This is a genomic window from Massilia oculi (assembly GCF_017582745.1).
Classification (GTDB): Bacteria; Pseudomonadota; Gammaproteobacteria; order Burkholderiales; family Burkholderiaceae_D; genus Telluria; species Telluria oculi_A.
On the sequence record NZ_JAFVIM010000031.1, the window covers coordinates 1 to 54,259 of the forward strand.

The following is a 54,259-nucleotide window of genomic DNA, read 5'->3' on the forward strand; positions in this document are numbered from 1 at the left end:
GGTTGTGGACCTACAATCACGACCGGCCTAACATGGCGCTCGGCGGTATTACGCCAAAACAGAAATTGGCGCTCGCCGCTTAACCTCTACTTTTAGCGTGCTCTAAAAATGGGGGGATTACCGTGCCAGTTCGATCGACAGCTGATCCATCTCAGTCCATTCGAACGCACAGGCCAGGCCCTTGAAAAGCTGGACCAGCCAGTCGCGCGAACTATGGCCAAAGTCGTATCGACCAATGTCCCGGCCGTAGTCCTTCTTGCTGGCGTAAATGCGTCGGAAGCATGACACTGAACTGGCAGTGCGCTTCATCTCGCTCTCCCCGTCCAGCCTGAGTTCCTTGATGATGAAGTTAGCATTCTGGCGATGTGCTCGCTGAATGCCTGCATCCCCACCGTAGGTTGCCTCGAGGTAGTTCCACAGCTTGTCCAGGTCGACAGGCGGTGCCGAATCGACTTCGCTTCGTTCGCCCCGCCGGCTAGGCCGGTGATATTCTTCGCTCCAGCGGGTCATGCCAGTCGCTTCCAGGACTTCATGCTTGCTGATGTCGAGAACAACGCCGGCCGGAGCGAAGCGGTGTTGAGCGATCTGGATCAGGTTCGTGATGGCTTGCTCGGCCACGCGGTAGATACCTTGCGTACTTGGCCGATCGACGATGGTAGACCAGTCCTCCCCAAAAAGTAACTTTTGGAGGTGGGCCTGATCGTCTGACATCCTGCTCAGTTCACGTTCGAATTCCAGGTATGCGGTAAAGATTTGATTGCGGGACTTCGGCACTGCCGCTGCTTCTGGCGCCAGCTGCGGCACTGGTGCTGGCTCTGGCATAGGTGCCGGCGCTGCTGTAGGTGCTGCCGCCATCGTTGCTGAGCGGGGGCGTGCTGCGCTGACCAGGGCGAGCAGCTCGTCGTCCAGTTCAGTGTTGTTGCTGGGGAGCCCCGATCGAGGCGTAATCATGCCTTGGGGTGTTTGTACGGTTTGCATATGCATCTCCAAGTTCATGCCGCTGTGCGGCTGGGAAAAATGGAGGTGCCCGAGAGGGCTTGTCAGCTGGACGCTGAGAAGCGGGAGGAAGGTGAGTGGAAAGGAAAACGGCCCAACTCCGAAGAGAAGGGCCGTTCGCACGCAGAGACAAAAGTCTCAGAATCTTGTCAGAACATCAGTTCTTCACCGGGCTACGGTTGAAGTCATTCTTGATGAATTTGAACACAGCCACAAACGGTTCGAAGTACAGTTTGGTGTCTGCGACAGCTACTTTCGCGATGTGCTGGATGAGGGCGCTCATGTCCTACTCCTTAATGGCCTTTAGTCTTGCGATAAATGTACCTGCAAGCGCAGTAAAAGTCAAACAAGAGCAGGATGGTTTCCAGCACGTACAGCACCCACATCGTGATGCCTTTAATGCCGAATGCAGCCAGCCACTCGTTCGTTTTGTAGATGATGACAGCAGGTAGCATCACGGCCAGGAACCAGCAGATGCCCACAACGAAGTGGGTTGCTAGTTCGAAGATGATGAAGTACCAAGGGTCTTTTTTCTTGCTCATTTTGTACCGCCTTTTTAAAAAAATCCTTTCTCCGGTTGATTCCAGGTAGAGGTTGTTGAAGGGGCCTGTGAAGGCGTTCAAATCAATGCCGCAATGCGACGATGAAAGGATTGAGCAAGGGCTCGTCGGTCGTTACAACGATGAGCTGATAGATGGCGTGGGAACGTCGAGCGAGCTTGAGTCGCAACGTGGGAGATTTCGGGAGGTGGTGCGCCGGTTGAGCAGCGTGCGATGGGGTGATGCGGTACAAATATGCCGACAGAGCGACAAACGCATTGTAGCAACGTCATTTCCGGCGGGCAAGCGAATTGATGGCACGGCCGCCCCGGGAGGGGCGGCGTGGGTTTGTTTGCAGGTTAAATCAGGTCGGGCCGCATCCGTCCTTGAAGGCCCCAATCGGAAGCCTCCATTCGCCTTCTGGGAGGATGATCGGGCCGAGGTAATCGCGGCTTTCAGCAATTTGCAGCATTTCGAACGTGCATGGGTATGGGGTACCCAAATCTGCCTGCTCGTTCACCGTCCGGGTGCGATGTATCGTCACCTTGAACTGGCGCTCGTACGATGCGATCGGCTCGAATGCGTCGGGCATGTACGTGCGGATCGTTGCCCACTGATCGGAGTTGCCGAAAATGCAAGTTCGACACGAAGTCCGACCCCAGCCAAGGTGGTAGGCAGGATGGGCAGCTACCCGGTGCTTGCGGATGATTTCCCACACTTGCGCCTCAGTCCAGGAATGAACTGGACGCCAGTGATCGACATGGCGCCAGACTTTCAAGCCGTTGCGCAAGTCTGTCCTGTGCGGTTCGAAGGTCTTGTACTTCGCCCTGTTGGACGATTCCTCTGCACGCTCACCAGTGATTACCAAGGTGCGCGTGTTTTGGAATCGTGGGTCGTTCGTCATGACGCGTGCGAAGACATCGATCTTGGCCACCCCGCTACAGTAGCGAGTTCGTAAATCAGCGCCGACCTGCGGAAACTTCAGGCGCGTGCCCAGCTTCCCGCCGTCGCCGCCAACCGTACGCACCGATCCATCAGGCATTTCGAAGGAAACGGCACCGGTGCGAGACTCGCACCGCAGCATTTCGGCTTCGATGCCGCCAACGCGCCAACTGTTGTAGAGCGGCATGTTGAATGCCTTGGCCAGCGCGACCAGGTACCCTTCGGTGATTGGCCAGTCCATCAACTTACTTTCGCGGCCGTCGACGAGCTGGTGATGCAATTCGATTTTTGCAGGATCCACACCGGCTTCAAGCAGGGCAAGAAGAGATGCGACCGAATCCTTGCCCCCTGACATTTGCAGGGCGTATATAGAATAGCTGTGCAGGTCAAACTCCAGCGTGCTGTCTGTGATGGCATCGAGCACGTCGGTTTCATTTTCAGCGACTATTTCAAACATACTTTTCTCCAATTCCTTGCCGGAGGCCGGCGATAAAATTCGGAGAAGTCAGGTGACTTAGCTCTGCTGTGCAGGGATAAGGCGGGGAGAAGAAACCGCGCCACCCCGCGAAGGGTGGCGCTGGTTCAAGCTGCCAGCTTTTCAGCCGGCTGCGGTTTTACGAAGGGATGCTCGGAGACATACCCCATACGTTTCCACACTTCCGTGTCGGCGCGAATAGGGTTGGACATGCCGGTTTTCAGGTTGACGAAACGACCTGTGTAATCCAGCTTGCCATGCCTGAACAGCATCCACAGCAGATTGAAGATTTCCTGCGCCATCGCGTTGTTGATGACCAGGCTTTGCTTTTGCAGGGCTTCGGCCACCGAGCAGCTTGGCCTGTCGTCCTTTGCGTCGAGCGCAACGTCGACCATCTCTGGGAAGAGATCGGCCACGTGCGGCAGCCGCGGAGAATTGCTGTAGTGAGGCAAGATCTCGCCGAGCACGACCTGTCCCGAATCTTCGCCGTTGCCGCTGTCGATGTAGTAGCAGTGCTGGCTACGAACTGCTTGCAGGATTGCAGCGCGACCCTTGCGCGAGTCTACGCAACCGATAACGATGTCGGACTCGATCTTGTGGCTCGGCTCCAGCCTGCGAGTCACAGCCCTCCACTCCGTTCCCCACGCCACGTTGTGGCGGTTGATCAATAGCGAGGACTTGTGCTGGCCAACGTCGGCCGGGAAAAAGCACTGGCGGCCGATGTTGGACTTGGAGACGACGTCGTCGTCCCACAGCGTGACGTTCAGGCCGCCCGGATGGCCGAGCTCGAGCATTGCGAAATGTAATTGCATCAGGCGCGGGATCAGGGCAGACCCCGTGCCGCCGGCGCCGACGACGGTAACGCTGACAGCCTGGCGAAACAGGCGTGGATTTGCAGTGTGGGTGATCTTCATGGGGTGTCCAGTTGGAATTGTAGGATCGTGAACTGGCCCCTGATGCAGAGGCGCATTTTCACGGATTGTTGCGGAAGGTGGCAGTGGCCGACTACGAAGGCGATCTTTACCGCGTCCGCATCGTCCTTGTTATCGGTCGATGAGAAGAAGGCTTTGCCAGTGCTATGCGAGTGGCAGTCGATGACGATCTGCTCGTTCGGATCGAGGTCAGGAATTTTGTAGTCGAGGCTGGAGCGGGTGCCATGCACCGTGCCCGAGCGAACCAGTCGAAACTGCTGCGACACTTCATTCCAGACGATGTTGGCGCCGATTTCGACATGACTATCCTGCCGAGCCCACTGTATGAACTCCTGGAGAAGTTCGCGCGGAAGCTTCGGCGTGAAGTAGGTCGTGGATTCCTCCAGCGTGCCGAAGGGAACCACAGTGTTGACCTCCCCCACTTTGCGAACGAAGCGCGCCCAGCTGCGGCGCACTTCGAGGAACGTGCCGTTAGCAGCCATCACGATGCGTTCGCCGTTTTGAGCCAGCGGCTCGAGCGGCGAAAACTTCGGCATGGCCACGATCGGGCAGACGCGTTGGAGTACGACATCGCGCTTGTCCATCACTTTGCCCCCAGCTTCTTGCGCACTTCGACCATAACGTCGCTGAGCGTTTTTTCAGCCGGTACCAGGTACTGCATGGGGAACGTCTCATAGACGCCACCATCGAGCAGTTCCTTCCACATCGCATACTCACCACGAGGGTGCGACGCTTTCTTGATGCGGCCGTTGGGGTGCGTGAACTCGGAATCAAAGAAACCGTCCTCCCAGTCCGGAATCGCTGAGACAGCCGCCTTGCGGGGGATGTTTGCGGTGCCGGTGCAGATCGAATGGTTGTCGTTGACGTTGAAGTATGGAGCGTGACAGAGGGCTGTTTCCCCGCTAGGACGCTCGTTTTTTGGCAGTGCGAAGATATACCACGACTCCTTCACGACCACGAACAGGAGCGGCGGATGAGGCAGGTTGCCCCAACGCTGGCCCAGTTCCCGGCAATTGAAGAATGCACGGCGCTTGCCCTCGGGCAGCCACCACACCATGTGTTCAGCTGAAATGCTCACGACATTCTCCGGGAGGATGTCAGTGTTCAGCGAATGGGTTTTGGTGAGCTGTTCGAACATCGCGATCAAGGCCTCGGCCGTGATGGCGCTGCCGCCCATGATTTGCTGGTTCGGCGCCTCGGGAGTGCCAACATCACGCACTTCATTCTTGGTCACATACGTGATCGTGCTCGCGTCGTTCGGATTCGAATACAGGAGCAGTGCCCCGGTCAGTTTCAGGCGGGTGTCGCCTGCATGGATTGAAAAGTCGTACATTGCAGATTCCTTACATGTCGGCGTCGCCGATAGAGAGAAGTGGGATGAGCGCGTCTACCTCGGCCATGAGCCGAAACAGTGCGTCGAGTTTTATGAAAAAACTGTCGAGTTCGTTCGGATCGGATGGAAACTCGTTGATGGAGAGGAATTCCGAATACTCGCCCGACTCATAAACACCATTCACATGGGAGTCGATGAATTCGGTGTAACGGTCGTCGCGGTTAAAGCCGATGGAGCACGCGGTGAACAAGGGCTCGCCGCCGGGGCCGCTAAATTGCGCTCCGCACTCCTCGACGTACTGCTTGGCGTCGAGAAGTTTGATGAGCTGGCGTGCGACGGCTGCCACCTGCTTGTCGCGCCCTTTGGTGAGCTTTCGCAGTTTGCGCTTACCCAGCGCACGCTGGCCTTTCCGAGGGAAGCAGAAGCCCTGCCCCCACACCTTCATCAGCGTGCTGGGAAGATACCGGTGCGCTTCTTCGCCGTAGCGATCGATTAGATCAGCCATGGCGTCTTCGTCGGTGGGCATTTCGGAAAAGTCGCCGTCCCATAGCTGGTACGACGCTGTCTGATCGATGACCATCATCGGAGTCAGGATGTCGGCGGTCTTCCATCCGGCGCCTTCCATCTCGGAAAACGCGGAATAAAAAAGACCGGGGCATTTCTTTTCCAGTGCCAGCGCCACCGGCTCGGCGACGCGAACCTCAGACGTTTCGTAGCCGCTCAGGCCGAACACCCAATTCTTGTACTCCGTCGGCTCATGCTCGTATCCAAAATGGATCTCGCCTGCCGCCACAGCATCAAAAACACGGACGTCGAACTTGAGGTACTGCATGCGGTCGGTACGCTCCTTGAACCAGGCCCGAAGACCGTGTTCGAGGATGCACTTTGGCGTGCTTGCGTTTGGGCCGATCATTTCGGGCGTGATCACGCCGGCGTCAACGAGTGCCCGCGCGAACGAGGCGTAATCGACCTCGCGCACGACAATCTCTGCGAAGTGCGGCACGGCCGCGCTGATGGAGGGAAGTTGAAATGCCAGAGAAGGCAGTTGCGGGATATTGGCGACCTCTGCGAGGACGCTCATTTCAGTTGGATTGAGTTGCATTGCTACTCCTGTACGGTGTCCGCATAGCGGTAGAGAAGGAGCAAGCCAGAGGGCTTTCTTATGCGTGGGCAGAAGAAAGCCCCCGATAAATCGGGGGAGGAACCGCTAGAAAATCGGCGGTAGTTGCGAGGAAGCCAGCTGCAGTGGCCGGGCCGTCCTGGTCGAGGGTGCAAGTAACTTTTTTACTGCCGTGGAGCAGCTGGTCATTTGCTCGTCGACGAGGATCACGGCTCGCCCCCCACCCGGCTGGAGCCAGGTAGGGGTTTCGCCACGCAGAATCGAATCGATCTGGTGACGAAGCACTTCAGCCTTTCGTGCCGACGTTGCGCACGAACTTGTATGCCACCTGGTCACCGGTTACTTCCGGCTCCTGCAGCACCGCAGTGCTCAGGTCAGGGTACATGTTGACGTAGACGTCCTTCACTTCTTCTGGCGTGAAGTCCGGCCCCGGATCGGGCAGGTTGACGCCGTTGAACGAGAAGGTACGGGTGAGCTTTTGGATTTCGATTGCCATGATGATTATCCCAGCAGCGCCAGCAGGTCATTCTGATCCGACGAACCTGCAGCCGGTGCCGTTTCGCTCGCCGTGTTGGCCGAGGTGTCGAGGGTGTCGCCGACAGCATCGTCGTGATCTTCGCCCTCGCCGCTTTCACCGTCGTTGCCGGTCGCTTGCGCGGCTGGCTTCGGGGTGCTGGTGGTCTTGAGCGCCTTCACTGCTTTGTCCGAAGCCTTCTTCGTGGCCTCGCCCAGGATCGCCGCCGTCGCAGCCACTTGGGCGGTGAGGCTCAGGCGGTTGGTCTGGTAGGTCGTGATCAAGTCAGCGAAGCCGGCGTCGAGTTCGGCCGGAGTCGCTGCCATCGCGAGCGGCTGAGCCAGGGCTGGGTTCTTGCTGGAGGTGGTCGGCATGACGCAGACCTTGAGGGTGCCGTTTGCCCCGCGCGAAAGCTTGAGGGTCAGGGAGGTTTCTTCCGTGATGATGGAATCGAGTTGCGTGAACATGGTGGTTTCCTAAGAATTTTAGAAAAAGCGCCACGAGGGCGCTTTCAGGGATTTCAGTACATGAGGACAGGAGGGATCGTCGCGGAGTAGTCGAAGTCCTTGACCCCGAGCAGCTTCTTGATGAGGTCGTCCTTTTTTTCGTTTGCGAGCTTCGCGAAGCCATCACCGATGGCCTTGTCCAGGCCGACCGACTTGGCAATCACCCCGATCTCGCTCTTGGTGAGCAGTTCGAGGAATTCCTTATCGAGCTTCCAGTGCTTCGTCAGGTCGAGTTTGTGGTATTTCGCCAGGCGCTGCAGGTGACTCACCTCCAGGTTGTCGATCGCCGAAACGGCGATCAACGCAGTCAGGCGGTCAGCGACGCTGTCGTCGAACGCGCAAACCTGTGCAGCAATGCCGCCCAAGTCGGTCGCTTTCGTCTGATCGGTGAGCTTGCTCATCGCATTGCTGAGCTTGGAGCCGCTGATGTGGCGGGCGCTTTCGTTCAGGCACAACGCCAGAAGATAGCGGGCCGACAGGTCAGGCGAAGCCGCGATCTCTTTCTGCATCGCTGCACGCCACACCTTCTCGCGGTACGCCTTGACGCGGTCACCTTCGTTCACCGTGACCACGACTGGAGCTGCTTTCGGTGCTGCCCCTGCCTTCGGCGCCGCTTTCGCGGTGCCATCTGCTGGAGCGCCCTTGGCCGCGGCTGCTGCTTGCGCTGCGGCTTCTGCTGCGGCGTCAGCGGCTGCCTGCTGTTCCGACTGGATGCGAGCGGCCACCTTTTGCGAGTTGCAGACGGTGTCGAAGCACTGGTCTTTGAAGACCTTACCCATGCCTTGCGGCAGGCCACTGACAGCGGCACCGAAGTTTGCACACGAACGGCATGCTTCTGCCTGTTCGGTACCCACGCCCGCCTTGCCATCGGCCGAGAGCTTCACGAGCGTCGAGTTGTCACCCACACGAACAATCCGGATGACCGGGTATTCGTCCTTGAGCGACACGGCGATCGATTGCAGCTGATCTTCGGTTTTCTGCTTGTAGCAAGCGGAATTCGTGCAGCTGCCATCGGTGATGGACTGCTCGAACATGCTTGCCTGAACGGTGCTGTTGTGCGCGCATCCGTTGCAGTCGCTTTTATCGAAGATTGCCGACTCGAGCTTGGACGACGCCTGCTCGATGACGGCCTTCAACTCTGCGACCGAGGTCTTCTTTTCCAGAATCGCCGGCAGCAGCTTTTCCTGACGATCCTTTGCCAGGGAAGCGAACAACTCAGCGTGGCCGAGCAAGATCTTGCGCTCGTTCAGAGCCGTGCGGACGACGTCAGCACAGTTCATCAGCGCCAGGCGCGAGTCGAGTTTGCCGCGGGACCAGCTCAGGAGCCGGGCCGCCTCTTCGCGATCGCCTTTGACACGACCCACAACCGAAGCGGCCGAGACGGCTTCTTCGATTGGCGACATGTCGGCGCGAACGGTGTTCTCGACGTTGGCCAATACCTCAGCTTCTGCATCGGAGCACTCGCGAACCACGACAGGCATGTCGTACTCTTCACCGTGCGCCTCGAGGGCAGCGCGGTAACGACGATGGCCGGCGATGATTTCGTAGCCACCATCCTTCGGGCGAACCAGGATGGCTTGCGCCACGCCGTGTTCGCTGACCGAGGCAACCAGTTCGGCCATCTCAGTCGGATCGAAGTAAGTACGCGGGTTGTTACCCTCGCGGATGTGCTTGAGCTTGATGAAGCGAGGCGCTTCGGCTGCAGGCTTTGCCGCTTCCGGTGCAACGCGCTTGGCCGCGGGGGCCGGTGCTACGGATGCTCCAGGTGCTGCGACGGTTTCGAGGTTGGTAATTGCTTCGTTGACGACTGCAGGCGACACAGCGCCGCCGAGTGGCTGGATATGGCCAGATAATTGCATGGGGGGAATCTCCAAATGATGCCGGATACCGGCGAGGGAAATTTGGAGTGGTGACACACACTTTCTTATGCCAGGCAGCACAAGAAAGTCGGTATTGGTGAGCGGCTAAGCGCTGATGGGGTACTGGGAACAAATATGCCGCAGGGCGACAACCGAAGATTAACCCAAAAGTTGACCACTTGCAACCGATCCGTTCCTGTGGTTGGGGCCACAGCAACGGATCGGTTCAAGGGTCGTAAGTCAGTCCGGAATCGGATCTTCGTTCTGCCACTGCCCGCAGTCGTCGCACTTGGCGTCATCAAGGTAGCGGTAGAAGGTCAGGTCATTCGCCCGACAGGTCTTGCAGACGCATCTGCCTGCGACAAAGGTCGTGGATGGCTCTGGGTCGCCCGCTAAGACGAATACTGGGGTGGACGGTTTCGGTGTGCGTTTAACTTGAGTGTACATGTTCTTGAATTCGGTGAGGCGGCTTCGAAGGACGCCACCGTGCCGGAGCACGGTGGCGCCGTTGAATGGACGATCCTTCTGTCGCCTGTTTGCTTACGCTGCTTGGGCAGTGGTGTCGATTTGTTTTACGTGTGCAATTGCTGCGTCGCGTGGCAGTTTCGCCAGTTCTTCGATTTCCGCCTCGATGCGCGCGAGCACATCGATCTTCGTCGTGTACCCCTTTCCATACCGGGCAAAGGAGTAGGCGTTGAAGTCGCGGGAGTCGATGCCGATCTGCGCGACGCGGATCGACAAGCCGATGAGCTTGGCCGCGCACTCGTTACCGAGGCGCTTGAGTTGCTCGAGCATCTTGATGGCGGTTTCCACGTGGGCCGTGTCGTTCTCCCAGGACTGCGCGATTTTGAGGTCGAAATACTGCATCACGAGATCCTGATTGAGGCCCATCGCTTCGGCCAGCGCTTCGAGCCGGTCGTTGGCGTCTGGGACGCCCTGCCCTTCCGACTGGATTGGTGTGGGCTCTGCCGGCGGCAACAAGACCGCCTCAGGCATCCCCTTCGGCTGCGACAACCATGCAACGGGTGTCTGGGCTGATGGGAGGGCCAAGACCTTGCCGCTGCTCAGGAGCGCACCGATGTCGATGTCGGCCTGCAGTTTCGGTACCCACTGGAAGCCGCTTTGCTTCTTCCCGTGTTCATCGAAGTACGTGCGGGGCTCCAGTGACTTGGTGATCCAGAAGATCGGCGCACCCGGCTTGTTTGGATTCCAGCGCGGGATGGTGCCGAGCGCATCGCGGATTCGTTCCAGGTCCGACCAGATACCCTCGGCCGCATACTCCGAGCTGGTTTCCATCCCAAGCATTCCAGTGGTCGGAATGCCCGGCACGTAAAACAGCAGGCGGCCGCGGAACTTGCACTGGCCCTGTCCGAATTCATGGCAGGAGCCCGGGTCGCACACGCCTCGAATCACCTTCTCGCGGCGGGGCACCTTCTTGATGCGACGCGCACGGATCTGCGCTGCCTGCTCGTCGGACACCGTGGGCAGGTAGCGGCAGTAACGCTCGCCGTCCTCACCGTAGTGCGACTCGTAGTGCGGCTCGAAACCATGACGCTTGAACTGATTCGGATAGACCTCATTCAGGTCATCCGAGTGAAACACGACAGGAAAGCGGTACAGCTGCTTTTTGTCGCTGTGCTCGCTGCGGATTTCGCCGTACGTGTCGACGATGAGCGCCGCGATCTCAGGCATGCCGAAATCGGAAGCTGCGACGTTGAAGAACGGGGTGTTGCGGGGGAACATCGGGTTGGGAAGGCCGGTCGCATCCTTGATGCGCTTTTCGATGTCGGTGAACTTTTGGCGCTTTTCGACGCCGTCGTTGTAGATGGAAACTGCCTTGGGGTTGTTCTGCGCGGCCTTGGTCAAAACCTTGATGCCAGCGCGTATCTTTCCACCGAGGCGGACTTGCTGGTCGGTGTTGGCTGCCCGGGTGGACAGGACAGAGAATTTCATTGGTGCGTTCATTGCGGTTCCTTCGCGGCGTTCGCCGTTGCAAGTTAGTGGCGGGCATATGCCTGCCAATCCACTTAATGCCTCGTTCGAGGCGTCAGAAGGTCGCGTGCTTGTGGCACTAATCTGCCGCGCAGACTGGTACCGGAAAAGTTACTTGGGCTTTCGCATACGCACCGCATGAGAAAACCCCGAATGGGGTTTTGGCCGTGAGGCCGTGGCTTAGACTTCTGCCACAAGTTCCAGAATATTTTCTTTCAGGGAGCGGCCGGCGCCGAACCAGGCGCTGTCCAGACGGTATTCCTGGTTCTTCGCACGAATGTGGAAGTCCGAGTATTCCGTGACAGCATTCACCAGGCCCCATGCGGTGCCTGCAACGCCATCGATCCGGGAGCCCTTGCCAACACCGTTGAACAGCTGCATCACCGATTTGAAGCCCTTGGTGGTGCGGATGGGAACGGTAACGCCCTTCTTTGCGAACATCGCTTCGATGATTTCTTCGGCTTGGGAGCCGGTCAGCGAAGTGTTTGCGAAGCCTTTCATGCGATCCATGAAGTCGGTGAAGACGTCGGTCACATTCAGGCCCAGTTCGGTTTTCACGTCGTCCGGGTTGAACTCGGTGTTGTGACGCACCGAGACGCGGTTGCCGTGATTTTCCCGGAAGCTCATCTGCAGCGTGTTGTTGCAGACCACGCGGATACTGGTGAAGAACGTATCCGTCGCGAGGCCTTTGTCGCAGCTGGTAACGAGCAGCAGGTAGGTGTTGACCTGGTCGCCGTCAACGACTTCGCCGCCGAGGCCGGTGCGAGCCAGCGCCCAGAAGCGGCGGCCGCCTTTCATGGTGCCGGCAGTCTCCAGTTCGAAGCCATTCTTTTCGCAGAGCGAGCGGAAGAACTCCAGGACTTGCCGGGGCTGGACGATCTTGTACTTGGGCGAGACGATCGACAGTGGCGCGTTCGTGTCGCTGCGGTACAGGACCTCGTTCGCTTTCCAGTCGTGCAGCTCGCCGTTCGTGTACTGGACGTGCGTGCGCTTGATTTCCCAGTCCATGCCAGCAGCGGTGCGCCATTCATCGATGGACGCGCCCGGCAGCATGATTTGGCCGAGGCCATGCCAGGGGGTTTCGCCTGCAAAGGCCATTTCAGCGGTACCGGAATTGGTAATGGTGAGCAGATGGGACATTGGTTTTTCCGAGGTAAGTTTTAGATGAGGTTGAGGTGGATTGCGACGGTCTTGTTGTTGCGCAGCGTCTCCGGTGGATAGGCCAGTGCAACACGACGTTCGAATTCCTCGACGGCTTGCTGTTCGTTCATGGGAGTCTTACGGCGGCCCGGCTTGACCAGCACTTCACGCTTGGTAGCGTAAGGAGCGATGGTCGAGCTCACCAGGACGAAGCGCACCGTTTCGCCGTCTTGCTCAGCGAGCAGGCGGAGTTCGGTCTCACCGGTCTTGGCACGAGCGATCTTCAACGCGCGGCTTTGGGCCGGGCCCGCGGCTTTCGCTGGGGCCGAATCTGCGATCGGCGCCGGCACCGAAGTCGGGCTGCTCGCTGAAGGTGCCTCGATGGAATCGTCGGGGAAGAAGCCCATTGGAATATCAGCCAGGGTCAGGCCTTGGGGGGATTGCATGTGCATGATGTAAAGCTTTCAGTGGTCGAGGCGACGAGCTACGGACGTAGCGGTGCAGACTGCACGCATGAGGCGATGCAGGACGGGCCGGCGCTTGTGAGCAAGCGCGGTGTCAACGCAGTAGTCGATTAGGTTGCGGTCGCCATCGGTGATGAAAATGCCGAAGACGAAGTTTTCACCGGAGCCGGTGATGGTTTGGAACTGGAAGATGCAGCACGCGGAGTGCTTGAACAACTGCTTGTGGTTTTCGAAGGTTTGCAGCACGAAGCGGCGATGCGTGAACATCGTCGATGCGGCTACCAGGTCGGCCTTTTGCAGCTCGCCGGGCTGGTACTGCATCTGCAACTCGTCCAGGACGCAAGAATGCGAACGGATGACTTTCGAGATCTGGCTTGGGGTGTTGGCGTCGCCAACGGTGATGCTTGGGAGGGAATTTTCGAATGTTTTGTGTCCAACCCTCGGACACTTGAGAAGGGTGGGAAGCATGCCATTTCCTTGCCGCGGTGCGGCTGTATGAAATGGGTAAGGCTGTGTGACAGCCTCGCTAATGTCGGAGCATTAGAGAAGCGGAACTGCAGAGTATGAGGTGACGCAGGGGAACAACAATGCCGCATAGCGACGACGCCACTGTAACGTAATTCTTGTCTCATGCCAACTATTTTTCGGCTTTCCGCGCCCGTACGTGGCGCTGAGCCGCTACAGTTACGCCTGGCGCGCACCCTGCCCTCTATCCACCCTGCCATGCCAGCAGATCAGCTTAGGCCAGTGGAGGCTCGCTCTACCGTTCCGGCTTGCATGTCGGGCCTGGCAGACTAAGCTCAACGTCATGGTTTGCCGCTTCATTCACCAGAGAATCACATGAATCATTTGAACCAATATAAGCCTGCTCAGCTGCAGCAGGTATTGGGCAAATTCAGTAAGGACTTGCGGTTGGTCGTCACGGACGTAGAGATACGAGAGGCGTTCACGGCAGCAGGCCTTGCACAGCCTACCGACAGGGGAGTCAAGCTGTTCCGCACCATGCTCAGTGCCGAGCGCGAAAAGACCACCGAAGCGCTTCTAATCCAGCTCGGTGACCGCTTCGATTATGAGCCTAAGCCCGGTGCGATTGTCGTGGCCTTGGAAGCCGCCGGGTACACCTTTTCCCGGCATTATCAGATCGCACTGATCAAAAGGCTCAAGGAGTTAAATTCGGAGCGGTGGGCAACTGCGGCCGCATCCGAGACCACAACCAAGCTCACAATGATCGAGGGCGAGAAAGCAATGTGGGATGCCCTTATGAAAGCATATAACATGAATTCCGTGGCGCTCGCATCGATGTTATTGCGGGTATTCGCAGTGGTGACAAGTACCGGTAAGATAAATCTCTTGGATGTGCCATATCTTGCGTCGTCCCTTAAGGACAAGGAGCTCAAACGGTATGCCGAGTCTCTTACGTTCACTGTTAAAAGATCCCGTAAATCCCGCGCCTAACCAGCGCTTTTAGTAAGGAAATTGTAATGCCAAAGAATTTAGTCGAATTCCTTTCGATGATGGATGAGCGTCTGTGGTTTCGTATGATCGTATGTTTCCTACCTGGCCTTGTTCTACTAAAGCTGTTCGGTTACTCGGCGGACGGGTCGTTCGCTGGTATGCTGACAGCGGCAGTGCTCATTATCGGAGTGGCCATCTACCTGCTATGGGGACGAATCAGGGGCATCTCTTCAGCAGGCGAGGGTGAAGAGGAGAACGAAGAAGAAAGCTTGGGATCGGACACGCTGGCTGTTCGTTCGGCGCCAGAGGTATCAGGCTTGGAGCAGCTCGCAGTGCTGAGAGAACTGCGAAGCTTGTGTGGCGAGGCCGAGCGTGAATCAGATCGCCTGATAGCGATGGAAATTCAGGTCAACCCGAAGATGAGTTTTTCCGAAGCTGCGCAAAGTGCATTAGCCAGACGACGGATTCTGGGCCAATAAAAAAGGCGCTCATCGAGAGCGCCTTTTTTATTACGTTCCGGTTTGGAAGTTTGATGTTGTCAGCCAGATTCCACCGATTAGCAGGACGATAATCGTCAACAGTGTAATCGCGGACAAGCTAAACGGCGCCAGCGGTAAAAACGCGAACATGCCGAACATCAAAACCATCGTGTGCATGGACGAATAGAAGAACACAGGATTCGAATTTTCGAAACGGTACTTCTTAGTCGCACGCACCATGAATCCATCCACGGCGGCGGGGATGGCCAGGACCAGTAGCGGAAGCAGGAAAATCGACTTGAGCGCGAAGAAGCGCCAAGTTGCCTTATAGAGCATGAGCCAGACGCCATGAATCCACGAATTCGAAAAGTCGAGGATTCCGCCTTTCGAAGTTCCGAAAAACTGCTGTGTTTTCGCCATGAAGCCGTTCTCGACAAACAGGGACGCGAACCGCTGATCGACCGTCTGCGTCATTGCTGCCACGTCCACGCCCAGGGCCGCGACCATTTCGACCTCGGACTGCGTCAAGGTTTGGTCAGGAACGACCAGCGGCACGAATATTAAAGCCAGGATTGGCAAAAAGAACGACCACAGGATGAAGTGGCTACCGAACGAATTTTGGACACTTACCGGATGGATAGCCATGACATCACGCCAGCTGCGTCGGATCGCCGATTAGCTCTGCTAGTGACGCCTGGTCAAGCAGTGAGGCCGGGATAATTTTCGTCATCAGGAAAGTGCTGGTGATCGGCTCTGCGATCTGGCACTGTTGCCGCTCCACCTCGACTTCGGCGCCCGGGTAGAGCGTCAGAAAGTCGGTGACGCTCGACACGAAAGGCATCCATGCAATCGCACCGCGCGGAGTCTCGACAATTACTTGCTGCGCGAACACTTCCTGGCTGTTCGATAGCAGTGAACGAACGAATGCAGCTCGGGCTGCCCGCGGCGAGTTTTCGTACTCTTCATAGGCGTCCATCGCCCGTTTAATTGCGCCCACGAGCAAAGGCTTTCCATCTGGACCGATCGAGACCATTCCAACGTATTCAGCGAACGCTGTAGCGATGTTTTCGATCATGGAGTCCATGACCCACAAGTGTTTTGCCTTCGACTGTTCGCCGGCGGCTTTGACCGCCTCAGCTAATATCTGCTTCTTATCCATATGGTCCTCCAGTGAGACTCTTTATACTTTGGCAATCATTGCATTATACTGCCAGATTGTCTGTAGGAAATTGTGCCGTTCGGTGTGTTTAGTTTCTTGTTCGTCTTATTGCAACAACGGCAGCCGCCCTTTGTAGAGAGTGCTCCCCGCTAAGAATGCAAAGTACTGCAGACCTGGTAGCCGGGTAAGCAAATCAGGACTTACGAAGGGTATCTCCACTTCGCTAAGGGCCCTTGCTGTTGAACCGCTGAATTCTGTGAACGATTTCGACGAGCCGCTGCCGGTCGTATGCGTCACGCGCACATCACGCGCAGCTGTCTTGCCGAACGAGGTGGCGATCCATTCAGCCATTTGCGGATCTTTGACGCGTAAGCAGAGAACGTTGTTCAGGTTGCCCAAGGCCTGGCCGGTTCGCGCATTCGATCCGAAGACGACGTCGAAGTCCGCGATCGTCTGGGTGGCGATGAAGGCCTTGATGCCGGCGCCACCACCCTTGTTCAGAATTTGGATGGCCTGCTCGTTCATGACCTCCGCGGCCTCATCGATAAACAGGTAGATGTCCTCGGGCTTGTCCTTGAAGTTATAGATCGCGCCGGCCACGCTAGCGAAGTCCGCCAACAAGATTGAGCCGATCGCGCTGCCTATGATCTTGTTGGAGAGGGAGTCCAGGCCGACGTACAGCACGGCGTTCTCTTCGATGATCTTCTGCGTGTCGTAGATCGGGCGCGTGTCGTTCAGGTCGAGAGGATCGGGCGAAAGCATCTGCCCCAGTTCGTCCGAGCCGAGCATTTCCAGGATCGGCTCCAGCACCTGAATCATCTTGCTGTAGTGTTCCTTCGAGTGGTTCACCATCGCGATCAATGCCTCGATCGCCTCGTCCTTGATTTTCAAGGAGAGGAATTTTCCGGTCATACCTTCCAGGCGCTCGGACTTGAACGGCGAAGTTTTACCGCGCTGCTGCTTTTCGACGAACGTGTCCAGGTCCTGATCCCATGCACCGCCCAAGCGCTGGTAGAGCGCCTTCTTGAGCAGGCTTTCCAGAAGGGGCTCAACGCCGTTCTGGACATATTCTTTCGCAGTGCGAATGTTCGGGCGCACGCCATCGGCAACCTGGGCGCGCATCACTCGGAACAGTGTCTTCCAAGCGAACGCGCCGAACGTGCCCTCGGCGTCGACGAGCTGGCCGATGCGCGTCGCTGCTTCCGCGACTGTGTTCCAGTTTGCCAGCGGATTCATACGAATCGACTTCGACGGATGGGCCGGATGGAAGTACAGGAACTTCCGGCCGGCGCGTTCGCATTCCTTGCGCACTCGCTGCTCCCAGTCTTTATCGCCCTTTGGATCGATGATGATCAGGATCTTTTTCGCGTGGACAATCTGGGTCGTCAACAGCTCGTATAAACGGGTCTTGCCGGCCCGCGTGGTGCCGACCACAAGGGTGTGGCCAGGCAACGCTTCGATCGGCAACGTCAGTTCTTCTTCATCAGGGCTGATGCCATGAATCCATGATACGCCGACACTGTCAGCTTTCAAGGGAACAAAGTTTTTGGGCTGGATTGCCTTGAGAATTGGCGGCGGAAGCCAGCTCGGCGGGCCTTGGATTTCGCCGGGGCTGCGGTACATGATCTGACGCGAAATTTCCGCGTGTTGCTGCGTCCAGCGAAAACCACGACCGAGCCAGAAGCCTCCCTTCCCGTCCGACTCTTTCCGCTTGGCGCCGTCCATTTTCAGGTGGCGTCGTGAGATTGTGAGGGCGTCTGCGACGGTGATCGTTTCGACCCGCAACGCAGAGAGTGACGCGCGAAAGCGATAGAGGTCGATGGCTTGCTTGCCTCGGTATGCCGCAGCACCGACGACTGCTGCTGCTGCTACCGGCCACATTGGTGGATGAAGCGCTGCCAGCAAGGCCGAGGAAGCTGCCCAGGACAGGCAAGACGGCAGCTCGTACACTGGCCGGAACATGTCGTGATAGGTACGTGACATAGGAGAAGTGGGCGGATTGAAAAGTTACTTGGGTTACTGGCTGATGAAGCGCTCACGCAATCCAGGGTGAAGGATCACGCCACGCGCATTGGATGACCTCCCAATAATGAGTTCGGCATCGTCCATCATCTTGCGGATTGAAGCGCCTGATACTCCGAACATGCCGAGCATGGAAACAGGGACTTCGATACCGTCGCTATTCATCACCAGCTGATCCTTCAAGACATGGAACTGCTGATGCTGCTTAAGTGCGCTGAACCACTCGCGCAGAACTTTGTTGGCGCGTGCAAGCTTTTCCTCACCATCGTTCATCGCACCGATCGCCGATTGCGGCGAGTCGGATTGCGGCGGCGCTGCAACCGCGGCAGGAGAAGCTGCCGGGGTGGGCGATGCGGAATGGGTTGCGTCGGTGGCCGCGGGTGCTGTCGACGCGTCCTGTGTCGCGTTAGCTGGCGCTGTCGTTTGGGCTTGGCCGGCGGATGCAGGCGCCATCATCTCGAGCGGGTTGGCCAGGATCGTGGGATTGGCAGCGGCGATCATCTTGCCTGCCACCTTTTCCGCGTCAACCGGCGATACGCTCGCGACGTTGGCTTCGGGGATAAACGTGCCCGCCTGCTTGGCCCGATAGTGATCCAGGACCCCTTGTGCTGCCTGCCGAACCACTCGCGCCATGGTTGATTCGACGCCATTCATGGTCGTCTTCGGGTTGATGGCTTCGTACATCATGAGCACGGCTCGCAAGTCGAAATTCGCGAGCAGCCGCTTGGGTACGAAGTTAGCTGCAATCGCTGCGCAAGCTTGGGCACTTAACGGGGCGGCCGAGGTCCGCCAGGTGAACTTTGCTCCGGGGTGTTCCGCGAGCCAGCTGACAAAAGTTCCTTCCACGCTGAGCGGGTGGTATTCATCGTCGCCGGCGCTCAGACTGCTGGCTTCCGCGACTGTTGCTACCGCGGTCGAGAGCGTCGCGAGAAATGCCATGTAGCGGCATTGGGGTTCGAGCATTCGCCGTTCTTCCGCGCCTAGCGCGGGGTAGAAAATCACTGTGCCTGCGTAGCGATAGGCGACCATCGCCGCAGTGAGGCCAAACTCCCACGCGCCTCGCGGAGAGGCGAAAGCGGAAGACGTCAGCGGTAGCCGCTGTACATGGTCTGCGTAAGCACGCAGCACCGGCATACATAGCGCAGTGAACTGGGCGTCAGTCAGGCCAGCGGCAGTCTTGATCGCATCGACGGCGTCGTGCGAGCTGGCGATGAGCTCGGAACTTGAAATGGGGAGCAGCATGTTATCCATGCTGGAATTATCTTGGCCCGTCTCTGGCTCTCACAAACGAATGTTCACAGATTATTTCAACCAGTCGAAATTTTCGTCGGCATGGAGAGAGCGGATTGCCTGTTGCCGAGATCGAACGCTGCGCTCCCTTTTTTTGCATGGACATGATGTCCAGCAACAAAAAAGCGTAAGTAGCTGATCTGTATAGTGAAACCGAAAACGGCCTGCATTTCTCGCGCCTTGTTTTTGCTTCTCCCGTGCGCAAAAATGCTCTTTAGTCAACAAAGTTGACGTGCATACTACGGATTTCGGATCTTGCCAAGTGGGTAGCAATGTTTGGCAAAAAAAACGACGCTTTCAGACACACAATTTCTCCAAGGATACATTTTGTCGTTGACGCCACGTAGGAACACACCTACGCTTGCGGTCTAGAAAGAAACGTTTGTTCAGTTTCTTTTGGTACGGTTTCGATGGAAATGCTCCAATACAAAGAGCTGTAACTGCGCTGTTCAGCGAGTCCTACACGAAAGTCCAACCGTTTCATAAATGTTGCCTCGGGGGAATGAGGCATACTTTTTCACGCCTCTTGAACTGTTAATTGGACACGCTATGTTAATGATGACTCCCGCAGCACTACACTCGGATGTAGGCGCCTTGCGCACTGAAACGTCTGAATTGCTGAGTGGTTTGCCTGCGGAAGATAAGATGCGCCTGAGCATGGCGGTAAGCGAATTCCGCTCGGCCGGGCGTCGCCTCATTGGCGAGCTTTTCGTGATGACCCAGCAGCTTTGCTTCATGCGCGACATCCTGGGCGACCGCTTCCGCGGCTTTGTCGAAAGTGAGTTGGGCCTGTCGCCACGCACGATCTCGCGCTACATGCACATCAACAAGGTACTCACGACGCACTTCATGGTCAACGGCCAGGTCGACGTGAAAGAGGCGAATGCCTTTACCCAACAGGCGCTGGCGCTGCTCTCTCCTACCACCGACACGGACGTCGTCGAAGAATTGCGCACACTGGCGTCGCAGGGCAAGACCATCGACCACAAATTGGTTATGGAAGTCATGAATGCGGCCGAGGCTGACGCAGTCGCCCAGCTCGCAAGCGCCCAGGCCGACCTGACTGCCAAGACGCGTGAACTGTCCGACTTCCAGACGCAGCGTGAAGTCGAGCGTGCCCGCAACCAGCGCGAACTGGAAGCCCAGGCAGAACTGTTGCGTCGTGCCGAGCAGCGCCGTAAAGACCTCGAAGACGAGATCACGAAGCTGCGCTCGCAAGAAACGCAGATTCGCTTTGAAGAAAAGCAAATCGTGCCGCCGGGTTATGCGAGCGTCGAGGAAGCGATCAGTGCCAAGAACCGTGAACTCGAATCACTAACAGCGCAGCGCGATGCAGTCACCGCCGACATCGGCACCCTGACCGAACAGCAGAAGAAGCTCCAGGAGGCCGTCCAGCAAGCGAACGCCGGCGCCTCGCAGTTCCTGGCGATGAAAGAGCAGGCCGATACCCTGATCGCCCAATTCCCGATCGCGCTGCTGAAATCCCTCTCGGACAAAGACCCGAACGTGAAGGCTGCAATCGCATCCCTCGGTGAAACGTTCATGCTGTTTGGCCAGCAGCTGGCCAAAGCGGGTTCATAGGAGGAATCGTGAACGACAACATCCCAGTAGCAAAGGCCATTTTCGATACGCACAGCTTCGTGCGCAAGAAAATCGAAGCCGCCAACTTCGCCGTTGTAGAGGCACTGGTGGCCATGGTCGAGTATCAGGATCCCCTCGCGCCGGCCGTGTTCGGCGCAAGCGCAGAAACCCTCAAGAAGCTGGCCAGCATGGACAAGGCGAAGCTAAACGCGCTGCTGATGACGGGCCTGCCTGTTTTCCTGCTGCGCATCGCCAGTCCTGAGTTCAAGGCTGCGCTCGAGGGATCGGGCAGCGAGGACGCCCTGCTCCGCGCTCTGCTCGAATCCTATTCCGAACAACTTCCAATCACCTCACTGTAACCGTCGACCATGCAGAACACGACAGGCAATCTGGATCACAAAGCTAGCCTCGCCTATGCGTCGAAGGTGGCTATCGCTCAGGCAAACGCAGCGATGGGCGCAAGGGCAGTCACGCTGACCTCGGTTGCACGCACCAAGCCTGCCGATTCGCGCGCTATCTACAAGGGCGTGACCGGCAACCAGTCTCAATCGGGGCAAACGCCGACGAACCATGAGTGGTTTTTGCAGAGCCGTACCTTGCGCCTGCATTCGGCGATGCTGCTGCTGATGTACGCGGCCTATCGTGAAAAGCATGAGCCGCTGCCCGACGCACATGGCATTGCCTTCACCCTGAGCTACAGCAACTACCTCGGCGTATGCCGCGGTGAGGCGCTAATCAGTCCAGAGCGATTCGCCCTGTTGGCCGGTAACGGTTTCAGTATCGGGTGGCGTGACATTCCGCGTGGCGGCGCGTCGAAGTTCCCATACCAGAACGTGAAGGTTATGCGTTGCCGGAAGTGCAAGATTCCGCACCTAGTCGAGTCGCACTTTGTTCGCCATACGTGCTCGGAATGCCTCGCTTAAGTAAACGGCGCCATGACCGAAAAAGCCCCGCAGATTGCTCGCGGGGCTTTTTTGTATCAGGATGCCGGCTTTGCACCCCGCCAGACTACCGGCAGTGGTACCGGACTGAATTTCAGGCTGCCACGTGACGCCCGCCGTCGACCTGCAGGCATGCACCGGTCACGAACGGGGCGGACGTTAGATAGTCCACAGCGCCCACCACATCGCTCCAGTCACCGATCCTTTTAAGCGGCGTTCTCGCTACAGTGTCGGCGCGATCTTCGACACTGTAGGTCGCCTCATCGACTGGCCATTGCAGCGTTCCAGGGAGCACTGCGTTGACGCGCACAATCGGGGCCAGCTCGACTGCCAAGCTTTTCGTTATCGAGATGAGCCCTGCCTTGGCTGCTGCGTATGCCGAGAAAAACGGAACGCCAGCCGTTGCTTGTGCGTCGGCGATGTTCACGACGCATCCGGACGCCTTCTGGAGCATCGGTAGGCACTGCTGGATCAGGAAATAGGGCCCGAGAAGGTTGGATTCGAGCAGCCCGGCGAATTGGTCAGGCGTGGTGTCCTGCAGCGCAATGCGGTTGAACGTCGAGGCGTTGCACACGACCAGGTCGAGGCGATCGGTATGTCGTTCGGCCCACTGTTGGATCAACGACGCGTTGCTGCGCGACGATACCTGCGCTCGAAGACAGTGGACGTTCTCTCCCAGCGAGTCGGCCAATTCCATTCCAGCCTGGTGCGACCATTGGGAGGTGAACAGCACGCGCCACCCAGCTCCGGCGTAGTGTTCAACGAGGGCACGGCCGAGGCGTTTCGCGCCACCAGTGATGAGGACGGTTTTCATAATGGTGCTGGCTCCATGGCGTGACAAGCAATCCCGCACCGCTCGCTCGTGCGAATGAACGACTGCACCATCATTGCGATGTCGGTGACCCAGAACGACCCGTACTCGGTCATTTCAAAAATCGGTTCCGCGGAGAGCCCCGTGGTGCAGTTTGCCTTCGGTTGAACGAGCGTTCTGCTCTCATCGGTCATGCACGTCGCCCAGATCGAAACACCGTTTTCGATAGGTTCGTAATTTAGCTGCCAGCCGACCTTTGCAGCGCCACCGAAGCAGAACGCAAACGCATCCTGGGCCTTGTTCGGTTCGAGGCCGGCCACGTAGGCAATAAAGAACAGGCGCGGGCCATTGGCTCCGAACCAAAAGGAGAAGTCGCCCTGTGCGGTGCTGAGCGTGTACGTCCGGCCGGTGAGAACGTAGGAAGTCTCCTTGATCGTAACGGTCGGCATTTGGCCGTCCGAGGCGACAATGCGCTTGCAAACGGCTGTGAGGCCATCAAAGAGTGCGGCAGCTTTTCTGTTTGTGGTGGTCATGCAAATCTGTCGAATGTGGCCAGGGCCGGTCAGCGGTAGAAGCAGGTGGTGCCTGCTGCAGTGAGCGATCCTATCCCGCCGGCTGTGATGAATTCGGCCAAATGCACGGCTATTAAACTCGCCATTTGCGGATGGCCGTTCTGGCTGCAAGGCCAGCTGCGATGGGCAAATAAAATGCCCGAGCGTCCCACGCGGGATCGATCGGGCACTTCAAAGTTAGTTTAGGGCTTCGTAAACGAAAAATGCCCGACCTACCCTTGCGGGAGAGGTCGGGCATATTCGAAGTCGGCAAAGATGGCCGAGATGCTTAACGCAAGCTCAGGCTCATCTGCACAGGAACAGTTTTCACTGCACCACCCCGGCTGGGGTCGTATGGCAGGTTCGATACGAAAGTATCGCCCTGGTATTCATACGTCACGCGGTAGCTGCTGATGTGCTGCTCGGAACGCTGGACCCACCGGCAGACTTGCTGCGGCTGGGCCGAACGCTGCTGAGCGAGGCGGTCGCCGGTCATCGCACCCGTGACTGCGCCGAGCGCGGTCAGGGCGAGCTTACCGTTACCGCCGCCTGCTTGGCTGCCCAGGAGAGCGCCGGCGATGCCGCCGATCACGCTGCCCGAGTTCACCGCACCAACCTGCTGCGGCTGGTCGTTGTACACCATGTCGCAGACCTGCTGGTTTTGCACACGCTCCGCGTACACCGGAACGACGTTAGTGATGTTGGCCAGTACATCTTTCGCATGTGCACTGAACGAAGCCGCTGCAGCGACGACGAAGAGAAATGCCAGCGAGAAAACGTTTTTCATGTGATGCCTTTCTATAGAAATAGATCGGCCTACCGAGATCGATAGGCCGTTGCGGGGGATATTGCGCTTAGAAGCGGATCGACTTGGCTGGTGCCAAGTTCGGAGCGCCCTTGAAGATTTCAGGCGTCGGCAGCTGCGCGACAGGCTTGACGACTTTGGTACGGGTCAGAGCCTTGCGAAGTTGCTTCAACGCGGCCTTTGCACAAAAGCGCAAAATCGGCCAGACGATCTTCATCGAAACCCAGATCACAGCGCAGATGGGCAGCGCCAGGAGGAAGGAGACGACGGAGGTGTAACGCTGCTCGAGATTGCTTGGTTGCTTTTTCATGATTTCCCTTAAAAGGTTAGTTGTGCAAAGGTGGACATGTCGCCGAGGCGGTGTCCTTGTGGTAGTGATGCAGTTGAAGCGCGAACGAGCTGGAAGGCTCGTTCGTTCAGGTCTTGCGGGGGATTTGCGCTTCGACGATGCCCGTGACTTCCGAGCCGACCTCGAAGGTGGCGCCGGCGAACGGGGTCAGATCGATCGAATCGCAGTATTGCAGGAAGTCTTGCTCGTTGCTGAGGTCGATGCTGTTGTACATGTGAACTACTCCAAATAAATGCCGCAGAGCGACGGGATAAAAGGAGTAAGCCGTAACGGCTTTCCAGTGGGTCTGGAAAGCGGAAGGGAGTCAGGAGGATGCTGGTGCATCGGAGTGAAGCACCAGCTTGGCGATTAAGCCAGTTTCACGAAAGCTCGCACCGAAGTGTCGAACTTGAAGTTTGCATCGAGGAATTGCTTCATCGCTTTGTAGTGGCTCTCGGACTCACGGCGGCAGATGTCCATGAATAAGCCCACGCGCCCCATTTTTGCAGGCTCGAAGTCAGGATGCGAGGTAATTACCACGAACTCATCCAGATTGCCTGCCTGCAGTGCTACTTCTGCTGGAGTCATGCCATAGTCGTTCTTGGCGTTGACATCAAAGCTTGGATGCCAGCCGGTGGTTTGAAGATTACCGGCCAGTTGGTAATTGTTGTTCATGAAATGCTCCTAATAAATCCCGCGAGGCGGTGAGAAAAAGGAGTAAGCGGAAGCAGCTTGCCGATATGGATCGGTAAGCAGAAAGTTACTTTGGCAGCCCGAAGGCGCGGGGTTTGCGGTACGTGGCGCAGCTGGTGCCGCGATTTTTGAAGTGCTAACAAGAGCACTGGATGCTTGTACAAATATGCCGAAAGCCGACGATGTTGATTGTACACCGAATATTCCTCAGGGCAACAGACAGACCCTAAAAAAAGGGTCTGTCCGGTGGTTAAACTGGTTGGCTACGCATACGCCGGCGACTGCTGGCGTACGAGAGGCGCAGGTTGCATGACCGGCCGGGCTGCGGTCGGTGGGTTCGTTGCCTGCGGAGCGACCCGAGGCTCCTGGTTCTGGATCGCAAGCCAGACGTCCGCAAAATCGGTCCCCTCTTTTGGCGGGATTTTGATTTCGACGACATAGCCCAACTTCTCAAGCCGCTCCTTGAGCAGCAGCGCGAAGTGCTCGCCAGGCCGGTAGTCCTTCTTCACATCAAGATGGTCGTGATCCGCGAAAATGATGACCTTGTCGAATCGCCCTTTGGGAATGTCGGCCAGCGCCAGGTTTCCGCAGTTAAGCAGCGACCAGACGTTGATGCGGTAGCGATACCCGGTTGCGACAGCCAACCCGGTTTCGATTCCTTCCGTCAGTCCAAGCGTCCGGCTTTCCGGCACATCGACCAAGCGGATTGCAGCGCCGTCGAGCTTGCGAATCCCCTTCATCTGCTTCTTCGGGTCTTCGAGTGGCGCCTTTTCTCCTTTCGATGTCAGGTACGTGCGATGCAGCGTGATCGGATGACCAGTTGCATCGACGGCCCGAGCGACCATCGTCGGGAAAGTGCCGCGGTTGATCAAGCGGCCGCCCTCGTCTTCTTCGAAGAATTTCAGGCCAGGATGGAAGCGGATGTCCGGACTGATCTTTGTAAGGTCACAGCCTGGTACCCGCTTGCGCAGGTATAGCGAGACGGGATCGGTTCCGGTCAGCGCGAGGCAGCCAGCAGAGACCCGTACCAGGTTGCCGCGGTTCTTTTTCACCTGCTCCGGACTGAAGTCGGTGTCTTCGAACGTGAAGCGTTTGATTGGCGTATCCGAGCTGATGCCGCAAGTTCCATCGTCGAGGAACTTGAGGATCTCGACCTTGGACATGCCTGTGTACCGCTCGATCAGCGTGTAGCCGTTGCCGGCGCCGCACTGTTGGCAATACCAGGTGCCCAGGCCACCCTTGTTGTCGAAGCGGAAGCGCTTGCCCCCGCGCTTGCCGTCGTAACAGAGCGGGCATGGGCCTGCCTTGTTCAACCTCAAGCAATTTCTGTCAATTCCTGCGGCGACCAGTTTCTTTTCCCAGTCCACCTTTGCAAAGTCGATTCCCATATGCCCTCACTGCCACGTTGTGGCGAATAAAAATAGGGTCAGGCACTCTGTCGATAGAGGCTTTCGTGAGACATGGGCATCTCAAGAAAACCGGAAGGTTTTCTTGGTACCGCCCGAAGGCGGCACCAGGTACTTGCGGGTTAAAACTCGATCGTTTGCATTGCGCACGCCGATTTCGCGAAGGGGATGTCATCGTCAAAATCGTTGTGCATCGAGCCAGGACGCGGCCCGGGATTCGGAGGCGAACCACCGGCACCACCACCAGTTCCCTGCCGCGGCTGCGGTGGAGATGCTGGCGCTGGCGTTGGTGACGCTTGACGTGGCGCCGGGCGCGGAGCCGGGCGCTGCTGCTCGTAGCCGCTGTCGTGATCGCCCGCACCGTCATCACCGCCGCCGGCACGACCGCCGAGCATTTGCATGTTCTCGGCGATGATGTCGGTCGCGTAACGTTCGATACCGTCCTTGTCCGTGTACTTGCGGGTTTGCAGACGGCCCTCGACGTACACCGACGACCCCTTTTTGAGGTACTGGCCGACGATTTCAGCCAGGCGGCCGAAGAACGAGATGCGATGCCACTCGGTGAGCTCCTTCTGCTCCCCGGTGTTGCGGTCCTTCGACTTGAACGAGGTGGCCACAGCGATGTTCGCGATCGCGTCGCCGCTCGGCATATAACGGATTTCTGGATCGCGGCCGAGGTTGCCCAAGACGATTACTTTGTTGACTGATGCCATGTTGGTTTTCCTGAGTTTTTAGAGTGTTTCGATTGCGAAGTGGTTGCGGTTGCGCGGTTCCATCTTGCCGTTCACTTCGACTTCAAAGTGGTGCTTGCCGAGCAGCTGGAGCCGCACCAACTGGCCTTCACGCAGGTCCATGTCGGTGACCAGGTCAGCAAGGTGTTCACCGATGAATTGCTTCTCGTATGAACCCGTTTCCGAGCGCAAGGTCATCGCATAAGTGGTGTAGGGCTTCCGGCCTTCGCTCTTGATCTGCGTGGTTCCGAACGACACGATCTTCCCGGTGAAGGGAACGCTCTTGTTGCCCGTCGCCGGAACGATGTTGAGCGATGCGGTCGAGGCTGCCGGCGCTGCTGGCTTGGGCTTCACCTGTTCTTCTTCGACCTCCGGCGCCGGCACTTTAGCCGACGCTTTGGCTGGTCGATTTGGGGCTTTCGATGCCGCACGCTTCGCAGCGTCGGATTCCAGTCCGTTTTGCCGTACCCACTGGATTGCGCCATCGATGTCGTACACCAGCGCAGCGCCGTCGGCGATGGCGGGAGTGAAATCGATAGGCTTCAAGTGGCGCAGCTCGCGGCAGATGATGCGAATGACCTGGGCCGAGTGGTACTGGTAGAAGCTGATTTTGCGTCCTCGCACTTCTGCGCTGTGGACGCGGTCAGCGACCAGGTACTGCAGGTTCGGGGTGATATCTGGCAAACGCTCGCCGGCGGGGGGCGGTGGTGCTTTTTTCGGGTGCTGCTTTGATTTACTGGCGAAGGCGTTGGCGATGCGGCTGCCGATTGCTTCAAGGGTGTCGAATGGGAAGGTCAGCAGTGTGAATGCTAAGTCTCCCGGCTTTTTAGGGGCCTGGGGGTTGAGGCTCATGGGATTCTCCGAGAATGCCGAAATTCGGCGGTAGCAAGGAGTGAGCTTTTTGATAGCTCTCCGATACGTGCGTATCGAACAGCTGGAGTGGAGGGTACAACTATGCCGGAGGCCGACATAAATATCTTACAGGAAATCTTTGTAAAGTAGAAGTCGTCTGTCCAGGATGGGAGAAGAAACCCGGCGCTTTCGCGCCGGGGTGTTGGATTTACAGTTCGGCTACCATGATCTTGTGATCTGCCATCTCCCACAGTTCCGGCGTGTGGGTGATGAAGAACTCGCGTTCATAGCCGCCTTGCTTGAGAACGGCACGCTTCATCTGCATGAACGTGCGCTTGGCTTCCGGGTCGAGCGCACCGTCAGTTTCGTCGGTGAACAGGGTTTCGCAGCGTGTCGTACTGGACTGCGATGCATACAGCGCCACAGCGCGTGTCAGGCACTCATTGACGAGAATTTCCTCGCCGCCCGACATGTCGCCCAGACTCTTTTCAGTGCCCCGGTGTCCGTCGAATACCTTCACATCGAAGGTCTCCTTCATCATCCCGGTTTTCGTCTCGCTCTGCGTATCGAGGCGTACGATAAAACGCCCTTCAAAGCAGTCCGAAAGCAGGCTGTTGCAGATGGCGGCAATCTCCGGCCCTGAGTCGTCGATACTCAGCGCAACGCAGCCATCGTTACCCAAGCCCTTTTCAGCGAGCTTCCACTTTGCGATTTCTTCCTGCAGGCGCTCGGCTTGCTCTTTCACCTGTCCCGAGCGCGCAACCAGCGCACGCGCGGCCTCAAGCTTCCCGATCAAACTTACTTTTTGCTCGGTAAGGGAACGCGCCCTGGCCTGAACTTCGACCAGTGCGGCGCCAGTCCGCGAGACAGCACTTTGGTAAGCTTCTACCTCGGCGTCGCTTACGGGCTTCTCGAGCTTCGCAAGCCGGTCTTGCAGCACCTGTTGTTCGGCCAGCGCGTTCGTTTCTATGAGGGCCAGTGCCTGCGCCTTCTCCGATTCAATCGCAGCCAGCGCGTTCGTTGCTTGCGTCAGGCGGTCGGTGGCCGCGGCGATGACTTGCCGCTGTTCCTGGATCGACTGAGCCAGCACCGGGAGGCGCGCCTCAGCATCAGCAATGAGAGGTGCACGCGCAGCCACGCGGTTGTCGGCGTCAAGTGCAGTAGCCGCGGTCCTCCGCTTCTTCTGCGCGTCACGCACTTCCGCCTCGATCTTGTCAAAGCCGGCCACCTTGGATTGGAGGTCCTTCACCTTCAAGGCGATCTCCTGGTAGGCCGCACGCTTGGCGCTTTGTTCGGCCTGGTGGGCCGGGACATCGCGCTTCGCGTTATTTGCCTGCTCCATCAAGGGGCACGACAGTTGCATCTCCGAGCCTTTGCACGGCACCTTTTCAACCAGCGCTGCGGTTTCCGTCAGCTTCTGGATGACGATGGTCTTTGCTTGCCCCTCGCTGGAGAGCTTGGCCTGCTGTGCGATGAGCACGTTCAGCTCGGTGCGCAGCGCGGCAGCGCCAGCCAATGTGGCCTGGTCAGCATCAACCGAAGCGTCGATCTGCTCGATCAGGCACTTGTGCTCCGGCAGGCGTGCCACCGCTTGCGCGATCGCATCCTTGTCGGCCAGCACGGCGTTGAGCCTGCGCACTTCGGTTTCGCTTGACTGCACGCTGTTCTGCGCAGTTGCGATCGCAGCCCTGGCGCTGGTAGCCTCGGCTTGATGGCGGTCTTGATCCCGTGCGAACTGGGTGCTGACACTTGCCTTGCTGCTGGCAGCCTTCGTCACGACCGAGCCGATCTGCTCGTTCAGGAAACGAACTTCCTCGGCGGTGTTTGCCTGTGCATCACGCTTGGCCAGAAGCCCAGCCAATGCCTCACGCGCACCGTTGACGTTCGCATGTGCCGCGACTTCATCGGCTTCAACGGCGCGCATGCGGCCGTCGACCTCAATGACCTCGCGCTCAAGCACAGCGGCAGTGTTGTCGTGGTCCCGGGCTTCAGCCAGTTCGCTGTTGAGTCCATCGAGCTGCTGGCGCAGATACTTGCCAACCTGCCCTGCTTTCGCAGCCAGTTCCCGGTAGCCCTGCAGGTTCAGCACCGAAGCCAGAATCGACTTGATGTCTCCAGCCCCATAAGATGCAATGGTCTTGCGTCCCTGCGCGCTGAAATGCGCCGTGAAGAACTTCTCAGGCGGCCCCAGGATCGCGTCCACCAGGTGATCGTAGGTGGACGACTTCCCATCGGACAGCGTGCCATCAGCGAGCTGTACCGGTGTCCAGTCGCCCTTCCCCGCATCCCACTGGTACAGGTAGCAGTCGGACTTCTGGGTCTTGCCGGTGGTCTTGAACGACAAGAGCGTCCGATAGCGGATGCCATCGTTTTCCCAAAGCAGTTCCTTCATCGCTGTGGCGCCGTGAATCTGCGTCCAGTACGAGAAACCGCCCGGGCCCAACGTGCTCGAGCGCGAAGGCATGACGCGGTATGGGTGGAGCGAGTCGAGGATCGTGCTTTTGCCGGCGCCGTTGGGGCCGACCAGGGCGACGAGTGCTGCGTCTTGAGGGATTGTTTGAAGATCGAGTACCAAGCTGTCACGGCCAAAGGCAGCGAAGATGCCGGTAAAGCCTTGCAGTGATAGTTTCAGTGGTTTCAATTGAGCTCCATCCCGCATTGCGGTGTTAGTAATGGAGTCAGCTGGCGAACAGCTTGCCGATGGATGCATCGGGAAGCAGAGAGTGGAAGGTACAACAATGCCGCAGGGCGACAGCGCCATGATAGCAGCTTATTGCATCAAATCAAGGGAAGACCGCTGCACCCGCCGACATGGCGTCGGCGGGTGGGCGGCTTATTGCAGTTTCGGGAAGCGAGTAATGCGATGCTGGTCGAGCACGTAGTTCCGTACAGGCCACCCGTATCCGGCACTCACTTCAGCGCCGTACTGGACGGCATCGTCGTACTTGCCGAAGTCGCCGACGCAGTCCAGGCCGCCCTCTTTCAGGTGGACATAGACCGAGAACGACGTCGGTGTGATGTTGTCGATTTCGTAGCAGGTTCCGTTGTCGGTACCGGATGCGAAATTGCGCACGCCATGAACTTCCACGGCATCGTATTGGTGCGCGTAGCAGCCGATGATCGAGTCCGCATAACGGTCGAAGATCTCGACCGGCGGCTCAACGGCAGGTGCTGCGGTTTGCAGGGTTGCGCCGGCGGGCGCTGCGAGTTGAAGGGCGTTGTTCATCTTGTTGTTTCCGTGAGTACGGTGAATGAAATCGGCCCGCGCGAGGCGGGCCGTTGCAGGGTCAATCTGTTGCAGGACTATCAGGCCTTACGCATTGCGGCGAGGCGGTCAGCGAGCGTTTTCGTGACGCCGTTCTCGACGGTGACCAAGGCCACGTCGAACCAACGCGGCACGCGGTCCACCAGGTAGGCGATCGCATGCAGCACGGCGCGCAAGACCAACTTCGTCAGCACGATGACGCGTGCGCTGATCGTCGTCGACAGTGCGCGGCCACCACGGTTCGAGCGAACCCGCCCCGGAGTGAAGCGGCCGCTCCAGGCCAGGCCCGACGCGTTCACTTCCTTGCGGATGCGGAGCTTGAAACTGGCACGGTTGAGCTCTTTGTGTTTCTCGCAATGCGCCTGCTCAACGGCGAGCAGATAGGCGATGTCCGCATGAGCGATGTCCAGTTGTTCTTGCAGCCGCTTGCGACCCATGATTGCGTGGCCAGCGAGCGCGGTGAAGATCGTAGTGAGCATGCCAATAACAGCAGCGATGAGGTCGATGTCGTTTTTGTCGAACATGAGTTGCTCCAAGTTTCTGCCGTAGAACGGCGAGTTGCAGGATGGGAAACGCGCGAGGCGTGGGATGGATGCCGAGAGCCGGCGGGGAAAAAGCTTGAGCTGTGCTCATCGATGCGCGGCATCGAAAAGCAAGTAACTTTGAAGACGACGCCCGAGCACCAATCCCATGAGGGAGAGGTGTCGGGTGGCGTGTTTTAGGCGGCGAGCGCCAGCGTGATCGGTTCCAGCCATTCAACCCGGCTGTATGCGAAGAGCGAGCCAGCTTTCTTGGTCACCGCTTGCTGCCCCCATTCCTGCAGGGCTTCGCGATCGATCTTGCTGATGCCAGCCATCGGCGTGAGCGCGATTTTGTAGATCGGCTTTTCAAACGTTCCCTCGCGGGTGATGACACAGGTGCCGACGCGCGACTCGTTTCGGTACAGCCAGAACGAATCAATCGGTCCGACCATCCGGTAAGGAATCGGCGTATTGACCAACGCTGCGAACGCTACGCGATCCACTTCTTTCAGGGTGAACTGCTCCGGGCCGTTACCGACCGACAGCAGGTAGAAGCGGTCGTTGTTGGCGAGCCGCGTCACGTAGGTCGGAAGCTCGTTGAGCGTCTGATGGATGCCGAGTGGCGCCGCGTGGGTGTGGCTATCGCCGACCATCCAGGCATATTTCAGTCCCGGCGTGGCGAAGCGTTCCAGCATCGCCATGTCGATTTCCAGATCCTTCGGGTGGCGCTGCAGCAACTCCAGGTTGTACTTGGCGATCTCGCGCTTGAATGCTTCGATAATTGCTTGGATCATGATTTCCTCGTAGATGCCGCAGTGCGGCTTTTAGTGTTGTGCGTTTTGTGCGTAGGCGGCCAGCGCGAGATGCGTGGACGGATGCGTGTCGTTCGACGCGAACAGGCGGTTGACCGTGATGACCGCGAACGGCTCACTTTCAGTTCCGTCCGCGTCGACCATCACGTAGTAGGCTTCGGGGCCAAAACCCCGCAGACGCAACCACTTACCGTCGATCTGCTCGAGATCGGATCTGCTGTCGATGCTGTCGTGTTCGCAGAACTCGGCCATGATGGGCGAGGTCATCACACCGGTCGGGCCCTCTCGGCGCATGACCACAGGGCCGATGCGCTTGCGGTCGTCGCGGATGACGCTTTCGTTGCCCTCTTCGGTTTCGACTGCAACCTTGCCGCCCGCGACATCGACTATCACCGTTGGCGCCAGCTTGCCGCTTCGCAGAAGGCTGGCCAGCTTGAGAGCCGCATCTTCCGGGCTATCGGCGTCGATTTCGTGTTCAAACGTAAGTCGGTGCGTTACCATAATTTTTCTCCTGATGAACGAACGGCCGCTCGAGGCGGCCGCGTCATAAATTGCATTGGGGTGAGGTTCTAGAACCCGATATCTTCGAGTTCCGGTTCCGGCTGGATTGCTGGGGCTGGCTGGCCTGATGGTTCAGGTGCCGGGAGCCCGGGGCGTTTGTTTGTGAGGGCGAAGGCGCTTGCGATATCTTCCGGCGCCATCGTCTGTAGCATGGAGAGCCGTTCGGCCAATCCATCTTTTGGCGTGCTCGTGAAATCGCACCATTTCATGAAGCGTTCCTCGACCGAGGTTAGCGTCGAGATGCCGGCGCAGCGCTGGCGCTGGATCGTGAGCACTTCGCCCTCGATCTTGACTTCGGCGGCCGTGCCCAGGATCTGCTTGATGGCTTGCCGATCGACGGTCTTCACGAACTCTTCATCGACCGAGTACTTGACCCGAACAAAGGCACCGCGGCACTGCTCCGCGACGGTGGCCAGCTGCTCCAGGTTCGGCACCCCTTCGAAGGCGATCTCGATCATGCGTTTCGACGGCGTTTGCACCGGGGTGAAGTCGGCCGTGTCGGCTGAGACTTCCCAGATGAGGCAGTATTTCTCCCCCAGCTCCCCATAGTGATAGCGCCCGATCGAGCCCGGATACGCGATGCGCTGCGTGCGACCATCATGTTCACGCGTCCATTGCTGGTGCATGTGAATGTGGCCGAGCATCGTCGCGCAGGTGTTGGCCGAGAACAGCGCACCAATCGAGAACTCGTGGTCGAGGCCTGCCATCGGCACGCCGTTTTCGTTGAGCGAACCGTCGACGGTGCCGTGACTTGCAAGTACCGTGGGAATACCTCGGCGGCGCAGCGCAGCATTAGCTGGTCCGAACAGCCCGAGAAGCGCCGCGATGTGATTCCCCATTTCGACACTTGCGTTGTCGGCGCCGACGACCAAGGCCAGTTCAGCCTTGTTCACGGTCGGCACGCTGGTAATAACCAGGTCGTATTTCACGTCGGTGTAGGTCGGGTCGTATTCAAGCCACTTCCCTTCCGACAGACCGATCATGCCGATCTTGTCCGAAACGATAATCGGATGACGCGCACCGATCATCTCCAGCATCTTGAGCAGGCCAACCGGCTCGTGCGAGAAGGTCCCCTGCAGCAGGAACACCGGGCAGTGATCCGCCAGCTGCTTGATGCGTTTTGCCAGCGCCAGCAATGCCGGCGAGTGGCCGTCCAGCGCGTGGTCTGTAGAGTCGCCCGTGATCATCGCAACAGCGACGTTCTGGGCGATTGCCTGTTCAACTGCATGGCCGAAGCATCGATCCGCTTCAACCAGATTGCCTGGGGAGTAGTGCAGGTCCGAGGCGTGCAGGATTTTCAACATAGATTCTCCCAAATATGCCGAAGCTCGGCGTGTAAATGGGGAGAGCGCGAAGGCTCATCGATGCAGGTGGCACGGATGAACGTTGGGTGCTGCCGCCGCCCCGGTTGGGGGCGGCCGTGAATTCGAAAGTCAGCGGATCAGTGGAAGATCGCCGTTTTGATGTCGCTGCGCGCGGCCTGGCGGGCAGCTTTGCGACGTGCGCTGTCGCAGCCTTTCGGGGCTTGCTTGCGCGGCTCGGGCTGGCCAGCGTGGATTGCGTCGGCTTCGATGCGGTAGCTGCGTTTGTGTCCGTATGCTTGCATGGTATGAACTCGCTTAAAAGGTGGTTGGCCACACGTCGGTTGGCGTTGGCAGAGGCGCTGGGATCGGAGGCGCCGAGGGCGCAGCTGGCGCTGCTTTGAAGATGTCGTTGAACGAGTCGGCCAGGCCGGGAGCTTGGGCGAACAACGCCGAGAGGATCGTGGTCATGGGTAGCTTTCAGGGGGATGGGGTGGGTAGGTCCGGGTTTGGGGCAGGACGCCTGTTTCAGTTAAAGCTCCAGTTGGAGATGTCGAGGTAGTCGGAGATCTTGTCTTCGCATACCTGCGCATGCTGGGCGCCGACGATCGTGGATAGAAGGTGCACCAGGCGCTTGAGCTCCTTGCGAAGGCTGCGCCCCACGATGCGGCGCACGCGGTGCGGGTCGAACCCGAGCACATCGCACACCCACTCGATGGTTACGAGGCCTCCGTCTGGATTGAGGCTGTAGAGCCAGATCAGCGCGTCAAGCCTGTTCAGGTCCGACTGGCTGGTCTTGTCGCTGGCGATGGAAGTTTGCCCGAACAGGTCAGGCTCGACGTCTTCGGACTTGCCCTCGATGTCCCACATCATTCGCAGGAACATGCGCTTTGCCAGGATGGTTTCCGGCGTGTCGCTCGCCTCGATTGCTTCCAGATCCACTGAGATAGGCTCGTCGGGATCGACAAGCAGCTCGTCGGCGGCCGGCAGCGCTTGCGCGGAAGCCGAGAGGGTTGGCTTGGGCTGGTTGACCAGTCCAGGTTTGACAGGCTTGACAGCTTTTGCTGGCGACGCAGGAGCGTCGTGCAGCGGTGCCGGGCCAGGTGGCGTTGCCTTGCTGGCTTTCGGTGGGTTGATAGGAATTTCATCGACACCGCCGAAGATGTTTGCCTGCAGGACCACAGCCAGCCCTTTAGAGGCGACTGGGTTTGTTGGGTACATAGAACCTCCAGTAAATGCCGCAGGGCGGCAATAGAAAGAGGTGTCCTGAGAAGGATCTGCGCTTGCGCAGGGCAGATACGTGAGATGCGAGAAGGAGACTTGCGCGGCGCTGACGGGCGCCTACAATGGGGACATTATTACTTGAGGGAACTATATGGCAGCAGATTTGAACGCGATGGGCGACGAGGCTTACGCGCGGTGGGCGGAGCAGATGGGAATCGATCTCGACACGACCACGCCGAACGAGGAAAACATCGTAAGGCTGTTCAGCGAGACGATGCGGGAGACAGACCCTCTGGCGAAGGCCAAGGGCTTTGTGGACGTGGCCAACATGGCGTTGGCAATGGCCGACAAGACCCTGGGTTCCCAGGTTCCTGTCGCCAAATGCTTAGTGCTTGACCTGCACTGATCAGTTCAGCAAAGCGAGCTTTGCCATCTTCCGTGCTTGCTGCACGTTGCGGAAGACGCGATCATTCTCGATGCAAGGTTCATTTTCGATCTCGCCAATTTCGTCCAGCACTTGCTGGGCGGTGGCGGGGTTTTTTGCGAAGGCGAACAGGCGCTGCCAAAACTCGAGCTCATGGACCGGGTAGAGGGAGTAGCGCTGACCGTCTTGTGGTTGATCCAGGATGGCCTGGTGAGCTGCGATTGCCGATTGGTTCAAGATGGTTTTCATACACTACTCCTAATAAATTCCGCATGGCGGGTTAAAAAAGGAGTAAGTGACAGCGTCACTTGTCAATGCAGGGCATAGACAAAGGAGCTTTTCTGCAGGGGTACAAATATGCCGGAGGCCGACAGCGTTAATTTACAGCAACTTATCTTTGGTGTCTAGCATTAACTGCGTTGAGTTGCGCGCCTCGCGAACGGCAAAAACAGGGTTTCGTTTTTGCAGGCCGGATCTCAAAATCTCCTAGAAATCAACGGCCTATTGTTCTTGGCCGATGGACGCCGTGTCCATCGTTGGCCGTTCTTCCCTGCCCTTCGGCGCGATCGATAGGATCAAGAAGCCGAACGAGAAGCGCTCGATCCCGACGCCGAGCTGCTGGCCAGCGCGCACGACCGGGGCGGATTCAGGTTATCGAGGCAGGTTTCCTTCTCAACTGACTCTAATTCCAACACTGCTGGCTGATTGCAGCCTTTACGCTCAACCGCAGGCTCGACCTCGAGCGCCACTGCCCCTACCCTCTCGGCGTCGCCACCGGCCCATGCCGCCACCGCAAAAAGCCAGCCGAGCGGGGCAGCAACAAGCGCCGCGACGATCGCGACTGCCGACAGCGGCATGGCTACCCAGCGGCGGAGCCAAGACGTCGGGTAGCGCCGGCCGAACTCAGCCGCGAACACCTGCGACCGCTTCATGCGCAGCAAGACGTAGGGCGAGCAGACCAGCACCAGGCAGCTTCCGGCGCCCTGATAGGCAGCAGCATGATCGAAAACGAACCGCGCACCGTAATGGTTGAGCAGCAGCAGGCCGGCCAGGACGGCGAAGATGGCGCCGGTCAGCAGGACCGGCCTACGCATGTAGTGCCTTCGGTGTGAGAGCGTGGCCATCAGCACCCCAGCTTCGCCAGTTCAGCTGCGATGAGCTTCATAGCCCGGCGCAGATATACGACGCAGAAAAGCAGAGTCGCTGTGCAGGTAGCCAAGGTAATGGCGGCCAGGGCGAGCGTGCTCGCGAAGTCCATAGGGGTGAGCAGGCATACAGCCGCCACCGAGATTAGCGCGGCAACAAGAAGTTGATTGTAGGCGTGCGTGCCGCGGAGGTTGGCCAGCGCCTGGCTGTAAATTTCCCCGTGCATGTCCGGCGAAAGCGATCGAATCTCATCGCACTGATAGTAGATGCTGAGCCGCCGGTGGCGACCAGCTGCGGAAGGACTCAACCGGTGCAGCCGAATCGCTGCGGCAATCTCGGCAGCGATGTCCGCTGCCTGTCTTCGTTTCAACATAGGCGCTCCAGGTCGACGTCGCACGACGCCGTAGAAACCAAAGCCGAGAGTATGGAAGCGCCCCCTGCCAGCGGCCTAACGAATCGTGCCGCATTTCCCTCCCCATTCATCCCACTGACCAAGACCGACCCGGGCAATATTCGCTCGCCCTCCATATAGAGCAGGGCAGCACGCTGCAATATGGGTAACTAATCCACCGTTAGACGACCCAACCATTCCCTCCAGATACGCCTCGGGCTGCTCTACGTCCGAACGTCCGTGGCGGCTCGACCGGCCCCAGTGCTAAAAGAGCCTAGAGAGCAAAAAGAGCAAAAAGAGAGCAGAGAGAGTCCCCGGCCCCCACCGGAGACGGCGGCGGTAGAACACCCTTGGGGTAGCGCTAAGCACAGGTGGGTTAGTTACCCAATATGCTATACTTGGCGACAACTCCACGCTCCTTTCCCCCTCATGAAAAACCTGACTTCGTGGGACACCGACCCGGTCCAGGCCTTCAAGGAATTCGTCGTCACCGACTCTTTTGCGAAAACCGCCCAGCGCCTGCGCGCCGACGGCACGCTCAAGTCCGTGTCGAAGGAGTCGGCCAAGACGTACGTCTTCATGTTCGCCAACGTCGTGGCTTGGATCACCGAGCAGGGGAAGACGCTCACGACCGTAACCTCCGGCGACCTGGTGCGCTTCGTCAGCCGCGTCGATGGCGGCAAGCCGGTCCTGAACAGCAAGATCGGGTACCGCTACCTGCGCCTGCTGGAACGCTGCTACCAGCACTTGGGCATCACCCCCAATCCAGCGAAGCAGGCAATTCTGGCCCAGGACCGAGCGGAACTGCCGAAGGACGATCCCGGCCGGGCACTCTCCCCCGAGCAGCTGCAGCGGTTCTTCGACGCGCTGCCGGCGGATCCACCGCGGGGCAAGCGCGTCGTCCAATTCTCCGGCTGGAATCACCGGCGCGACCGGGCGATGCAGGTCGTGATCGCCCGGGCAGGCCTTACCGTGTCTGAGGCGATCGGACTTCTCGTGCACGAGGTCGGCAACCAGGTGGCGCTGGACGGCTCGATCGACCTGACCATCACGCCAGAAGAAAAGCACGACACCAGCTATGAGCACATCGCTCCCCTGCCCCGCGAAGGCGTGGCCGAGCTGCGGCCGTGGCTGGACGAGCGCAGTCGGATGGTGCTGGAGTTGGCCATGAAGGGCGACTTCGTTTTCCCGGCCAACCTCGAGGGCGCGAAGATGACGAAGAAAACGGTCTACAAGCAGATCAAAGCGACGTTCGCCCGCGCAGGCCTGGACACTTCCCGGGCTGGCGGTCGCACCTTGCGCAACACGTTCGCGAAGGCACAATTGGACGCCGGCGCCAGACCCGACGAGTTGAAGGACGTGCTCGGCCTGGCGCTCGAGCGTTCCGCCGCCGACTACAAGTTCACCCGCATCAAAGACGATCCGCAATGAAGCTGTCCACCATCCTCGAAACACTCGCCGCCGCACGGCTGCCATCCGTCACCAGCGAGCAGCTGCGGCACCTGGTCGGCACCGCCGAGGGGAAAGCGTTTGCGGACGATCTGAAATGGTTCGCTGCCGGCGAGACTGGACGCCGCGAGCAGCTGGCCGCCGTCGTGCACGCGCTGGCGCCAGCCGTGCGCGGCACGGTCGAGCAGCTGGGCTTCCGGTTCGACCTGGCTGCGCTGATCGCAGCCGGCAAGCGCGACGGATCGACGCCGTTCGACACCATCCAGTCTGCGAATGCAAACCCCGCCAACCGGGCCCGGGCTGTCGCTTACCTCCAGGGCGCTGGACTGCAGGTGGCCACCCGCACCGCGGCGCCAACACCGGCACCGGCCGCACCAGTCGAGCCGCCCTACTACAGCTTCAAGATATTCGGCAGCTCGGCGGCGCTGTGTGTGAGCGAGGCGCGCACACGCTCGACTAACCAGCACACGATCCAGATCGAAGGGGCGCTGGCGCTGGGTGGTGGCGGCGCTCGCCGGGAATTCGACTGGCGGAACAAGATCATCGTCCAGTTGACGGTGCAGGAGGCGTACCTGTGCCTGGCCCTGTTCGAGAACCTGATCCCGAGCGTGAAGTTCGATGGCCACGGCCGCGCGCACGACAAGTCCCTTCACATCGACTTCCAGGACTCGCACTACTTCGTGCGCGTATTCCAGCGCGGCCGTCCAGCGGTGGCGCTGCCGCTCCGAGCGGTGGACACCATCCAGATCGTCGCCCTGCTCTATCGGCAAATGCTCGCCAATGAACCACATCTACAAATCGCGGATATCCGTTCGCTCGTTGCACGGATGGCGTCCATGACTTCCATTCGTTGAAGCGCGCGGTGTGGCCGTAAAGCTACAAGCGGCCACGGCTCCGCTCGTGTACGCCCCGCCGCACGAATAGTCGCGTTTTTTTGTCAGTATTTGAACAGAACGCTTGGTCAGGAGGTGATACCTTCCTTTTTTCGTCGCGCTTCCCGTCACTTCTGCGACGGCCAAGCGCAATCCTACCTCCCGCATCGACATTCACCCGTAATCACATTGATGGCCGCTCGGTACATTTTCCTTGGTTTTCGTTTGCAATGTTCCCTTGCCGGCTGTATGATGAGTTGACACTATATTCAGGAGGTTTCATGTCTGCTCGCGCATTCGGCGTGAAGGCCCGCTTGGCACAAGAGTTGTGCGGCTTTACCGGTTCGCCCAAGGCATTCAGGGAGAAGTACAACGTCGCCGACAAGGGCCAGTACCATCGCATCTATACCGCGGAGGACATTCGCCGGATTCGGATGAGTATGCTGTCGCTTTCTGAAGATTCATCGCGGGAAAAGACTGTCCCGCCGATCCTGAATTTTCGTATGGCTAAAGGTGGCACGGGGAAGACCACCATCTGTGGAAATGTCGCCTCGGCCCTTGCGATGATGGGCCACAAGGTCTTGATGATCGATGGCGACCCGCAGGCGTCTCTGACTGGTCTGTTTGGCATCGACTGGGTTTCGGAAAGCATCACCCATATCGGTGATTTGATGAACCGGAACGAGAAAAAGGAAAAGGACTTCGTCGATGTCAAGGCTGCGATTTGGCCTATCTACGCTGGCGGCATGTTGGACATTATCCCTGCCGACATCACGCTCGCGGACACCGACTCCTGGTTGATGGGCGCGACAAATCGCGAGTTCGTTTTCTCGCGGCTGCTCAAACGCTATGTCGAAGTCTTCGCACAGTACGACGTCATCCTTATCGACTCGGCACCGTCGACCTCGCTGCTGACGAATACGCTAATGACTGCGTGCAAGACTTTGCTGGCGGTTGTTGTGCCCGAGGGCCCAAGTACCAAGGCCCTCGAGATCTTGGACTCGAACGTCCACGAACTGAACTCGGCTTTCGCTGATGCTGGTCTCAACCTCGACTATCACGTCATCGTCAACCGCTATAATCAGACGAAGAAGCCTCACAACGACGCGTTGTCGAAGCTGGTCAGCACCTATCCTACCCAGATTAACGACACGATCGTGCGCGACTTCATCGGCTTCGTTCGTCAGAACGATGCGTTCGATGAGAAGAACAACGGCCCGGTGCTTGAGAAAGAGCCAAACTCGGTCGGCGCTCGCGACGTGCTGGACCTTACCAAGTCGCTTATCCGCATGTACGACATCAAGCTCGCAGACGTCAACAGCCTGGCTCCCCTCGCAAGCGTAGGGAGGGCCGCATGACTCGTGCGGGTATTAAAGTTAGCGGCCTGGTCGCTGCGGGGAAGGTCGCAGCTCGAGACGGCGAAGACCAGCGCAAGCCGTTGGTAGCCGCACGGCCAGCGGCGGCGCCGTCGGTTGTTGATTTGCCGACTCGCGACGAACCTTCGCATGATGGCGCCCCTTCCCCATCGCGCAGTGCGGATCGCCCTGCGGCCGCACGTGAAGATGCGCGTAAGATTCCTGTAGCAGATATTGTCGACTCTCCGTATCAGCCTCGCCTCAAGTACGACCCCGAGGAAATCGATCGCCTGGCTGAAACGATGGATACGGCGGCTCATGCGGACCCGATCAAGGTCCGTATGGTCAACGGAAAGTACGAGCTCATCAGTGGACACCGTCGTATTCGCGCTGCGCGTTCGCTAGGCTGGACGGAGATCGACGCGTATGTAGAGGAATTGACCGATCGAGAAGCGCAAGCGAAAACCTTGCTGTTAGCTGTCGGAAGCGTCGGCCTCGCCGATTACGAGTATGCCTTGATGTTCGCAACAGCACTCAAGGAGGGCTTGTGCAAAACGCAGCGTGAAGTTGCAAGTTACTTTGGGCAGAGCACCGTGAAGGTTAGCGGTTGCCTGGATATGCTGAAACTTCCACCGAAGATCGTCCGGATGCTGGACGCTAAGCCTGACCTGTTCGGGTATCAAACTGGTGCGGTGATCAAAAAACTTTGTGCCGACTACCCAGACAACCTCGCCGACATCGAGCGTGGCGTGCAGCGCCTGACGGAAGGCGCCGCCCAAAACTCTTTGAAGTCGTGGGTGCTCCAGGCGATCAAAGGGCAGGCTGAGCGCGGGGGCGCGGAACCAAACCTGATCACGAACGGACGTCGGCTAATTTTCACGACGAAAATCAGCGCCGATCAGCGCTCGGTCGTCGTGAACTGCAAGGTGCCTGATCTGGATATTGCAGCGTTCGAAAAGCACCTCCAGGCATGGCTTGAAGTTCAGGCCAAAGAAGTGAGCAGCTCAGCAGCTGACGAAACCGGTGGCGCCACCCAATGACCCCTAAGCACACCGAATATACGTGCCCTACCCTGCCGATGCCGGCAGTCGGTAGGGCTTTTTCGTTTTCTTTTAGACAATCGCGTCAGCGCCTGGTGATTCGTGCTGCCCGCACGACTTTGGCAGCTTACAAAAAAATTCATAATATGAACGCACTTGAGGCTTTTGCTCAGAAGCACGTTCATATTATGAATTTTCTTGTCTCCGATCAGAACAGGCCGCAAGAAATTCATATTATGAATTTTTCGAACTCGCAATTACCTGAACCGAATGTAATGCGATCGGGCCCGACTCGCGCCCAGAAGACCGGAACGCCTTCAACAAACAAAGGAGCTCGGAATGTGATGAGCTAAATAAAAAACCCCAGCTGAGCTGGGGTTTTTCTTTTCTAGTCCCGCGCTTGCAGTGTGGACTAAGGTGACGCCTAGAGAACTTCATCTTAGCCCCCTCCAGCACGGTAGTCAAACACTTTTGCGGTGCAAAGCACCACAGGAGCGGCTGTGCGCTTGATTTTTAACTATCCGGTCCCTTCGGAGGACCCCGTATTTCCAAAAGCACTGGTATGTGGACACCTAAGTGGAGGTTCGCATGCTTAAGCTCACCTATAACGACATGCTTAGCGCGTATGCGGAGTACCCTGCCCCAATACGCCCTTATCTTCTTCGAGCTGAGACTCACCCCGATATCCGCGCACGGCTTACCAAGTCATTCATGCGGGTGTTTATTGACCTGGTGGCGAGGACCCGGATTCGGAAGCCAGCGAAGGAGATCAGCGTCAGCGTGCAGAAGGTGGCGTCCGAACTAGGCGTTAGCACGAAAACAGTGACGCGTACGATCTCGCTCTGCCTCGACTGCGGCTGGTTCGATCCAGACCCACTCCACGACGGTCGTAACCGCTGGGGCAAGTTCTCAGCCAGGCGCTACCTGGTCGCAACACCGCTGCGTCAGCTTATCGGGCTGCCAATTGTCGATGATCAGGGACCGTCGTCGGACGCCGAAGATCCGCCGGCGCCACCTCCAGCAAAAGCCAGCCCTGCAGCTGAATCAGAGACCGAAATGTCTCACGGTATAGGGGTTAACAACTGCCTTTCTAAAAAAGAAGCTTCTTTTAACAACGAAGCTGAAAAACCAAAAGGCCTACCAGCCGATCTCCGGCCATTGCAGCGGGAACTCGGCATCGATCTCTTCGGCATCTTCTCGTTGATGGCTTTAGCAAAGCAAGTTGGCCAACGCCTCCAGGACGTCTGGATCGCAAAACGTCACCTCTTGGTGAACTCTGGAATCACTGGTGGCCGAGCCGTGAAGTATCTGCGTTCCTTGCTGAACTCTGGGGATGATTTTGCGTATGTAGCGCGTAAGCTGAAGAACGCTGCTGGAAGCGTTGAATCGCGCCCTACGGCGCGACAGCCTAGTGGCATGAAGATGCAGCCAAATGCGTCTTCAATCGCCGCTAGCGACCGCTTAGCGGCTATCGCCAATGCATGCCGGTTCAAGACGTTCCGGCATGTCAGCCGCGACATGACCGTTCGATTCTACGACGGCTTCGCAGAAGTCACTCGCGGTGCAGTACGCGAAACGTATCCGGCCTGTCACATGGAAGGACTGTACAAGGGCGTCGCTGCTGGCAACCTCGTGGAGGTTTGATTCCAGAAATCCACGGGATGTATCTGCTGTCAGTAGTCGTGCTAGCGACGAGCTTGGCCGGTACCAAACGGGTTCGCTAATCGTGTCGATCGTGAGCATAGGCCAGGCCTAGCCTGTGCGCAGTTGGCAACAGTCCCGTGCCAAAAATTCATATTATGAACGTCGACCTGCATCCTGGCCGCCACACCAACGCCAGCGTGCTGCGTGCCAAAAAATTCATATTATGAATTTTCCCATGTGTATCTCGGGGGGCGACCAACTCCACACTGGCCACGGACTCAAAAATTCATAATATGAATTTTTCGCACGAACGGCGCCGCAGTGGAACCCGAACAAAAAAGCGGCCCGTAGGCCGCCCTGTGTGCATCTGCAATAGACGTCATCCTGATAGTCCACGCAGCTTATCTTTCAATGACGGAGTGGTGGTCGTAGTAACTTCTGAGATCTCGGACGCCGCGTTAGGCTGGACCTGATTCCCACCAGGTTCTGCTGTGTCGGAATCAGCTTTCCGCACCCGTGGAGCCGGCGAACGCTCAGGTGCGCCAGCAGGTTTAGCATCGGGGGGGGCGGCCTCGGGCTGTGGCTGAACGGTAACGTCCGGTTGAGTTTCCCATGCGCGTCCAGCGTGGCGAAGGACCGTACCGTCAAGGATGAACCCTGCCCGTTCGGCCGCGTATCCGAGTTCGATGAAGCGGCGCAGCTCGGGACTTACGTCGAGATGTGGACGCGCCAACCTCTCGATCACGAGCCGTCCGATCTCAGTCGGCTTGAGATGCACCTTGTACTGTACCGTCACGCTTTTCGGATCACCCTTCGCCATTAACTCATCCTCTTAAACAGGTTCGACCGTGCTGGCACGCGCAGCCTTTGGTTGCGCGCCTTTCGTTGCGGCCGGGACCTGAATTGTACGCTCTGCCGGATCCAGAACGTACATCCCGAACTTCCACATGCCGCGTGCGTTTGCGAATTCCGGGTCTTTGGCAATGAAACGCTTGCCCTTGTAGATGCATGCGAACGCATCATCGCCCAATGCGCTTTTAATGAGGGCCGTGCCGCCGCCAACGAAGATCACGGCGCCGACAGTTGAACCGTCACGCAGCTTGGAGACGAAGAAGTTCTTCACCCTGTCCAGGTACGCTTCGCACGCGGTCACGACGATATGGGAGACATCGACGTTCTCGCCGAACAGCTCGTACTTCTTCGTGCGGCAGGCTTCTTCGACATATGGCAGCGGCGGGTTGTCATTCAGGCCGAACTCGGACTTGATCTGTTCGGCCACCTGGTCGAGCAGTTGGAGGACGCCGATGTCCTTTGTGCCGCTCTGATCTTTGTAGACCGAGCTGACGTTCTCGGCAACCACAACCAGATCAGTGGTCTTACCACCCAGGTCCATGACCGCCACAGGGCGGCGTGTGATGATTGCCTCGATCCCGGCATCGTATTCACCGTCGTGCTGGATGAGGGCGTCATAGAACGCTGCGGTTGCTTCGCTCACGACGCTCTGGCCGCCGATCAGGGCCAGCGATGGGCCTTTTCCAATACGGGCAACGGGAGTGGCCAGGCTGTCGATCTTCTTCGCGATCAGCTCTTGGTTCGGGGCCCCGTTCTTGTAATACTGGTCGACCGGCAGGCCGGTGATCAGGTAGACCGGAGTGTCGCCCAAGCCGCACGCGGCCAGTGAGTGCGTGACGAGAGTCCGGTTCAGATCGGACAGGGGATACCCAGCCATACGAGTATCCAGGGCCTGCAGGAGGTTTTGAGACCCGGCAACGGTGAAGCGTTTTCCAGCCGTTTCGTATGCGCCGCCGGCGGTGTCGGCACTGCCCATCGACATCACCTGCTGGAGACCTTCGACCGCACGGGACTTGTGGTACCCGTAGCGCCAGCTCTTGGCGGTATCGTCCCAGCCGTAACATACCTTGTTCGTGTCGTGGCCATCGTCAAGCCCGACTACCAGTTGCGTTTCTTTCTGCGAATTGTTGCCCATGTGCCGATCCCTCGTGATGAAGATTGCCGCCTACGTGCGCGGATAACGATATTGACTACGCGCAAACTTTATCGCAAAACGGAGGGTCTTTCAAGGTCTTTAAGGGTCGTTCCGGGTCTATTCGGGCCTAATCGGGACTTAGCGGGACTTAGTGAGACCATTGGGACGGTGCCCGGTGACCGTAGCTGTGCGTCATGATCACGTGAGAACGTGCACCGTCGGGCTGCGCTAAGGCAGTGAGGCAATAGAGCAGGGTGGTCGATCGGCTGGCGAAGGGAATCCGAGGGGAGGTGCTCAGTCCGGAAGGACTGAGCGGTGCAACATGCTGCGAATAGCTATGACCGCAGAGGCCAGATACCCGCCGCGGTGGCGGGTGCGCCGGACACGAAAGCTACTTTCGTGTCCGGCCCTTGCTTGAGTTACTTGTCGTCGTCCATGTCGGAGTCGACTTTCGTCTTGATGCGCTTCACTTGAGCGAGAGTGCAGTCTGAACGATTTTGGTCGTCCCTGATGCCGAGTAGCACTGGCTGGAAGAGGGCACCATCCTGGTACTTATAGAGGTACTGGACTTCCACAAGATCATTCGGCTGCGGAACAGGTTGATTCGGCGGGACAGTTACCTTCCCGACGTTGACCATCTCGCCTTCGCTTGACAACAGACCCAGCCTGATGCTGCGCTTTCCGTCGCTGCTGTCGCCCAGGCAAATCGCGGTCGAGCTTTCCTTGAACTTGAACTTGAGCGCCGGCCCGCCGCTGTTTGGACGTCCAGGCGCGTACACCATATCGCGGCGCTTGAACACCACGCCTTCGCCATTCCTGCCTTCGATGCGCTCGAATGCCGCACGCTTAGCCGCGGTCCCGTAAAAGGTTTCCACGGCCTCGATGGCGTCGAGCACGCTATTACCTCCAGCGAGCGCCTTGTTCCGCTTGATCAGCTTGGCGTAATGCGCTGCGCGAGTCTCATATGGCAAATGCCGCAAGTCCGAACCGTCGATCGCAAAGATGTCGAACACATGGTACTTCCCGCCGACCAGCTCGCCATCTGCTTCAACGTACAGTACAGGCCCAAAATACTCAACGCTTGTCAGCGACTGGATTGCAGTTACGATCGACGCTGGCATGCTGCATGCCCTGGCCGACTTGTTGGAGATGCGAACCTCGGATGGGCTGATGGCCACGGCGATACGCTTGCCGTCCATCTTTTCTTCCATCACCCAGTCGTCGTCTTCGATCAGCGCCAGCGCTGCATCACGATCGATATCGTTCAGCAGCTGGGGTTGATGGAAGGCGCCAGTTGGGTCGTTGGAGGCGGCCGGTGTAGCTACAGCGTTGTCGCCTTCAAGCACATAGTAGTTGTCTGCCTTCTTCTCTTTCACAAGGCCGTCGAAGATTTTCATCGCGGCCTCGAGCGAGACTGGGGTCTTCGTTTTGGTCCGTGGGGTCATCGAGCCGCCACGGCGACCGTTCTGCGTGTTGACCAGGTAAAGGTCGCCCGAGCGGACCACCACGCATTCGTAGATCTTGTCGCTGTTGCCGGTGTTGTTGTGCAGGGTGACTTTCGCTACCGTTTGATTGTTCATGTACGTTCCAGGTTAATGCCGGAAGCCGGCGGGATAAATGGAGTGCCGTACGGGCTTGCCTCACGAGGTGAGGTAAACCGTGGTGCTGTTCCAGGGAGAGCAGCAGGGGAGGGCGTCCAGCCTGTAGGCCGGACGCATGTGCTTGTTTAGACCCTCAAAGCACGAGGCTTCGATGGTTCTTGACGGATGTTCGCATAGTCTCCAGGTGGAGCCGCGCCTTGTGGGGATCTGCGCCGACCAGGTAGCAGTCGACGACGAATGATGGTGAAGCGATGAAGGCCTCGAGCGCGTCGGCGACCAGCGCCAGCCGTGCGCTCTGCAACGGGGTGTTGTCGAGGTCAAATTCCACCCGCTCGGCCAACGTCTCAACGAGACCACCGTGCATCCTGAGCAGCAGAGGCCCTAGAAGGGCGTACACGGCGTCGATCATTCCGGCTTGGCCTCCGAATGCTATGAACTGGCTCGGGGCGCTATCGCCCGTATGGAAGGTGCAGGCCCAAGGCTGGAATCGCTTTCTGGCTGCAACTGGTACAGCCCAGTGCGGAACATAGGGAACCGACGCCATGGCGACGTGGCCGCCTACGTGATCCGCGCGAATTGCAGTGAAACCGTGGCTCATCGTCACCTCCTAAACGCCGTCATACATCGCGACCATATCCAGCGCCTCTTGAGGCGTGCTGGCGAACGCGAGTTGGCCGATCCAGTCCTGGTCCGCGCTATAGCGCGCGAGCGAGAAACGGAAGTACGGTTCGTCCTCAGGCAGAGTCGACTTACTGCGGTCGGCGTAATCGACCCACAATTTCAGGATCGTTCCGTCCGGCTGCACCTTGTCGAAGGAGGGCGTTTCATTGTTGTGCCACGACGAGTCTTCGAACCCTTCCGGCAGCTTGAAGTCGAGTTCAAAGCCAGGGAATTCGCGAGCATAAAGCGGCGTGTCTGCAACCAGCGCGTTGTCGGCTGGCGGTGTGTTTTGCATGTGCTTCTCCTAGATGATGGGAAGGGGATCGAAAGCGATCCCCCGATTGCAGGTTTATTGGAAGTAGCGGGCGGGCAGAACGGTGGCGAAGACCTCGGCCTTTTCCAGTACCCGCGCGTGGCAGTGGGTATGCCACCAGCCGGACGTATCGGGCGTGCGGAAGATCGTCTGCGGGAGCATGGTTTCGTCCGCACTACGGGCGGCATACAGCTTCGCCGCGAGCAAACTGGTATCGATGCGGTCACGGTTTGGGGAATTCGCGCACGCTTCGCTGGCAGCCTGGTCGAAAGCGAGGTTGTGTTGCTGCTGTGCGTCGTTGGATTGGTGTTGCGTGGAAGTTGCAGTCATGAAGCGCTCCAGTCATTGCCGAGGATCGGCGTCTAAATGGCGCGGCCGGGGAGGGCTTGCGACATCGCGGATGTCGTGAACCGAAAGGGGAGGGAAGGGGACTCATCAGGACGCCCACTTTCGTGGACGTCCTGATCGCTCAAGTTACTTTGCAGGGTTATTCTTCATCTGGCCGAAGCCCTCCTTCGAAGTACCGCAGCAGCAAGTGCGCGGCGACATTCTCGATGAGCTCCATGATCGGGAGAAGCCCGTCAGGTTCCTTATCTGGTGCGTGGCCAACATGGGTCTGGTACCAGAGATTCAGTCCAGCCCGGCCATCGATTTCGATATCGCCGACAGGGTTGTTGACGCTTTCTTCAAATAGCACGAAGGTCAGCCGGTCAGTCTCAGGTTTATCTGCGATCGTCATGGCTCGGGCGTCGTACACCAGGGCGAACAATCCCGGTGCGTCGGGCTCGTCGAAGCGCCAGGCAGTGCTGCCTAAGCCGGATTTATGGATCTCCATCAGGCGCGTTCGAAGCGGCGCAGCGTCAGGCGGTGCGCGATTTCCCGGCCCCAGTCATACGCTTCTTCTTCACCAGGACAGTTGGTCGTGAAGTCGCTGCGGAATTCGCGCATGCCGAGCAGGAATGCTTTCAGGGTGGCCATCGTGTGTCGTTTCATAGTGTCTCTTTCCAATAGATGCCGAGGTCGGCGTGACAAATGGAAGGAGCCAAAAGGCTCACGGAACTCGTTGAGTCGGTGAACCGGTAGAAGAAGGGAAGGGCGCTGACTGGGTGACCAGTCAGCGCGGGGTTGCGTTAGACACGCTTCACTTCGGCCAGAGCCTTATGGAGCGTTTCGATGCGTTGCTCGGCCTGTGCAGGCGCGAGGCGACGCTTCCAGCCAGCTTCGAGCTGGTCGATCATTTCTTGCGTATGTGGCCACGGGTTGGCCAGGATGAGCGAACGCGCCGCGTAGTGGTCAGGGTTGGCCCCGATGTGATCCTTCAAGTGACTCAGGCCGCGCTCACGAGCGTGGGAGGCATAGGTCACAATGACGTAGGCGACGCCAGCCGCGGCGCGCACCATGTCGTAGCCTCCGCGTGAGTCCACACCGATGGCTTCGAAGGTAACGAAGTTCCGACCTGGTGGTAGGTCCGTGCCGTACAGGAAGCCGTAGCTGGTCGGCCCGATGTCGGCTTTGATCAGATACCCGGCAACCCGGGCGTCCGGCGCAAACGGAAACGAAGTGACGTACTGGATGCCGAGCTTATCGGCCAGGCTGAGTTCGCTACTTGCCTGCTCGACAAGCTCTGGGGTTTGTGGCGCAGCCAGGGCAGGCTGCTGTGCCGCTTGAATCGCGGTTTCATGGATGCTGTGCATGGGTTCTCCCTCATGTCGATGTTCGACGATAAAAAGTGGGGAGCCGGTGAACGACTCGCTGGAGCAACGCTCGGACGAGTTGGTGACTGCTAGGTGATGGCCGACACGCGGAAGTACGCGTTGGATGGAATTTGCGGGGTTTCGGGAACAAATATGCCGCATGGCGACAGCGAAGTATGGCACTTTTCTTGCGGTCGAGCAAGAAGTTCGCTTACGGATGGGCTGGCGGCGTTAGCTTGCGAGTGCCCAAGTCGTGGCTACAATCGATCGGAGAGGGCGCTGAATGGTGCCAATTTCTTGAAACCTGATCGATAAAATACATGCAAACATTTTCTGAGAATCGTGAAATCTACTTTCAGCAATGTGCGGTTTTTCGCATCCCGACGGCCAAGAGGGGCGACGTGTTTATGCGCGCTGAACGGCCTAACTATAACGCTGACCGGAAGGCTATTGTCGAGGTCGTCGCTGCGCGATTTCTAGCACTGTGGCGGCAGCCACTTAGCTCGCATCGCGATATCGCATTGGGCGACCCCACATCGTGGCCAAGCGACTACAAGTACAAGTGGGCTGAAGATGGGTTCGCAAGCGGAGCGGAAAATCCGGTCCCGTTAGCGGAAGTAAGTTGCGGCCGCTCTACGAGCGACCTGATCGAAAAGCGCCGACACTTTCTGTTTTTTACGAAGGAGGTGATCATCGCCCAGAAGGGTCTTCCATGGTTGGGTTTTACGGACGGTATCACGCGAACGATATGGCTTCTCGCTAACGGCGCGTCGGTGTTTCCGGTCGAGTGCGCGCTGGACGAAGCCGCAGACCTGCAGCAGCTTGCCGGCGTCCCTGGCGGCAAGCCGGTGGTATTGTCTGACCTTATTCGATCACGTGGACGCTGAGAACCTACACCGATCGCCAACTCGACATTAGAAAATGTAATGTCGAGTTGACAACAGAGTTAAATCTTTTGGGTTCCGATGTTGCAGTTGCGCGCTGCTACCCTGCCAGGGTTCGATAGTCGGTTTCCAGTATTGTGCGAATTTGCTTGGCGGTCTTTTCCCCTATTCCTGGCACCTTGCGCAGCTGCGCGACGTCCGCTTGCACCAGCGCGTCGATCGTGCCGAAGTGATTCAAAAGTGACTTTGCGGCCCCAGGGCCGACACCAACGAACCCTTCCACTACGAACTGGGCCTGCACACGAAGATCCTTGGGTTTGTTCGCGCGCAGGGGCACATCATACGAAATCCCCTCCTGCAAATGGCGTGCTAGGGTAGCCATGAGCGTGGCACTGTCGGCCGCATTTCGGGTCGTCAGCACCCGCGCGTCCTCGATCGCGGTCAGGTAAGAGATAGCACCGCAAATGGCTTCGGGCTTCATCTGGCTGCGAGTGCCATACACATCGCCCTCGATAATGAACGTGGCGCGACCATACTCAGCCTTCATCTTCGCGAGCTGCTCGAAAAGGCGCCTGTCCTGGATGCTGGCCACGAAGTCGACCGCTGCCTTGCGCTCTACTGGAAAATCGCCGTGCAACAGGTAGTCGCCGCAGTCCAGCTCCTGTACAGCTATTTCGTAGCCCGGCATGCGCTGCAGCAGCGCGATGATTGTGGACCTCGACTCCCGCATGTCGGCTACGATTTTAATGGTCATGAGATTCTGTCTGTCGTTATGTACTCAGACAGTATCTGGCCAGCTTGTTAGCTTGTCAATTTTGGGGCGTTGACGCAGGCCTCGGCTTTGGCAGCATGCCCAGCAGTGCGCGTGTTCGAGGGCAATTCACGGCCTCCCCCTCGGTCCGACCCCGCTGTCTCACCTGATACCGCCCCTGATTACCCGGCTAGATGCTCATTCGCCCCGTAACGATGACCCACCCGCTTCCGGCTAGAGCCTCTATATGGAACGCTTCGCGCATACCACCCGTGCAGTTGGAAGGCGCCGGGCATCGCACTTTCAGGCTTCTTGCAACGCCTGTCCGCAGCGCCGGCCGCCTTCTTAACTAACGCGAGCCAGAGGGCACCTTCACACTGAGCTAGTCACTCATTTGGGCCTCTGCTCGACCTCGCTGGGTGACCTGGTAGCCTCTTTGCTCGCTTGGCCAGATGCCGATCCGCTCGGTGACGATTACATACCCCGCACGTGCATCGAGCTCGGTGTGCGTGGCATTGTTGAACTGTTCAAGAAGCTGCGCAAGTTGATCTACGATCGATTCCGGTGATGCTGCCGGGCGTTCAGCACCAGCTGCCAGACAGGCTGCGTCGATAAAGTCCCGTACCGGTGCAGTGAGCGTCGCTCGACTAATGAGGATATCGAAGATACTGCACATAAGGCTGTCTGTCGCCGCGAGCATGTCGAAGTCAAGAGTCCGGAGCCAGTCGTAGAGCTTGAAGTTCGGTCCGGCTGTATGCTCCTCGAGGAAACTCAAGAGACTTTGAACATATGGCCCCGGCTGGGCGTCGCGTACAGGATTAAAGTTCTCCGGCATGTCTATCTCCTAAAAAGCAGGCCACTGAAATAGCGTCCCTCATCTCTTATCAGGTGTAGCGGAAATTCCCGGCTGTGCTGGCAGAAGACAACATATAATTCCGGCTACGGGAACGCCCTCGTTGACGTCGGAGCTCGCTTGTCGAGTAGCGTGCAGAACCTGAGTTCAGGAGCGATATGTAGAACCAGCAGCACCAGCAGTAATCCTGACGACACGCATTCTCAATCGTGCCGCAAGGACGCTTCGAATCCTCATGACCCGGCAATCCGGCACCAGGCGTGGAGGACTTCGAAACTTGACCAAGCGGTACAACGGAGAACCGTGATGAGCACCTATAAGTTGGGCGAACTGCCCGAACCTCTACGCGCCTGGGCGAAGTTCCGCCCGGCAGACATTCTCGACTTCAACCGCCGTGCCAAGAAATTGTCTTTGGTGCTCGAGCTGCCTCTACAAAAAACCCAAGACGCATTCGCGCTCGCGTGCGGATACTCAGGAAGGCATGAGGTTCAACAAGTCCTGACACAGGCCGGCACTCCCGGGCCATACGACGACGACATTCCAGACGAGATTCTCGACAGCATGCGCGATGCCCGAGCTATCGTGCAGTTCTACAGGCACGGAAGGTTGCTTTCAGCAGTGAAGGCGTTGACTGATGCCGTCCCAAAACGGTACTTCGAAAACCGAGACACTACCGTGTGTGATCTGGACTTGTTTTCAACGCCAGGCAGGCACCGCGCTTCCGCAAAGGCTCTAATCGACTTCCTCGCAGGTGAAGGTTCAGGCTGTACTTTCGATGGCTTTCCTTACGGCTATCGCGGAACCGTGCATTATCGCTATCTCGGCTTAGAGGAAACGCAGTTCGATGAGGAAGCGTTGCGGGAATTGGTAGCAGGATGGACTCTGGAAAACCCAAACGAGCACCGGCTATTCGATCCCCGTGAGCAGCATCGGGCGCAGCTGCGCTTTCGGGCGCCGACGCTATTCGTTGCAATGGCGGATAAGACAGCTGCACCACTCGTTGTCGAGCCGCACGAGCTTCACCTTGAATATATCGACTCTTTTGGAGACGGTGAGACAGGCCGTCTGCTGTTAGACGATGTTGACTTTCATATCGCGTACCAGCTTTCCGACGTCGATGCGGACGAGGACGGAGAACTTGAGCGTCTACAGGCTGCCTTGCGTTCACCTACCCAGGACAATATCAATGCAAGCTCTGTAGCTTCGTGCATCGCGAATTTTGCGGATCAAATCCCACGCTGGAGACTGTCGCTACGGTACCAGCAGGCGAAGGAGCTACGCGACCCTGACTATTTCGGCGGCGAGGAAGCCGATTGCACGCTTATACTTGATAGTCACATGCGGGAAGGCGGGTTTGGGCCAGGAGCAGTTCCAGATGCCCCAATGCGGTGGCTGTCGATCTTGATGGAAAGACACGACTTCGACCTTGATCAGGTGCATTGGAAAGTGACTGCGACACTTCTAGTGGAAGATAAAGTGGACCCATCGGTCAAGACAGTTTTTCAGCGAGTTTAAGCTGCGTCGTTTTCTGTCATCGCAGCTGGTCGGCGCTGCCCCGTGATACCCCCTCCTTGCCGCTGGAGAGCCTTACCCTC

General features: G+C 58.2%; 63 protein-coding genes. 14 read left to right on the forward strand and 49 right to left on the reverse strand.

What is annotated here, in order from left to right:
- Nucleotides 1-117: 117 nt before the first annotated feature.
- The 15 genes from J3U95_RS25000 to J3U95_RS25065 all read right to left on the reverse strand — a co-directional run bounded on the left by J3U95_RS25000 (nt 118) and on the right by J3U95_RS25065 (nt 13,280).
- The gene (locus J3U95_RS25000; RefSeq protein ID WP_208281339.1) at nt 118-978 is read right to left on the reverse strand and encodes a hypothetical protein; all 861 of its coding nucleotides are present in this window, start codon (nt 976-978) and stop codon (nt 118-120) included.
- Nucleotides 979-1,153: 175 nt separating this feature from the next.
- Nucleotides 1,154-1,279, reverse strand: a complete 126-nt coding sequence (locus J3U95_RS28600; protein ID WP_267872334.1) for a hypothetical protein — start codon at nt 1,277-1,279, stop codon at nt 1,154-1,156.
- A gap of 10 nt (nt 1,280-1,289) precedes the next feature.
- Complete coding sequence (locus tag J3U95_RS25005; RefSeq protein WP_051996364.1) at nt 1,290-1,538, reverse strand: hypothetical protein; 249 nt, start codon at nt 1,536-1,538, stop codon at nt 1,290-1,292.
- Between the two features lie 361 nt (nt 1,539-1,899).
- Nucleotides 1,900-2,934 carry a phosphoadenosine phosphosulfate reductase domain-containing protein gene (locus J3U95_RS25010; protein ID WP_051996363.1) on the reverse strand — a complete coding sequence of 345 codons (1,035 nt, stop codon included), beginning with the start codon at nt 2,932-2,934 and terminating at the stop codon, nt 1,900-1,902.
- A gap of 125 nt (nt 2,935-3,059) precedes the next feature.
- Nucleotides 3,060-3,866 carry a PRTRC system ThiF family protein gene (locus tag J3U95_RS25015; RefSeq protein WP_036210041.1) on the reverse strand — a complete coding sequence of 269 codons (807 nt, stop codon included), beginning with the start codon at nt 3,864-3,866 and terminating at the stop codon, nt 3,060-3,062.
- Complete coding sequence (locus J3U95_RS25020) at nt 3,863-4,468, reverse strand: PRTRC system protein A (protein ID WP_036210037.1); 606 nt, start codon at nt 4,466-4,468, stop codon at nt 3,863-3,865. Before J3U95_RS25020 ends, J3U95_RS25015 begins: the two co-directional genes overlap by 4 nt.
- Nucleotides 4,468-5,217 (reverse strand): PRTRC system protein B, encoded by a 750-nt coding sequence (locus tag J3U95_RS25025; RefSeq protein WP_051996362.1) that lies wholly within the window; start codon nt 5,215-5,217, stop codon nt 4,468-4,470. The genes J3U95_RS25020 and J3U95_RS25025 overlap by 1 nt, the downstream gene beginning before the upstream one ends.
- A gap of 10 nt (nt 5,218-5,227) precedes the next feature.
- Nucleotides 5,228-6,319, reverse strand: coding sequence for a PRTRC system protein F (locus J3U95_RS25030; protein WP_036210034.1), 1,092 nt, complete (start codon nt 6,317-6,319; stop codon nt 5,228-5,230).
- A gap of 304 nt (nt 6,320-6,623) precedes the next feature.
- On the reverse strand, nt 6,624-6,833 hold the full coding sequence (locus J3U95_RS25035) for a PRTRC system protein C (RefSeq protein WP_036210031.1): 210 nt from the start codon (nt 6,831-6,833) through the stop codon (nt 6,624-6,626).
- Nucleotides 6,834-6,838: 5 nt separating this feature from the next.
- Nucleotides 6,839-7,318, reverse strand: a complete 480-nt coding sequence (locus tag J3U95_RS25040; RefSeq protein WP_036210028.1) for a PRTRC system protein E — start codon at nt 7,316-7,318, stop codon at nt 6,839-6,841.
- A 53-nt stretch (nt 7,319-7,371) separates the two neighbouring features.
- A complete protein-coding gene (locus J3U95_RS25045; RefSeq protein WP_081925884.1) occupies nt 7,372-9,216 on the reverse strand; it encodes a PRTRC system ParB family protein in 1,845 nt (614 codons plus the stop codon).
- Between the two features lie 540 nt (nt 9,217-9,756).
- On the reverse strand, nt 9,757-11,181 hold the full coding sequence (locus J3U95_RS25050; protein ID WP_152570917.1) for a recombination directionality factor: 1,425 nt from the start codon (nt 11,179-11,181) through the stop codon (nt 9,757-9,759).
- 207 nt (nt 11,182-11,388) lie between these two features.
- A complete protein-coding gene (locus J3U95_RS25055) occupies nt 11,389-12,348 on the reverse strand; it encodes a DUF932 domain-containing protein (RefSeq protein ID WP_229520092.1) in 960 nt (319 codons plus the stop codon).
- Nucleotides 12,349-12,368: 20 nt separating this feature from the next.
- Nucleotides 12,369-12,800, reverse strand: coding sequence for a hypothetical protein (locus tag J3U95_RS25060; RefSeq protein WP_152570916.1), 432 nt, complete (start codon nt 12,798-12,800; stop codon nt 12,369-12,371).
- 12 nt (nt 12,801-12,812) lie between these two features.
- Nucleotides 12,813-13,280, reverse strand: a complete 468-nt coding sequence (locus J3U95_RS25065) for a hypothetical protein (protein ID WP_036210017.1) — start codon at nt 13,278-13,280, stop codon at nt 12,813-12,815.
- A gap of 372 nt (nt 13,281-13,652) precedes the next feature.
- Here J3U95_RS25065 and J3U95_RS25070 point away from each other — a divergent pair, with 372 nt between their 5' ends.
- Entirely contained in the window at nt 13,653-14,267 is a 615-nt protein-coding gene (locus J3U95_RS25070; protein WP_152570915.1) for a hypothetical protein, read from the forward strand.
- A 26-nt stretch (nt 14,268-14,293) separates the two neighbouring features.
- Complete coding sequence (locus J3U95_RS25075) at nt 14,294-14,746, forward strand: hypothetical protein (RefSeq protein ID WP_036210012.1); 453 nt, start codon at nt 14,294-14,296, stop codon at nt 14,744-14,746.
- A gap of 30 nt (nt 14,747-14,776) precedes the next feature.
- Here the strand turns inward: J3U95_RS25075 and J3U95_RS25080 are convergent, their stop codons facing one another.
- The 4 genes from J3U95_RS25080 to J3U95_RS25095 all read right to left on the reverse strand — a co-directional run bounded on the left by J3U95_RS25080 (nt 14,777) and on the right by J3U95_RS25095 (nt 19,178).
- Nucleotides 14,777-15,391 carry an IncC plasmid conjugative DNA transfer DtrJ family protein gene (locus J3U95_RS25080; protein ID WP_036210008.1) on the reverse strand — a complete coding sequence of 205 codons (615 nt, stop codon included), beginning with the start codon at nt 15,389-15,391 and terminating at the stop codon, nt 14,777-14,779.
- A gap of 4 nt (nt 15,392-15,395) precedes the next feature.
- A complete protein-coding gene (locus J3U95_RS25085; RefSeq protein WP_036210005.1) occupies nt 15,396-15,905 on the reverse strand; it encodes a hypothetical protein in 510 nt (169 codons plus the stop codon).
- A 105-nt stretch (nt 15,906-16,010) separates the two neighbouring features.
- On the reverse strand, nt 16,011-17,888 hold the full coding sequence (traD, locus tag J3U95_RS25090; RefSeq protein ID WP_036210002.1) for a conjugative transfer system coupling protein TraD: 1,878 nt from the start codon (nt 17,886-17,888) through the stop codon (nt 16,011-16,013).
- 33 nt (nt 17,889-17,921) lie between these two features.
- Nucleotides 17,922-19,178, reverse strand: a complete 1,257-nt coding sequence (locus tag J3U95_RS25095; RefSeq protein WP_081925883.1) for a TraI domain-containing protein — start codon at nt 19,176-19,178, stop codon at nt 17,922-17,924.
- Nucleotides 19,179-19,862: 684 nt separating this feature from the next.
- On the opposite strand from J3U95_RS25095, the gene J3U95_RS25100 reads away from it, so the two are divergent.
- Genes J3U95_RS25100 through J3U95_RS25110 form a run of 3 tightly spaced genes read left to right on the forward strand, consistent with a single transcriptional unit; the run spans nt 19,863 to nt 21,721 of the window.
- Nucleotides 19,863-20,798 carry a hypothetical protein gene (locus J3U95_RS25100; RefSeq protein ID WP_036209996.1) on the forward strand — a complete coding sequence of 312 codons (936 nt, stop codon included), beginning with the start codon at nt 19,863-19,865 and terminating at the stop codon, nt 20,796-20,798.
- Nucleotides 20,799-20,806: 8 nt separating this feature from the next.
- Nucleotides 20,807-21,157 carry a hypothetical protein gene (locus J3U95_RS25105; protein WP_208281340.1) on the forward strand — a complete coding sequence of 117 codons (351 nt, stop codon included), beginning with the start codon at nt 20,807-20,809 and terminating at the stop codon, nt 21,155-21,157.
- Between the two features lie 9 nt (nt 21,158-21,166).
- Nucleotides 21,167-21,721 (forward strand): FlhC family transcriptional regulator, encoded by a 555-nt coding sequence (locus tag J3U95_RS25110; RefSeq protein WP_208281341.1) that lies wholly within the window; start codon nt 21,167-21,169, stop codon nt 21,719-21,721.
- A gap of 112 nt (nt 21,722-21,833) precedes the next feature.
- Here the strand turns inward: J3U95_RS25110 and J3U95_RS25115 are convergent, their stop codons facing one another.
- From J3U95_RS25115 to J3U95_RS25195, 17 genes are all read right to left on the reverse strand, one after another.
- On the reverse strand, nt 21,834-22,553 hold the full coding sequence (locus J3U95_RS25115) for an SDR family oxidoreductase (protein ID WP_036209989.1): 720 nt from the start codon (nt 22,551-22,553) through the stop codon (nt 21,834-21,836).
- Entirely contained in the window at nt 22,550-23,083 is a 534-nt protein-coding gene (locus J3U95_RS25120; RefSeq protein WP_152570914.1) for a hypothetical protein, read from the reverse strand. Before J3U95_RS25120 ends, J3U95_RS25115 begins: the two co-directional genes overlap by 4 nt.
- A gap of 307 nt (nt 23,084-23,390) precedes the next feature.
- Nucleotides 23,391-23,888, reverse strand: coding sequence for a glycine zipper 2TM domain-containing protein (locus tag J3U95_RS25125; protein ID WP_051996361.1), 498 nt, complete (start codon nt 23,886-23,888; stop codon nt 23,391-23,393).
- Between the two features lie 67 nt (nt 23,889-23,955).
- Nucleotides 23,956-24,216, reverse strand: a complete 261-nt coding sequence (locus J3U95_RS25130) for a hypothetical protein (protein ID WP_036209984.1) — start codon at nt 24,214-24,216, stop codon at nt 23,956-23,958.
- Nucleotides 24,217-24,322: 106 nt separating this feature from the next.
- A complete protein-coding gene (locus tag J3U95_RS25135) occupies nt 24,323-24,469 on the reverse strand; it encodes a hypothetical protein (protein ID WP_161783957.1) in 147 nt (48 codons plus the stop codon).
- Nucleotides 24,470-24,603: 134 nt separating this feature from the next.
- The gene (locus tag J3U95_RS25140) at nt 24,604-24,909 is read right to left on the reverse strand and encodes a hypothetical protein (protein ID WP_036209981.1); all 306 of its coding nucleotides are present in this window, start codon (nt 24,907-24,909) and stop codon (nt 24,604-24,606) included.
- A 281-nt stretch (nt 24,910-25,190) separates the two neighbouring features.
- Nucleotides 25,191-26,315 (reverse strand): DUF7146 domain-containing protein, encoded by a 1,125-nt coding sequence (locus tag J3U95_RS25145; RefSeq protein WP_051996360.1) that lies wholly within the window; start codon nt 26,313-26,315, stop codon nt 25,191-25,193.
- A 140-nt stretch (nt 26,316-26,455) separates the two neighbouring features.
- On the reverse strand, nt 26,456-27,046 hold the full coding sequence (ssb, locus tag J3U95_RS25150) for a single-stranded DNA-binding protein (RefSeq protein WP_051996359.1): 591 nt from the start codon (nt 27,044-27,046) through the stop codon (nt 26,456-26,458).
- An 18-nt stretch (nt 27,047-27,064) separates the two neighbouring features.
- Nucleotides 27,065-27,916, reverse strand: a complete 852-nt coding sequence (locus J3U95_RS25155; RefSeq protein WP_152570913.1) for a hypothetical protein — start codon at nt 27,914-27,916, stop codon at nt 27,065-27,067.
- Between the two features lie 208 nt (nt 27,917-28,124).
- On the reverse strand, nt 28,125-30,557 hold the full coding sequence (locus J3U95_RS25160; protein WP_036209976.1) for an AAA family ATPase: 2,433 nt from the start codon (nt 30,555-30,557) through the stop codon (nt 28,125-28,127).
- A 192-nt stretch (nt 30,558-30,749) separates the two neighbouring features.
- Nucleotides 30,750-31,142 (reverse strand): hypothetical protein, encoded by a 393-nt coding sequence (locus J3U95_RS25165; RefSeq protein WP_051996358.1) that lies wholly within the window; start codon nt 31,140-31,142, stop codon nt 30,750-30,752.
- Between the two features lie 80 nt (nt 31,143-31,222).
- A complete protein-coding gene (locus J3U95_RS25170; RefSeq protein WP_200879962.1) occupies nt 31,223-31,705 on the reverse strand; it encodes a hypothetical protein in 483 nt (160 codons plus the stop codon).
- A 194-nt stretch (nt 31,706-31,899) separates the two neighbouring features.
- Nucleotides 31,900-32,496, reverse strand: coding sequence for a hypothetical protein (locus J3U95_RS25175; RefSeq protein ID WP_036209973.1), 597 nt, complete (start codon nt 32,494-32,496; stop codon nt 31,900-31,902).
- Between the two features lie 30 nt (nt 32,497-32,526).
- The gene (locus tag J3U95_RS25180) at nt 32,527-33,015 is read right to left on the reverse strand and encodes a hypothetical protein (protein ID WP_036209970.1); all 489 of its coding nucleotides are present in this window, start codon (nt 33,013-33,015) and stop codon (nt 32,527-32,529) included.
- Nucleotides 33,016-33,083: 68 nt separating this feature from the next.
- The gene (locus J3U95_RS25185) at nt 33,084-34,379 is read right to left on the reverse strand and encodes a metallophosphoesterase family protein (RefSeq protein WP_152570912.1); all 1,296 of its coding nucleotides are present in this window, start codon (nt 34,377-34,379) and stop codon (nt 33,084-33,086) included.
- A 137-nt stretch (nt 34,380-34,516) separates the two neighbouring features.
- Nucleotides 34,517-34,681 carry a hypothetical protein gene (locus J3U95_RS25190; protein ID WP_161783956.1) on the reverse strand — a complete coding sequence of 55 codons (165 nt, stop codon included), beginning with the start codon at nt 34,679-34,681 and terminating at the stop codon, nt 34,517-34,519.
- A gap of 223 nt (nt 34,682-34,904) precedes the next feature.
- Nucleotides 34,905-35,597, reverse strand: a complete 693-nt coding sequence (locus J3U95_RS25195; protein ID WP_152570911.1) for a hypothetical protein — start codon at nt 35,595-35,597, stop codon at nt 34,905-34,907.
- A gap of 154 nt (nt 35,598-35,751) precedes the next feature.
- Between J3U95_RS25195 and J3U95_RS25200 the strand changes: the two genes are divergently transcribed.
- Entirely contained in the window at nt 35,752-36,006 is a 255-nt protein-coding gene (locus J3U95_RS25200) for a hypothetical protein (protein WP_036209964.1), read from the forward strand.
- On the opposite strand, the gene J3U95_RS25205 is transcribed toward J3U95_RS25200, so the two are convergent.
- The 3 genes from J3U95_RS25205 to J3U95_RS25215 form a co-directional block, all read right to left on the reverse strand.
- A complete protein-coding gene (locus J3U95_RS25205) occupies nt 36,007-36,273 on the reverse strand; it encodes a hypothetical protein (protein WP_036209961.1) in 267 nt (88 codons plus the stop codon). It lies immediately after the preceding gene.
- Nucleotides 36,274-36,599: 326 nt separating this feature from the next.
- The gene (locus J3U95_RS25210) at nt 36,600-37,118 is read right to left on the reverse strand and encodes a hypothetical protein (protein ID WP_152570910.1); all 519 of its coding nucleotides are present in this window, start codon (nt 37,116-37,118) and stop codon (nt 36,600-36,602) included.
- 29 nt (nt 37,119-37,147) lie between these two features.
- A complete protein-coding gene (locus J3U95_RS25215; protein WP_036209955.1) occupies nt 37,148-37,543 on the reverse strand; it encodes a hypothetical protein in 396 nt (131 codons plus the stop codon).
- A gap of 447 nt (nt 37,544-37,990) precedes the next feature.
- Between J3U95_RS25215 and J3U95_RS25220 the strand changes: the two genes are divergently transcribed.
- The 6 genes from J3U95_RS25220 to J3U95_RS25245 all read left to right on the forward strand — a co-directional run bounded on the left by J3U95_RS25220 (nt 37,991) and on the right by J3U95_RS25245 (nt 43,921).
- A complete protein-coding gene (locus tag J3U95_RS25220) occupies nt 37,991-38,992 on the forward strand; it encodes a tyrosine-type recombinase/integrase (protein WP_036209952.1) in 1,002 nt (333 codons plus the stop codon).
- Nucleotides 38,989-39,864, forward strand: a complete 876-nt coding sequence (locus tag J3U95_RS25225) for a hypothetical protein (protein ID WP_036209950.1) — start codon at nt 38,989-38,991, stop codon at nt 39,862-39,864. Before J3U95_RS25220 ends, J3U95_RS25225 begins: the two co-directional genes overlap by 4 nt.
- A 299-nt stretch (nt 39,865-40,163) precedes the next feature.
- Complete coding sequence (locus J3U95_RS25230) at nt 40,164-41,240, forward strand: ParA family protein (protein WP_051996357.1); 1,077 nt, start codon at nt 40,164-40,166, stop codon at nt 41,238-41,240.
- Nucleotides 41,237-42,277 (forward strand): ParB/RepB/Spo0J family partition protein, encoded by a 1,041-nt coding sequence (locus J3U95_RS25235; protein ID WP_081925881.1) that lies wholly within the window; start codon nt 41,237-41,239, stop codon nt 42,275-42,277. The genes J3U95_RS25230 and J3U95_RS25235 overlap by 4 nt, the downstream gene beginning before the upstream one ends.
- On the forward strand, nt 42,274-42,630 hold the full coding sequence (locus J3U95_RS25240) for a hypothetical protein (protein WP_152570908.1): 357 nt from the start codon (nt 42,274-42,276) through the stop codon (nt 42,628-42,630). The genes J3U95_RS25235 and J3U95_RS25240 overlap by 4 nt, the downstream gene beginning before the upstream one ends.
- Nucleotides 42,631-42,865: 235 nt before the next feature.
- Complete coding sequence (locus tag J3U95_RS25245; RefSeq protein ID WP_036209945.1) at nt 42,866-43,921, forward strand: hypothetical protein; 1,056 nt, start codon at nt 42,866-42,868, stop codon at nt 43,919-43,921.
- 832 nt (nt 43,922-44,753) lie between these two features.
- On the opposite strand, the gene parM is transcribed toward J3U95_RS25245, so the two are convergent.
- The 8 genes from parM to J3U95_RS25285 form a co-directional block, all read right to left on the reverse strand.
- Nucleotides 44,754-45,908, reverse strand: coding sequence for a ParM/StbA family protein (gene parM, locus J3U95_RS25250; RefSeq protein WP_036209940.1), 1,155 nt, complete (start codon nt 45,906-45,908; stop codon nt 44,754-44,756).
- A gap of 419 nt (nt 45,909-46,327) precedes the next feature.
- Nucleotides 46,328-47,488, reverse strand: a complete 1,161-nt coding sequence (locus J3U95_RS25255) for an RNA ligase family protein (protein WP_051996356.1) — start codon at nt 47,486-47,488, stop codon at nt 46,328-46,330.
- 154 nt (nt 47,489-47,642) lie between these two features.
- A complete protein-coding gene (locus J3U95_RS25260; protein ID WP_208281342.1) occupies nt 47,643-47,918 on the reverse strand; it encodes a hypothetical protein in 276 nt (91 codons plus the stop codon).
- 198 nt (nt 47,919-48,116) lie between these two features.
- Nucleotides 48,117-48,464 (reverse strand): hypothetical protein, encoded by a 348-nt coding sequence (locus J3U95_RS25265; protein ID WP_036209935.1) that lies wholly within the window; start codon nt 48,462-48,464, stop codon nt 48,117-48,119.
- A 54-nt stretch (nt 48,465-48,518) separates the two neighbouring features.
- Nucleotides 48,519-48,812: a hypothetical protein gene (locus J3U95_RS25270; protein ID WP_036209932.1), complete on the reverse strand. Its 294-nt coding sequence runs from the start codon at nt 48,810-48,812 to the stop codon at nt 48,519-48,521.
- Nucleotides 48,813-48,969: 157 nt separating this feature from the next.
- Entirely contained in the window at nt 48,970-49,317 is a 348-nt protein-coding gene (locus tag J3U95_RS25275; RefSeq protein ID WP_036209929.1) for a hypothetical protein, read from the reverse strand.
- Nucleotides 49,317-49,475: a hypothetical protein gene (locus tag J3U95_RS25280; protein ID WP_161783955.1), complete on the reverse strand. Its 159-nt coding sequence runs from the start codon at nt 49,473-49,475 to the stop codon at nt 49,317-49,319. The genes J3U95_RS25275 and J3U95_RS25280 overlap by 1 nt, the downstream gene beginning before the upstream one ends.
- 137 nt (nt 49,476-49,612) lie before the next feature.
- Complete coding sequence (locus J3U95_RS25285) at nt 49,613-50,176, reverse strand: hypothetical protein (RefSeq protein ID WP_036209926.1); 564 nt, start codon at nt 50,174-50,176, stop codon at nt 49,613-49,615.
- 320 nt (nt 50,177-50,496) lie between these two features.
- Here J3U95_RS25285 and J3U95_RS25290 point away from each other — a divergent pair, with 320 nt between their 5' ends.
- Nucleotides 50,497-51,063, forward strand: a complete 567-nt coding sequence (locus J3U95_RS25290) for a plasmid fertility inhibition factor family protein (protein ID WP_051996355.1) — start codon at nt 50,497-50,499, stop codon at nt 51,061-51,063.
- A gap of 97 nt (nt 51,064-51,160) precedes the next feature.
- Here the strand turns inward: J3U95_RS25290 and J3U95_RS25295 are convergent, their stop codons facing one another.
- Together J3U95_RS25295 and J3U95_RS25300 are read right to left on the reverse strand one after the other, a co-directional pair.
- Nucleotides 51,161-51,814: an ERCC4 domain-containing protein gene (locus tag J3U95_RS25295; protein WP_051996354.1), complete on the reverse strand. Its 654-nt coding sequence runs from the start codon at nt 51,812-51,814 to the stop codon at nt 51,161-51,163.
- 379 nt (nt 51,815-52,193) lie between these two features.
- Nucleotides 52,194-52,646, reverse strand: a complete 453-nt coding sequence (locus tag J3U95_RS25300; protein WP_036209924.1) for a hypothetical protein — start codon at nt 52,644-52,646, stop codon at nt 52,194-52,196.
- 324 nt (nt 52,647-52,970) lie between these two features.
- Between J3U95_RS25300 and J3U95_RS25305 the strand changes: the two genes are divergently transcribed.
- Complete coding sequence (locus J3U95_RS25305; RefSeq protein WP_208281343.1) at nt 52,971-54,179, forward strand: hypothetical protein; 1,209 nt, start codon at nt 52,971-52,973, stop codon at nt 54,177-54,179.
- The last annotated feature ends 80 nt before the right edge of the window (nt 54,180-54,259 follow it).

Bases quoted from the DNA above. Each gene is read 5' to 3' on its own strand.
- parM (WP_036209940.1), bottom strand. From the start codon at position 45,908: ATGGGCAACAATTCGCAGAAAGAAACGCAACTGGTAGTCGGGCTTGAC.
- J3U95_RS25020 (WP_036210037.1), bottom strand. From the start codon at position 4,468: ATGGACAAGCGCGATGTCGTACTCCAACGCGTCTGCCCGATCGTGGCC.
- J3U95_RS25085 (WP_036210005.1), bottom strand. From the start codon at position 15,905: ATGGATAAGAAGCAGATATTAGCTGAGGCGGTCAAAGCCGCCGGCGAA.
- J3U95_RS25220 (WP_036209952.1), top strand. From the start codon at position 37,991: ATGAAAAACCTGACTTCGTGGGACACCGACCCGGTCCAGGCCTTCAAG.
- J3U95_RS25130 (WP_036209984.1), bottom strand. From the start codon at position 24,216: ATGAAAAAGCAACCAAGCAATCTCGAGCAGCGTTACACCTCCGTCGTC.
- J3U95_RS25290 (WP_051996355.1), top strand. From the start codon at position 50,497: ATGCAAACATTTTCTGAGAATCGTGAAATCTACTTTCAGCAATGTGCG.
- J3U95_RS25115 (WP_036209989.1), bottom strand. From the start codon at position 22,553: ATGAAAACCGTCCTCATCACTGGTGGCGCGAAACGCCTCGGCCGTGCC.
- J3U95_RS25210 (WP_152570910.1), bottom strand. From the start codon at position 37,118: ATGCGTAGGCCGGTCCTGCTGACCGGCGCCATCTTCGCCGTCCTGGCC.
- J3U95_RS25005 (WP_051996364.1), bottom strand. From the start codon at position 1,538: ATGAGCAAGAAAAAAGACCCTTGGTACTTCATCATCTTCGAACTAGCA.
- J3U95_RS25075 (WP_036210012.1), top strand. From the start codon at position 14,294: ATGCCAAAGAATTTAGTCGAATTCCTTTCGATGATGGATGAGCGTCTG.
- J3U95_RS25260 (WP_208281342.1), bottom strand. From the start codon at position 47,918: ATGATCGACGCCGTGTACGCCCTTCTAGGGCCTCTGCTGCTCAGGATG.
- J3U95_RS25245 (WP_036209945.1), top strand. From the start codon at position 42,866: ATGCTTAAGCTCACCTATAACGACATGCTTAGCGCGTATGCGGAGTAC.
- traD (WP_036210002.1), bottom strand. From the start codon at position 17,888: ATGTCACGTACCTATCACGACATGTTCCGGCCAGTGTACGAGCTGCCG.
- J3U95_RS25175 (WP_036209973.1), bottom strand. From the start codon at position 32,496: ATGATCCAAGCAATTATCGAAGCATTCAAGCGCGAGATCGCCAAGTAC.
- J3U95_RS25135 (WP_161783957.1), bottom strand. From the start codon at position 24,469: ATGTACAACAGCATCGACCTCAGCAACGAGCAAGACTTCCTGCAATAC.
- J3U95_RS25265 (WP_036209935.1), bottom strand. From the start codon at position 48,464: ATGCAAAACACACCGCCAGCCGACAACGCGCTGGTTGCAGACACGCCG.
- J3U95_RS25165 (WP_051996358.1), bottom strand. From the start codon at position 31,142: ATGAACAACGCCCTTCAACTCGCAGCGCCCGCCGGCGCAACCCTGCAA.
- J3U95_RS25015 (WP_036210041.1), bottom strand. From the start codon at position 3,866: ATGAAGATCACCCACACTGCAAATCCACGCCTGTTTCGCCAGGCTGTC.
- J3U95_RS25300 (WP_036209924.1), bottom strand. From the start codon at position 52,646: ATGCCGGAGAACTTTAATCCTGTACGCGACGCCCAGCCGGGGCCATAT.
- J3U95_RS25205 (WP_036209961.1), bottom strand. From the start codon at position 36,273: ATGAAAACCATCTTGAACCAATCGGCAATCGCAGCTCACCAGGCCATC.
- J3U95_RS25070 (WP_152570915.1), top strand. From the start codon at position 13,653: ATGAATCATTTGAACCAATATAAGCCTGCTCAGCTGCAGCAGGTATTG.
- J3U95_RS25295 (WP_051996354.1), bottom strand. From the start codon at position 51,814: ATGACCATTAAAATCGTAGCCGACATGCGGGAGTCGAGGTCCACAATC.
- J3U95_RS25095 (WP_081925883.1), bottom strand. From the start codon at position 19,178: ATGGATAACATGCTGCTCCCCATTTCAAGTTCCGAGCTCATCGCCAGC.
- J3U95_RS25045 (WP_081925884.1), bottom strand. From the start codon at position 9,216: ATGCAATTATCTGGCCATATCCAGCCACTCGGCGGCGCTGTGTCGCCT.
- J3U95_RS25280 (WP_161783955.1), bottom strand. From the start codon at position 49,475: ATGAAACGACACACGATGGCCACCCTGAAAGCATTCCTGCTCGGCATG.
- J3U95_RS25255 (WP_051996356.1), bottom strand. From the start codon at position 47,488: ATGAACAATCAAACGGTAGCGAAAGTCACCCTGCACAACAACACCGGC.
- J3U95_RS25140 (WP_036209981.1), bottom strand. From the start codon at position 24,909: ATGAACAACAATTACCAACTGGCCGGTAATCTTCAAACCACCGGCTGG.
- J3U95_RS25120 (WP_152570914.1), bottom strand. From the start codon at position 23,083: ATGACCACCACAAACAGAAAAGCTGCCGCACTCTTTGATGGCCTCACA.
- J3U95_RS25305 (WP_208281343.1), top strand. From the start codon at position 52,971: ATGAGCACCTATAAGTTGGGCGAACTGCCCGAACCTCTACGCGCCTGG.
- J3U95_RS25225 (WP_036209950.1), top strand. From the start codon at position 38,989: ATGAAGCTGTCCACCATCCTCGAAACACTCGCCGCCGCACGGCTGCCA.
- J3U95_RS25065 (WP_036210017.1), bottom strand. From the start codon at position 13,280: ATGCTTCCCACCCTTCTCAAGTGTCCGAGGGTTGGACACAAAACATTC.
- J3U95_RS25170 (WP_200879962.1), bottom strand. From the start codon at position 31,705: ATGTTCGACAAAAACGACATCGACCTCATCGCTGCTGTTATTGGCATG.
- J3U95_RS25240 (WP_152570908.1), top strand. From the start codon at position 42,274: ATGACCCCTAAGCACACCGAATATACGTGCCCTACCCTGCCGATGCCG.
- J3U95_RS25080 (WP_036210008.1), bottom strand. From the start codon at position 15,391: ATGGCTATCCATCCGGTAAGTGTCCAAAATTCGTTCGGTAGCCACTTC.
- J3U95_RS25270 (WP_036209932.1), bottom strand. From the start codon at position 48,812: ATGACTGCAACTTCCACGCAACACCAATCCAACGACGCACAGCAGCAA.
- J3U95_RS25285 (WP_036209926.1), bottom strand. From the start codon at position 50,176: ATGCACAGCATCCATGAAACCGCGATTCAAGCGGCACAGCAGCCTGCC.
- J3U95_RS25040 (WP_036210028.1), bottom strand. From the start codon at position 7,318: ATGTTCACGCAACTCGATTCCATCATCACGGAAGAAACCTCCCTGACC.
- J3U95_RS25275 (WP_036209929.1), bottom strand. From the start codon at position 49,317: ATGGAGATCCATAAATCCGGCTTAGGCAGCACTGCCTGGCGCTTCGAC.
- J3U95_RS25215 (WP_036209955.1), bottom strand. From the start codon at position 37,543: ATGTTGAAACGAAGACAGGCAGCGGACATCGCTGCCGAGATTGCCGCA.
- J3U95_RS25125 (WP_051996361.1), bottom strand. From the start codon at position 23,888: ATGAAAAACGTTTTCTCGCTGGCATTTCTCTTCGTCGTCGCTGCAGCG.
- J3U95_RS25025 (WP_051996362.1), bottom strand. From the start codon at position 5,217: ATGTACGACTTTTCAATCCATGCAGGCGACACCCGCCTGAAACTGACC.
- J3U95_RS25200 (WP_036209964.1), top strand. From the start codon at position 35,752: ATGGCAGCAGATTTGAACGCGATGGGCGACGAGGCTTACGCGCGGTGG.
- J3U95_RS25190 (WP_161783956.1), bottom strand. From the start codon at position 34,681: ATGCAAGCATACGGACACAAACGCAGCTACCGCATCGAAGCCGACGCA.
- J3U95_RS25050 (WP_152570917.1), bottom strand. From the start codon at position 11,181: ATGAACGCACCAATGAAATTCTCTGTCCTGTCCACCCGGGCAGCCAAC.
- J3U95_RS25180 (WP_036209970.1), bottom strand. From the start codon at position 33,015: ATGGTAACGCACCGACTTACGTTTGAACACGAAATCGACGCCGATAGC.
- J3U95_RS25195 (WP_152570911.1), bottom strand. From the start codon at position 35,597: ATGTACCCAACAAACCCAGTCGCCTCTAAAGGGCTGGCTGTGGTCCTG.
- J3U95_RS25155 (WP_152570913.1), bottom strand. From the start codon at position 27,916: ATGAGCCTCAACCCCCAGGCCCCTAAAAAGCCGGGAGACTTAGCATTC.
- J3U95_RS25100 (WP_036209996.1), top strand. From the start codon at position 19,863: ATGCGCCTGAGCATGGCGGTAAGCGAATTCCGCTCGGCCGGGCGTCGC.
- J3U95_RS25235 (WP_081925881.1), top strand. From the start codon at position 41,237: ATGACTCGTGCGGGTATTAAAGTTAGCGGCCTGGTCGCTGCGGGGAAG.
- J3U95_RS25055 (WP_229520092.1), bottom strand. From the start codon at position 12,348: ATGTCCCATCTGCTCACCATTACCAATTCCGGTACCGCTGAAATGGCC.
- J3U95_RS25185 (WP_152570912.1), bottom strand. From the start codon at position 34,379: ATGTTGAAAATCCTGCACGCCTCGGACCTGCACTACTCCCCAGGCAAT.
- J3U95_RS25230 (WP_051996357.1), top strand. From the start codon at position 40,164: ATGTCTGCTCGCGCATTCGGCGTGAAGGCCCGCTTGGCACAAGAGTTG.
- J3U95_RS25035 (WP_036210031.1), bottom strand. From the start codon at position 6,833: ATGGCAATCGAAATCCAAAAGCTCACCCGTACCTTCTCGTTCAACGGC.
- J3U95_RS25060 (WP_152570916.1), bottom strand. From the start codon at position 12,800: ATGCACATGCAATCCCCCCAAGGCCTGACCCTGGCTGATATTCCAATG.
- J3U95_RS25145 (WP_051996360.1), bottom strand. From the start codon at position 26,315: ATGGGAATCGACTTTGCAAAGGTGGACTGGGAAAAGAAACTGGTCGCC.
- J3U95_RS25010 (WP_051996363.1), bottom strand. From the start codon at position 2,934: ATGTTTGAAATAGTCGCTGAAAATGAAACCGACGTGCTCGATGCCATC.
- J3U95_RS25110 (WP_208281341.1), top strand. From the start codon at position 21,167: ATGCAGAACACGACAGGCAATCTGGATCACAAAGCTAGCCTCGCCTAT.
- ssb (WP_051996359.1), bottom strand. From the start codon at position 27,046: ATGGCATCAGTCAACAAAGTAATCGTCTTGGGCAACCTCGGCCGCGAT.
- J3U95_RS25000 (WP_208281339.1), bottom strand. From the start codon at position 978: ATGCAAACCGTACAAACACCCCAAGGCATGATTACGCCTCGATCGGGG.
- J3U95_RS28600 (WP_267872334.1), bottom strand. From the start codon at position 1,279: ATGAGCGCCCTCATCCAGCACATCGCGAAAGTAGCTGTCGCAGACACC.
- J3U95_RS25030 (WP_036210034.1), bottom strand. From the start codon at position 6,319: ATGCAACTCAATCCAACTGAAATGAGCGTCCTCGCAGAGGTCGCCAAT.